This window comes from Rothia sp. HMSC062F03, assembly GCF_001836905.1.
GTDB lineage: Bacteria > Actinomycetota > Actinomycetes > Actinomycetales > Micrococcaceae > Rothia > Rothia mucilaginosa_A.
In genome coordinates this window covers 1-57,006 of record NZ_KV830879.1, presented here as the reverse complement: position 1 = coordinate 57,006, position 57,006 = coordinate 1, and the positions used below count along the sequence as shown (strand labels likewise).

Here is a 57,006-nt window from a genome sequence, read left to right as displayed (position 1 = left end):
GCTCTTCGCCACGAACGAGCTTGGTGAGCCGGTTGACTCTGAGGTGCCGACTGACCTGGGCCGCGCCTGCGTGAAGGTGCTGGCGGCGTGGCAGTGGGGTGCCGCGGGGCGACCGACCGCGGTGCTGACGTTGCCGTCGCCGGTGCGTCCTCGCCTGGCGCAGTCCCTGGGCCGGGGGCTGGCTACGGTGGGTCGTCTGATGGATTTGGGGCAGGTTTCTTTGGTGGAGGAGCCCCGCTTCTTCGGTGGTAATAGCGCCTTCCGCTGTGCCGACGTTTTGCGTTCTTACCTGGTTCCGAGCGAGGTGCTGGACTACGTGCGCGAGAACCGCTGCGCGGTTCTGCTGGTTTCGGATCTGGTGGATTCCCGCTGGGCTAACACGGTGGTGGCTCGCGCGTTGAGGGAGGCCGGGGCCGCCGCGGTGTATCCTTTCTCTTTGGCCGCTACTCACTAGTCGCGTTTCACGCTCTTTTACTCCCCGACGAGGTTATATGTCATATTCGGAATATTTAAATTTGACGGTTGATGACGGTTCTTCCACCGTGCTCAGTGACATTCCCGCGCGTGCCGACCACCGTGAGTGGATGGGCCTTGCCCTGGCGGAGGGGAAAGCCGCCGGTGAGCGCGGCGAGATTCCCATCGGCGCCGTCATCGTGGATGAGCGCGGGACCGTCGTCGCCTCCGCCGGCAACACCCGCGAGCGGGAACACGATCCCAGCGCCCACGCGGAGGTGAACGCGATTCGGCAGGCGGCGGCGCGGCTGGGGCAGTGGCGGCTGGAGGGATGCACCCTCGTGGTGACCGTCGAGCCCTGCCTCATGTGCGCCGGCACGATTCTGGCCTCGCGCGTCTCGACGGTGGTTTTTGGCGCCTGGGAGGAGAAGACGGGCGCCTCCGGTAGCCGCTACGACGTGCTGCGGGACGGGCGGGTGGCGCCGGCTCCCGAAGTGTATGCGGGGGTGCGCGCCGAGGAGTGCGCACAGCTCATGCTGGATTTTTTCAGGGAGCGTCGCTCCTGAGCGCGTTCCTGCCCGCGTTTCTCGGTGGTGTGCCCCTCGGAGATGTCCCTCGGCGGCGCACCCCTCGGCTGTGCCCTGTCCTCGGTATTCTGTTGCGAATAATTCGGCGAGTGGAGTCTGCCGCTCTGCCCTGCCTCCCAGCCCAGTCGCCCCCTCGTCGTGCCCGGGGCCTGCCACAGGGGTTTGTCACAGGGGCCTGTTCCCTGGGATTGTAGCGGGGGAGGAGGCCTGGTGAAACCGGTCATGGGTTCGTGGCTTATTTGAACGAAAAACCCCAATTTTTTGAAAAATACTCCGAAAATTTCAAAAATAGACGCTTTTTCACCCGAAAATCCCCACAAAACCACACTTAACCGGGTCTACGATATATAAGCATCGGAGCCTGAGAACCCCTCCGCGTCCTTCAGCAGGTATCGCGGAACGAGGTCCTCGGGCTCGTACTTTTACCCGTTTCTACCCGTCGTACAGATTGAAGGGACCGCCGTGCTTCGCGTTGATAACATCTGGGCCAAGGGGCGTCACCACGCCCTTTTTGGCCGCACCACTTTCTCGGTAGGTGGGGGCGAAGTCATCATCGTTCAGGCCGACAGCCAGATGGAACGTACCTCCCTGGGCCTGGCCCTCACCGGCCGTTTGCCCCTGTCAGGCGGCGAGATTTACTGGAGCGCCGGCGATGAGGAGCCTCAGCCGATTTCAATGAAGAAGCTGCGCCGCATCAGCGACATTATCGATTCCCCCGATGTGACCTCCCCAGAGCAGCACATGCGCGTGCACGACTACGTCTCTGAGATGCTCTCCTACAATCTGCCGATTTTTGGTCGTTCCCACGCGGGCCGCTGGTTGAAGGAGCGCGGCCTCGAGGATTTGGACGGCCTGTGGATGGACGAGCTGGACGGCGAGATGAACATCGAGCTTATGGCCGCCCTGGCACAGAGCAGCCCCTCGGACCTGCTGGTCTTCGATACCCCGTCGCGCCACCTGAACCACACGCGCATGTGGCTTCCCTTCCTCGAGGAGCTGGCCAACGATGAGGACCGCCCCCGCACTGTGGTGGCGATTGTCCCGCATATTTCCGATACCTGGCACGGTGCGCGTGCCGTGGTGGGTAGCGTCCACATGGATCAAGAGGGGGAGTTCGAGGCCCCCGAGGACCCGGCGGAGGAACCGACCGAGCCGGAGATTGACGTGATTGAGGTGCGTGAGGTGGAGGAAATCCCCCTGACCTCTTCGATTCCCCTCACCCCCGCGGCCGGGGTAGCGGCCGAACCCACCGTTGTGGCGACCCCCGTTCCCGCGGCGTCCGGCGTGACCGAAGCCGTTCGGGCCGTTGATCAGAAATCCACTGATCAGAAACCCGCTGACCAGAAACCCAACACCCAGAAGACCGCTGAGAAGGAGTAAGAATGACTGTTCTGCGTGTTGCTCTTGTTGAGCTTAAGCGCCTGACCAGCGGTGTTTTGCCGGTCCTGGTGCTCATTGCGATGTCCTGCATCCCCCTGCTGTACGGTGCCCTGTACCTGTACGGCAACTGGGACGCCTACGGCCACGTGAACGGCATCGTGGGTGCCCTCGTGGTTGAGGATGAGGGCGCGACGGATTCTTCTGGCCAGCAGGTGAATACCGGTGCCGACGTGAAGAAGAATCTTCTGGACGCCGGCACGTTTGATTGGCGTCAGGTTCCGACCCGCGAGGAGGCCGTCGACGGCGTGGAGAAGGGCACCTACGATTTTGCGTTGGTGATTCCGAAGAATTTCTCCCGTAACCTGCAGAGCGCCGCGGCGTTTAAGCCGGATGCCAACGGTAATACGGGCACGATTGATCCCCAGTCAGCCGGTATTGAGATTGTCACGAATGACGCGAACAACTACGTGCTGACGAACATCGTGACGAAGGCGGGCACATCGGTGCGCGATTCGGTGGCGTCGAAGGTGGGTAATGCCACCGCGAATGCGTTGCTGGCAAGCTTCACCACGATTCACTCGAAGATGGGGGAGGCGGCCAGCGGCGCAGAGAAGGTGAACACCGGCACGGTCAAGCTGGCCGATGCGATTGTTCAGCTCAAGGACGGCTCTGCCACGGTGAACGACGGTGCCCTCAAGCTGAAGGACGGCACGGTCACCCTTTCTGATGGCACGACCCAGCTGGTGGATGCGCAGAAGCAGCTGGCCGATGGCGCGGATAAGCTGGCAAGTGGTGCGGCAACCCTGGACTCGGGCGCCGCAACCCTGAATTCGGGCGCCGCGAAGCTGGTGGACGGCTCGACCACCCTGAAGAACGGCACCTCGACCCTGGCCTCTGCCGCGGCTTCGGCTTCTGACGGCGCGTCGAAGCTGAAGGACGGCTCGGCCACCCTGGCTCAGGGTACTTCTTCACTGAAGGATGGCTCGGCCACCCTGGCCCAGGGCGCGAACAGCCTGGCTGAGGGCACCCACAAGCTGCGTCAGGGCCTGGATGAGTCGGGTATCCGCGAGCTGCCGGGCCAGCTGAACGCGATGTGTCAGCACCTGCAGCAGACGGACACCTCCGCCCCGAGCGGTGATTTTGGCCGCGACCTGTCGAATACCGTGGTGTCGGCGAGTGCGCAGAGGCTTCGCGAGCGTCTGGCTCCGATGGTGGCCGCTGGCACCATGACCCAGCAGCAGGCTGATGAGCTGGTGTCTTCGGTGGATTCCGATGAGTTTAAGGGTGAGGTGGCAACGCTGAACCAGAAGGCTCTGGAGTCTCATCTAGCCTCGCGCAGTGCGACTGCCGCAGATGTTATGTCGAAGCTGCAAGCCCTGAAGTCGAGCCACTGCGTCGCGGACGGTTCTTCGTCCTCGGCGGCTAAGATTCAGACCCTAGTGTCGGGCGTGGACGCGCTGGATGCTGCCTCCACCTCGGTGGCGAAGGGAGCCTCTTCCCTGGCTGAGGGTGCGGCCCGCGTTGATAGCGGTGCCTCTTCACTCGCCTCGGGCGCGGCTACCCTGGCCGATGGTAACGCCCAGATTGCTTCGGGTGCATCCTCTCTCGCTTCGGGCGCCGCAACCCTGGCTGAGGGCACCGAGAACCTGAAGTCGGGTACCGATTCGCTCAAGAGCGGTACCGCGACCCTGAAGGACGGCACGAGCACTCTGGCCGAAAAGGAGCAGAGTGCCGTCGAGGGCCAGCAGAAGGTGGCCGATGGCGCGTCGAACCTGAAGGATGGCGCGTCCCAGCTCACCGAGGGTACGGAGAAGCTGGCCAGCGGCACGGATCAGCTGAATAGCGGCGCCTCGGAGCTGCAGGACGGCACCTCCTCCCTGCAGAGCGGCCTGGCTTCTGGCACGAAGCAGGTTCCGAACCTTTCGGAGTCGGATCAGACGAAGGTTGCCGACACGATGTCGAACCCTGTGACGCTTTCGCACAATTCCCTGGCTTCGGGCCGTAACTACGGTGAGGGCATGGGTCCGTTCTTCATGTGCCTGGCGCTGTGGATTGGTGGCCTGATGCTGGTTCAGACGCTGCGCGTGATGAATAACCGTGCGTTGGCTTCGCACGCCCCGTCGGTTCGCGTGATGCTCGGTAGCTGGATGCCCTTCGGTCTGGTGGGTATTGCTCAGGCGACGCTCATGTTCGTGGTGATTAAGTTCGGTCTGGGCTTTGAGATGGCTCACCCGTGGCTGGCGTGGTTGTTCCTGTGCTTTGTGGCTCTGATCTTCACCGGATTTATTCACGGTCTGACGGTGTTCCTGGGTGCTCCCGGCAAGCTGGTGGCTCTGGTGGTCCTGATTCTGCAGCTGGTGACCGGCGGCGGCACGATGCCGTACGAGACTCTGCCCGAGTCGATTCGTTGGATGCACGATTTCTTCCCGATGGGTTATGCGGTGACGGGTATGCGTCGCCTGTCGTATGGCGTGAACGAGTCGAGCCTGTGGGGCATCATGCTGGTTCTGACCCTGTGGGGTCTGGCGGGCTTGCTGCTGGGTTACCTGGGCACGCGACGTGATCGCACCTGGTCGTTGAAGAAGCTCGCACCGGAGATCACTGTCTAATAAAATAGAGGTATACCTGCAAAAAGGGAGGGAGGACTTCTGATGTTGCAGCGACCAGTCGCTGAAGCTGCAAGTCGTCGTCCCGGCCGTACTGGTAAAACTCAGTTGAAGTTGTTCAACGCTGCTATGGATATCATGACCCAGAAGGGGCTTGAGTACGCCACTGTTGAAGAGGTGGCTGCTCGGGCGGGTGTTTCTAAGGGAACCGTGTATTACAACTTCGGTTCCAAGAAGACTATGGTGGATCAGCTGGTTCAGTACGGCACGCAGTTGCTGCTGAGCGATGCGCGCCGCGCGGCGTCGGCCCAGTCCGACCCGCGTGAGGCGTTGCGGAGTGCCGTTCGTGCCGCGTTTCAGTACCTCGAGGACCGCCCGGGCTTTACCCGGATGTGGCTTTCGGAGGCCTGGAAGGGTGCGGAGGGTTGGACCGAGACGATGAGCGATAACCGTCAGGATCTTCTGGAGTATCTGGAGGAGATGACGGAGGCCGTATCTCGCCGCTACACGGTTGATACCGCTCAGAATCCTCGTGCGATTGCAATCTCTATGTTCGGCGCGATTTACATGCTTGCCATGGATCGCGAGGTCCATCAGGTTGACCGCAACGCTGAGGACGCGACGCGTGCTGTCATGCTGGTTATAGATGGGTATATCCGTCATTAGACGAACCCGCCGGGTTCGTTGATGTTGCCGGGACTTCGGTGTCGGGTGTCGAAAAGGGCACGGTAAAAGGGCCGTGAAAAGGGCGACACCCGGTTGCCGCACGCGTTTTTGCCCCGGTGGGAGAAGATACATCCCACCCCTGTGCTTTTCTTGCCCTTTTGTCTTGGGGTGTGCTACACTTTTCCACTGTTGGTGGTGTGTCCGAGCGGCCGAAGGTGCATCACTCGAAATGATGTTTGGTGTAAAAGCCAACGGGGGTTCAAATCCCTCCACCACCGCACCAACGAAAACCCGTCGAGCTGAGCTCGGCGGGTTTTCTGTTTGCCGAATTACGCGGCTCGCCTGTGAATGTATATGCGAGTGCGAGTAAAATTTATGCCATGCGTATTAAGATTCTTGACCACCCGCTGGTCGCCCACAAGATTAGTGTTCTGCGCGATAAGAACACCCCTTCCCCGATTTTCCGTCAGCTGGTTGACGAGCTGGTGACTCTCCTGGCCTACGAGGCTACTCGCGAGATTCGCGTGGAGGAGGTTGAGGTGGTGACTCCGGTGGCTACCACGACCGGTGTGCGCATCGCCAACCCGAAGCCGCTGGTGGTGCCGATTCTGCGTGCTGGTCTGGGCATGCTGGAGGGCATGACCCGCATGGTGCCGACCGCCGAGGTGGGTTTCCTGGGTATGGCTCGCAACGAGGAGACCCTGGACATCGTGACCTATGCCGAGCGTCTGCCGGAGGATTTGACGGGTCGTCAGGTGTACCTGCTGGATCCGATGCTGGCCACCGGCGGCACCCTGATCGAGGCTATTAAGTTCCTGCGTAAGCGCGGTGCCGAGTCGGTGACCTGCGTGTGCCTGATTGCCGCCCCCGAGGGTATCGCCGCCCTGGAGAAGGGCGTTGAGGGTATGGAGAACGTGGACCTGTTCCTGGCTGCCCGCGATGAGCGCCTGAACGAGAAGGCCTACATCGTTCCCGGCCTGGGCGATGCTGGCGATCGCCTGTACGGCCTGGCTGAATAATTTTTGATTCGGCTTCGCGAGACGGTTTCGCGAGACCAATTGTGCACCGTCCCCGCGCTGGCTATTTCGATAGCCCGCGCGGGGACGCTTTTGTCTAATAGGGCGTGCGTACGATGCGGGATGGGTGGTGTCGATGATTCCCCCTCCGTCGAACGGGGGAGGGATAATTCAAAAAATCTACATGTGACAAGAATCATTTCATGTGGATATTGTTGGGTTAATGAGGGGTATTTGAGGGTCTCTCAAGCTTTGATTGAGGGCATGAAAATACAGTGCTCCGCGTCATCATGCCGCTTTAGATGAATATTTATGTAGATGGGGCGCGACGGGGCTTGATGCGGGACGAGTCTGGCCCGGATGAGTGGGGATGTATTGTACTCCTTTTTGGATGCGGGAAGTATCCACGATGCCGAATTCGCTTGATTTATCCGTCAAATAGGAGAAATATTAAGAGAAAGGATTGATGCTCGAACAGGTATTAGGGACTGTTGGGCCACGCGTCACTTCCGGCGCACCCCACCACCATGTAGGTAAGGCAATTCCTACGTAGATTTTGAGAGAAGGCTGAACCATGTCAGGTGCTGTACCTGGATACGTCCACATCTCCCAGCGAGGCCGCGCCGCGAAGCGTCAGGCCGTCCAGCCCCATCGTCCCGCCGCCCCTGCCGCAACGTTGCGTCCGATGACATTCTCCGCGGGGGATTCCTCCCCCCACAAGAATGCTCAGGAGAACGAGGCTCGCGGCTTCGTGCTGTACGTGGGTCTGAATGAGGAGCTCGCCGCCGCAAACGGTACCTCCCTGGTGCGCATCGTTCAGGATCTGCGCACCTACGCCCACCACCTGGCCCCCGAATCTGAGTCTTACGCCGCCGTGGCGCTGGCTCCCGTGAACGCCGAGGGTAGCGACCTTGAGGTGGTCCGTAACGCGCTGGGTGATCCGACCGCCGTGTACACCTACCCGGAGGCGAATACCGCCCGCGAGGCGGAGGGCATGAACGGCCACTCCTCGGGTGTGCTGATTGACCTGGCTCGCCGCGAGGTGTTCCTGGACGGTGAGCCGCTGATGCTGACCTTCAAGGAGTTCGAGCTGCTGGCCCACCTGGTTGAGAATAGCTCCCGCACGGTTGGCCGCGAGGAACTGCTGAAGGCCCTGTGGAGCTCGGGTGACGAGCACCCGCACGAGCGCACGATTGACGTTCACATTCGTCGCCTGCGTTCGAAGCTGGGTCGCCTCTCGGGTACCGTGCGTACGGTGCGCGGTCAGGGTTACCGCTTCTTTGAGCACCCCGAGGTCGTCGTCTGGGCGGCCCCGGAGTACTCCATCTAGGCTTGTAGTTTTAGGGTGCACCCCGGTGCGCCGGCCCCGTGCCGGTGTGCCGGGGTTTACTCATGCCCGGGTGGCGGGTGCGCGGGATGTATCGGCGCGCTCTGGATAAAATGGGTGTATGGCTGAGAATTCTTCCAACACTGCATCCGGCTCGCACCGTAGCGGAGCTAAGCGCCTGATTATTATGCGCCATGCGGAGGCCGATTGGGGCCTGAACGATTTCGACCGTCCCCTGACCAAGCGCGGTCACGAGCAGGCTGCCGCCGCGGGTGCCTGGTTGGCTTCGCGCGGCTATATTCCCGAGCAGATTATGTCTTCGTCGGCGTTGCGCACGCGCCAGACGACCACCTGGGTTGCGGACGGCCTGGGTTCGAAGGCCCCGACCGCGCATCTGGATGAGGGTCTGTACGAGGTTTCGGCCGCCCGCATCATTGCGCGCATTAACGGCGTTTCAGAGAACGTTCATTCGCTGATGGTGGTGTCGCACCTGCCCGGCGTGCAGGATGCCGCGCAGCGTCTGATGAGCCCCGACTCCGATCCGAACGCGTCGATGGATGTGTACTATGGCTTCCCGCCGTCCTCCATCGCGGTGTTCGAGGTGCCGGGGGAGTGGGCCCTGCTGGACGGGGCGGATGCGCGCCTCGTGGACTTCAAGAGCTTCTAGGTTGTGCGCCCGATGAAACGGGCATAGTAAAAGCCCCGTACCAGCCGGTACGGGGCTTTCAGTGGCGGAGACGGGGGGATTTGAACCCCCGGTCGAGTTTAACCCCGACCCTTCATTAGCAGTGAAGTCCATTCGGCCGCTCTGGCACGTCTCCACGGTGCGCTCGTGAGCGCATCCCTATAAGAATATAGGCTGTTTTGCGCTTGGTCAATTCGGTAGGGGCCTCGCGTGAATTAGGCGTGTTGCTCAGGTAGGCGAGGCGTTTTGCCCCAAACCGGCTGAGCCGACGGGGGCTCTACTCCGTGGGATACGGGCCGTGCACATTGAGGGTTATACGCATTTTCGATACACTACACTCCATCCAAACCGATAAATAGAGGGCGTCTCTGGCGTGTGAATTTTCCATACAGTGTTGCCAGAGTTGCCTTATTTACTCAACGAAATGAGAAATCATGTCTGAAAACCCCAACAACCCCCAGCCCCAGTTCAACCAGGACCCCCAGTTCAGCCAGCAGGCACCCCAGTTCAATCAGCAGGCTCCTTACGGTGTGCCCGTTCAGACCCCTGAGCAGCTGGCTCAGGCGAAGAAGGCAAAGACCCTGTCGATTGTCTCTCTGGTGAGCGGTATTGTGAGCTTCTTTGTCCTCGGTTTCATCCTTGGTGCTGTAGCTATTGTGACCGGCCGCCTGGCTATGAATAACCCCGAGCTGAAGAACCGCGGTATGGCTATTGCCGGTACTGTTCTGGGTGTCGTCAGTATTATTTTGCTGGTCGCTCTGAAGATTTTTGTAAAGCAGTAAGATTGAAGCTATCTGCAGTAGCCTCATGATTTGAGGAAGCCCGCGAGCGCCCCGTGCGCACGTGGGCTTTTGCATGCTTGAGGGGGCATTGCCGGGATAAGCGCGGTGTACGCAGCCGAAGCGTGAATATAGCTGCCGCTTCGGTGATAGGCTAGGAACAACACGGGCCAACGCCGACCAACCACAAAGGTGAGATGCCATGTCTCAGAATCCGCAGGGTTCAAACCCTGAAGACTCCGACCCCGAATACAACCAGCTGAACGAACAGCTTGCTGAGCTGTCTGCGCAAGATGGCCAGGATACGTCCGGTCAGCCTATGATGCTGCCCGCGGATACCGTGCAGAAGATTATCGGGCGGGTTGAGGGCGAGCGGGCCGCTCAGACTTCCCTGGTGCTCGGTCTTGTCAGCCTGATTTGCCTGGGTTTTATTGCCGGCGTGCCTTCTTTCATCATGGGCTATATCGGTATGTCTAAAGCGAAGGAAGCGGAGCGCCTGGGCGTTTCGGCTACAGCGGGTCGTAGGATGAGTAAGATAGGCACCTTTATAGCTTTCCTCATTTTCTTCTGCACGTGTGTCTTCATGCTTATGGGGATTATCGGTTCCCAGAGGGTTGCTGGCTATTCCCCCTATTAAACTTCCGGGTCGGCCGGTATCTTAGCCTGGGCGGGCACCATGAAGGTGCCTAATCCTCGCCGCCGAAAACAGATTACGGATATCGGGGCCTCCCCCGAAACACCTGTCGCGTATCAAGACTGAAAGATCGTGGTTATTATGTCTCAGACTCCCCAGCCTCAAGAGCCGGACCCGTTCGACTACAATCCCGCGTACAACCAGCTCTACGAGGGCCGCGATGCCGGGCAGGGCGCGGGCGGCGAGCCGCGGAATGTCCCGGCTACCTACAAGCCCGCCGGGGCGTACACTCCGCCTCCTGCCTACCCGGAAAGCGTCCCGGGGAATATCATCACGCCCCCTGGCTTCCTGGAGGAGGGCCAGAAAGCGGCACAGCGTTCGTTGACGTTTGGCATTATCAGCGTGGTGCTCATTCTCCTCATGTATTGGATTCCCTACTCCACCCTCGGATCAATTATTCTGGGCGCCCTGGGAATTTCGGCCGCGCGAGACGCGGAACGCCACGGTGTGCCGGCAAAGGCGGGGCGCATCCTCAGCTGGATTGGCGTGGTCCTGCCCATCGCCCTGACGGTCTTTGCGATTATTGCCCTCCTATCGCTCCTTTTCACCCTGAAGGGATAGCCGCGTTAGCGGTTCGGCTGGCCGAGACTTCTGGAACCAAGCCCACCATCTTTTGTCTGCAACATGTAGAAGCCCCGTTTCTCGAATTGAGGCGCGGGGCTTTACGCATATTCGCGGAATCCCGAACTAACGCTCGAGGTGTCTTGCGCGGGTCAGAATGACGGGTGTAGTTGCCCCCGTTCCGTTGATAGGCTAGGGTGAATATTGTTTAACACACACCTGCCGCACGAAAGTGAAACGCCATGTCTCGGAATCCGTGGGGTTCTGACTCCTACGATTACAACCCGGACTACAACCACCTGAACGAGCAGTACGATCAGAACAGCCAGTACGGCCAGTATGGGCAGGGTTCGTACGGTCGGTACGGCCAGGGTTCGTATGGCCAAGGTTCGTACGGCCAATACGGGCAGAGCTCTTACGATCAGTATCCCTATGACCCGTACGGCCAAGACCTATATGGTCAGAATCAGTACGACCCGTACGGTTACCAGTATGACCAGCCCATGATGGCCCCAGCCGGCTTTCTGCAGAAGACCCCCGAGCAGTTTTTTGGTGAGAAGGCTGCCCAGACCTCCACTGTGCTCGGCGTTATCGGTTTGATCTGTATCGCGACTCTCAACTGGTGGCTGTTCGGTCTGCCCTCCCTAATTCTGGGTGTTATCGGTGTTCTTAAAGCGAATGAGGCGGAACGCTACGGCGCCGCTGCTTCGGCAGGCCGCATCATGAACTGGATTAACGTAGCCGCTGGTGGCATATTCCTAGTGCTTTTCGGCGGAGCTTTTCTGCTGGCGCTCATGCTGGCTCTTTCGGATTCTGCCGCTAATTCAGAGTTGGTTGATGCCGCGCAGATACTGGCACTTCTCTAAAAACTTTGCCCTTCTCGAAGAGGTAAGAGCCCCGCTCCTCACAATGAGGAGCGGGGCTTTGCTGTACATATGCCGTATATTTTGCGTATTGGGCCGGACACGCTTGTTCCCTCTGATGGGAAGGTCTAGGGTGAAGTTAACACCCGGTATTGAAAGGTCGTGGATGCGATGTCGCAGCTACCTCAAAACAACGAAGCCTTCGATTACAACCCCGAGTACGCCAAGCTATACCGGCAAAATAGTAACGGGCAACCCATCGTTGGGTCCGCAGGGGGCCCACTGCAACCCGCGAGTGGGTTCCCGAGTCAGGAAACCGGGCGGAGCGCCGAGAACCTCTCCTTGCTCTTCGGTATCCTCAGCTTAGTGTGCATCCCGGGTATTCGATGGACGCTGTACGCCATCCCTTTCTCACTGATACTGAGTGTTTTAGGTATCTGGCAGGCGCGAGTGGCACGACGGCACGGTGCGCGCGCTACCGCGGGTATGATTCTCAGCGCGGTGGGTATAGTCGTTGTCCTTCTTCTCGTTGCCCTCATCATATTGATTCTGAACGCTTTGTCGGGCATCCACTAATCACAGCGGCTCGATGTCGAGCCTAAATGCTCTCTCAACCCGATAGGCACTTAACACCCGGTATTGAAAGGTTGTGGATGCGATGTCGCAGCTACCCCAAAACAACGAAGCCTTCGATTACAACCCCGAATACGCCAAGCTCTACCAGGAAGATGACAGCGTACAGTCCGACGCTGATGATGTGGAAGACAGGTTGCTACGTGCAAGCGAGCCCCCTTCCAATGTGCGGAGGGCGCAAGCCGGTGAAAGAGCAGCGAACTTCTCCCTGCTTTTCGGTGCCCTCGGCCTGCTATCTCTCTTCATAGGGTTTTGGTGGTCTGCCGATGGCATTGAAATCGGTATACTCCTGGTCATCGTCGCACCATTCCTGAGTATCTTAGGTCTCCGACAGGCATTCGTGGCACGACGGCACGGTAAGCACGCCATCGGGGGCATGATTCTCAGCGCGATGGGTATAGTCGTTGTCCTTGCTATCGTCGCCCTCATCATAATGATTCTGAGCGCCTTGTCCGGATTAAATGATGCAGGCCCGTCGAGGAGCCTGAACGCTCTTATGCTGTACTGGAACTAGCCTCGAGATAAATACAGAAAAGTCCTGCCCCTCATTGTGAGGAGCAGGACTTTTCTGTGTATATGCCGTATGTTTCGGCAGGTGGAGCCTGACATGCTTGTTCCCTCTGATGGAAAGGTCTAGGGTGAAGGTAACACCCGGTATTGAAAGGTTGTGGATGCGATGTCGCAGCTACCCCAAAACAACGAAGCCTTCGATTACAACCCCGAATACGCCAAGCTCTACCAGGAAGATGACAGCGAACAGTCTAGCCCGGATGCTTCTGACGAACAGCTACTATCCGCAAACGAGTCCCCGGATGACTCTTCGGATGGTTCTCCGGATGAGCCCGCAGATCAAGCGGTCGGTGAGAGAATGGCGAGCTTCTCCCTGCTTTTCAGCTTCCTCAGCCCGCTATCTTTCTTTCTAGGGTTCTGGTTGGCAGCCCATAATCCTGAAGGAGACGGTCTGCAGTTAGCTCTCGTTGCACCGGTGCTGAACATCCTGGGTCTCTGGGAGGCGTTCGTAGCAAGGCGGCACGGTGCGAGGGCCATCGGCGGTCTGGTTCTTAACGGTCTGGGGATATGCTTTTTCCTCTGTATCGCCTTCCTCATCATGTTGATTGCAAACGCTTTGTCAAACATGTCAAACATGCACTAACGACGCCCCCGGTAACTCGATCCGGTATATGCAAAGAGCCCCGCTCCTCAATACGAGGAACGGGGCTCTTCGCGCTCCACACGTGGAGCAGAAGCTAAAACGCGGATGGTAAGGGATTTGAACCCTTGAGACGGGGTTACCGCCTACTGGTTTTCAAGACCAGCTCCTTCGGCCGCTCGGACAACCATCCTTGCGCTCCAGAGACCGGCATTTTATCTCAACGCCGTGCCGCAGGGCACTACGAGATTATCTCACGATGTATGCTTTCTGTAAATCGAGTGCCGATGAGGGCACATCCGCTCAGGAGGAGGGCTCATGCGAGCAATTATTGAGGAAAACCACGGCGGTCCCGAGGTGCTTCGGGTCAGCGAGATTCCCGCCGCCGTTCCCCGTTCGCGTGAGGTGCTCATCCGCGTTCGCGCCGCCGGAATCAACCGTGCGGATGCCCTGCAGCGCCGCGGATTCTACCCGCCCCCTCCTGGATCAAGCTCCATCTACGGCCTGGAAGTGGCCGGGGAAATCGAAGCCGTCGGCGAGGGGGCATCCGTTGAGAACTGCGGTCGCCCCGTGATGGCCCTGCTCCCCGGAGGCGGGTACGCCGACTACGTGACGGTTCCGGTGGATCTGCTGCTGCCGAAGCCCGAGAACCTGAGCTTTGAAGAGGCCGCGGCGCTACCCGAGGTGGCCGCCACGGTCTACTCCAACCTGGTACTGACCTGCGGCATGAGCATGGATCCCGCCGAGAACCTGCGCGAGGACGGGCAGAACGCCACGGTGCTGGTACACGGCGGCACCGGGGGCATCGGGGTGCACGCCATTCAGGTGGCCCTGGCCGCGGGAACCCGCGTATTCGCCACGGTTGGGACCGAAGAGAAGGCGGAGTACGTGCGCTCGCTGGGTGCTGAACCCATCGTGTATCGGGAACATTCGTTCCGGGATGTCATTCTGTCGGAGACCGGCGGGCGCGGCGCGGACTACATCCTGGACGTCGTGGGCGGGCGGTACTTTGAGGACAACCTGCACACCCTCGCCGACGGTGGGCACCTGTGCATCATCGGGTTGCAGGGCGGACGAAAGGCCGAGCTGGACCTCGCGTACGCACTCACGCACCGGCTCTCGGTGCACGCCACGAGCCTGCGCAGCCGCCCCGAGGCCCAGAAAGCCGAAATTCTGCGCGGCGTGCGCGAGCAGATCCTCCCGCTGATCGAGTCGAGTCGCATCGGTGTGGGTCTTGACCGGGTATTCCCCCTGGAGGCCGCGGCCGAGGCGCACGAGTACTTTGAATCCGGTCTGCACCGCGGCAAGGTGGTGCTACGGGTCGATTAGACAGGTTTCCGCGGGATGCGGAGAAAACCTTGTTGCCGCGCTCCGCGAAACGTGACATAAATGCTCATATTTCCCTGACGAACCGTCACCAAAAGAAGATTTAGGGTAACCTAAGTATAGGTGGGTTTGTAGCTCGCCGCGGAAGGTGATGCACGCATCCGACGCTCACCGGCCGCGAGCGACTCCCACCCGATAACCGTTCACGGCACACACCTAACGTAGAGGAGGACTCATGGGACTCAAAAGCTACCTGCAATCACGCCGAGACGACGCCGAGCTCGGCAAGGGCATCTGGCGGCGCTCCCACGACCGCTTTATTCGCGGCATCGACCGATTCCACCAGGTGCTCGAGCGTCTGGCGGGCACCGAGTCCTCCGCCTCCATGATTGAACTCATCGTGCCGGACGCCAACGAGCTTGCCGACCTCATCCCCCGGGTGCGTGCCGTGGCCATGGAGGCCCACCGCCTCGCCCCCAGCGACGGCGATATCCCCGCCTCGCAATTCGGCACCTACTCCGACCTCAACCGCGCCCTCTCCAAGGCCGGCAACGCCGTGGCCCTCTGCGCCGAGGCCCTGGCCATGGCCCGCTGCTTCGGCGAGTGCACCACCGGATGCGACCGCCAGGTGAGCGTGCACCGCCGCGTTGAGACCGTGGTGCAGCACGTACAAGAGGCCGAACGCCTGATTCGCCGCGCCCAAAAGGAAGCGGCCGGCGAGCTGACCTTCGACGACGGAATCCCCGTGGGACGGACCGAACTCGTCGAGGCCTAGTGGTGCGTCAGTTTGATGCTCCACCGGGCACACGATACGCTTAAAAGAGAGGTGCATGACACCCCGCAAGCGGTTCAGTCACAATGGATGTGACGATGGTACGCAATCGAGAATCGCAGCTCGGTCCAGGCCCTCTACGGCACAACCAATGCATTAACGATTGACGGAAGAAGTCACACACCATGTTTGAATTCCATCGGAACGAGCGCGCGCGCCAGCTGCGCCCCAGCCTCTCCCGCTCCTGGTTGCTCGTTCGCGCCAACGCCAGCGAAGACGTTTTTGAGCAGGCCTTCGAATCCGAGGCCGATTCCATCATTATTGACCTCGAGGACGGTTGCCCGCCCGAAGAGAAGGACGCCGCCCGCGAACAGGTCGTCCGCATGCTGAACTCCGGCGTGGTTGCCTGGGTTCGTATCAACGCCATCACCACCGAGCACTGGTGGAAAGACGTCAAGGCCCTCAAGAACGTGAAGGGCCTGCGAGGCGTCATGCTCGCCACCGCCGAGCACGCCACCGACATCGACCGTACCTCAGCTGAGCTGCCCGCCGGTACCCCCATCATCGCGCTGATTGAATCGGCCCTGGGCGTGCACCACTCGGTCGAGATTGCTCGCGCCATCGGCACCTTCCGCCTGGCCTTCGGCGCGGGCGACTACCGCCGCGACACCGGTTCCTCCGCAACCCCCATGGCCCTGGCCTACGTGCGTTCGCAGCTGGTCATCGCCTCCACCCTGGGTGGCCTGCCCGGCCCCATCGACGGTCCGACCCTCGGCGCCTACGGCGGGGACCTCTCCAAGGCCTGCGGCTTCGCGAACGACCACGGCATGACCGGCAAGATTACCCTGGATATCCGCCAGGCAGAGACCATCAACGCGGCCTTCTCGCCCAGCGAGGTTGAGATTGAAGAGGCCCACCAGATGCTCGACGTGCCCATCGACGGCCCCCGCGACGGTTCCTACCTGCCGCGCTACCTGCGCGCCAAGAAGGTCAAGGAACTCGCCAAGGTCTACGGCCTGTGGGGCAAGACCGACAGCGACTTCCAGCGCGCATCCAAGTAACGCGCCGGCCCTATAGCGAAGGCCGCGCATCCGACCCCTCGGAGGGATTCGGATGCGCGGCCTTTGGTTTAACGCTCCGGCCACCGACCGGCGGACGGGCTTGGCGACTAGTTGCGCGGGGAACGGCCGCCCGTAAGGGCGTGCGCGGCAACGTAGGACGTCGCCAGGGAAATCACGATGGGCACCAGGAACGAGGTGTCGTCCTCGTAGACGGCGCGGTAGAAGAACCAAACCGCCAGCGAAATCACGAGCGCCAGCACGTAGACGATGGCGAAGCGCGCGGTGGGGGTGAACGGGGCGCGCTGCGAGGAGCCCTTGCGGGCGGAGGTGCGGGACGAAGACATGAGGCCTCCCGGGATAGAGCGAGCTGTCGGACGCCTCGGAACGGGGTCGGGGCCTCGCGTGCCGAAGACGATACTAAAAACCGCCGCAACACACCGGAAACCGGCCTTGTTACGGCGGATGTGGAGCCCCCAGTGGGATTCGAACCCACGACCTTTTCTTTACGAGGGAAATGCTCTACCCCTGAGCTATAGAGGCACATACGCTACCTGCCGCGTTGAGACGGGCTTTCCGCGGAACAGTGCATACCCCGCAATGGTACCAAAAAGGCGGGGGAGAGGCGAATCATCGCGTTGCTACGGCGGCTCCGCGCAAGAGCCCCGCGCGGACGCGTCATGCACCCGCCGCGCCGGCGGGATAAGATGAACCTAAGCGTTATCCGTGCGCCCCGGCACCGATTCTTAGGAGGAATACCATGACCTCACCCTTTACCCGCCGCGCCCTGCTCATCGGCGCGCTTCCCGCCGCCGCACTGGGCCTGAGCGCCTGCGGCTCATCCCGGGCCTCCTCTACCGCCTCCGCGAGCGGTTCGGCAGGCGGCTCAGCGAGCGCCACCTCGGAGAGCACCGCCGCAGCATCGGCGAGCGCATCCGCAAGCGCGTCCGCTACTCCCTCGAGCTCGGCTTCGGAGACCGCTTCCGCATCGGCTACCGCGGATGACGGCTACGTCGGCTTCCGCCTCAACCGCGAAGTACCCGGTGCGGGCACCGCGACCCTGTACACCGACTTCCAGTGCCCCTACTGCGCCAAGGCAGAGCCGAAGTTCGAGGAGGCCGCCAAGAAGCTCGACGGTGTGCTGAACGTGACCGCCCGCCACATGCCCCTGAGCATGCACGCCAACGCCGTGCCGGCCGCCCTGGCCGTGCAGGCCGCAGAGGCACAGGGCAAGCACCTCGAAATGGCCGATAAGCTCTTCGCCACCCAGAACGACTGGAAGGGCATCAAGGAGCGCGATAAGCTGCGCACCCTCTTCAACGACTACGCCAAGGAACTGGGCCTGAACGTTGAAGAATTCGACAAGGTCCTACTCGCCTCCGACACCGTTAAGCCCATCCAGCGCGACTACGAGCACGCCGTCAAGATTGGCGTGAAGGGAACCCCCACCTTCGTCGTGAACGACAAGGTCGTTGAGGGTCTGGATTCTTCCTCTTCGGTGGATGAGCTGGTCAGCACCTTCAAGCGCGAAGCCGGCGTGAAGTAGTGGCGCACATTCAGCTCTCCGGCGGGCAGCGCGCCGAGATTCAGCCTGACGGGTTCAGCGAGCACGGCTACGTTCTCGAAATTGGGGGTGCCGAGCAGTCCCACGTGGATACCGCGGATCCCTCCTACGTGTTCTACGAGTACCTGCGCCGCATCGCGAACGCGGTGGATGCGCTCGCCCCTGCTGGCGAGCCCATTACCGCCGCGCACCTGGGTGCGGGGGCGCTGACCCTCGTGCGCTATATTCAGGAGACCCGCCCCGGCTCCCCCCAGGTTGCCGTCGATATCGAACCCGAGCTTATGGGATTCGTGACCGACCGGCTGCCGCTACCCGCCGGCACCGACTGCCGGCTCGTGGTGGGCGATGCCCGCGAGCAGCTGGCCCACCTGCCCGAACTGCTGGGCGTGCCCGGCTTCGACGCGATTATCCTCGATATTTTCACCGGCATGGACGCGCCCGCACACCTGGCGAACCGCGACTTCTACCGCGAGCTCAGGGATTCCCTGAGCGAGCGCGGCCTGGTCGCGGTCAACGTGGGTGACGATGCGGGCCTGCCCTTCTTCCGCCTGCAGACGGCCGCCATGCTCGAGGTTTTTGACCACGTGTGGTGCCTGTGCGAGAGCTCGATGCTCAGCGGCGAGAACGAGGGAAACCTCGTACTGATCGGTACCTCCTGCGAGCTGGACGAGGACACCCAGGACCTACTGTACGCAATGGGACCGCATCCGGCGGAGGTGCTTACCACCGACGAGCTGCGCGACCTGCTGGACAGCCTGGAGGCTTAGGCGCGAGATTTAAACCGTTGAGGCGGGTACCGACCGGGTACCCGCCTCAACGGTTTTCTATATGCCGTGCACCGGCGACCCCGGGCCGTCGCCCGCGGGCGGGGCCTATTCGGGCAGCGGCATGGGAACGGGCTCCTCGCCCTCATCCTGCTGCTTGGAAGAGCCGCTCTGCGCGGTGGTCAGCGTAATGCCCACGCTCGCCGTCATGAGCAGGCAGATCGCCACCCAACGAATCGGGCCCGTCTCCTGGTTTAGCAGCGCCCAGCCGGCAATCGCCGCGATGGCGGGCTCCATGCTCATCAACACGCTAAACACCTGCTGCGGCAGGTTGCGCAGGGCCATCAGCTCCGCGCTGTAGGGAATCACCGAGGCGAACATCGCGGTACCGAAAATCATGAGGAGTAGCACCGGGTCCTGAGCCGCGTTCCACAGCGGCTGGGATGCCGGAACAACCGCCGCCGCCGGGGCAATGAACGCGGCGCCGACCAGCATCGCCACCGCCAGGCCGCTTGCACCCGGAACCAGGGCACCCCCGGGCACGAGATACTATCCTACGTGCTACCCGGGGGTGCGAGAAAGAAGAGACATGCTCTCCAGCGCAATATTCAGCTGGGCTCTCTACGGCTACCTAGAGGCCCTTCGCCTCGCGGTCGGCCCTAATCTGCTCGGCCGATGGAAGCGTAATGGAACTGGTCGCCATCTGTGCGATATCCACCGCGTGCGCATCCACCGCACCGGGGAGGTAGCGATCCATCTCCTCGCTATCACCGCGTTCCTGGGCCCGTTTTTGGGCGCGGGCGTGCGAAATGGAGATGCCGATACTCGCCAGCACCAGCAGCGAAATGGCCAGCCAGCGAACCGCATCCGTCGGCTCGGCCAGCATAATGACGCCCACCAGCGCGGCAATCGCCGGTTCCAGCGAAAGCACCACACTGTAGATGTGCGCCGGCAGCAGGCGCAGGGAAGAGACCTCGCCCAGGGCCGGGATGGCCGAGGCCAGCAGACCCATCAGGCAACCAATCGCCAGCAGGTGAACGTCCTGAGTCACCTTCAACAGGTTATTGCCGCTCAGAATAAACGGGAACGGCAGCACCAGCAGCGTGGATACGGCGTTGCCCATCACCATGCCGCCCATACCCGGGATGAGCGCGCCCACCTTCTCCGTCGCCAGGATGTAGGCGGCACGCGAAATCGCCGTCAGCACCGCGAAGAACACGCCCACCAGGGCAAAGTCCTCAGGCTTGGCCTGTGATTCGGCCGTCAGAATCGCCATGCCGCTAAAGGACAGGGCAATCCATACCAGGTCCAGCTTGCGGCGGGACATAACGGTCGCCAACACCAGCGGGCCCATAAACTCGATTGCCACGGCAATCGCCAGCGGAACCTGCTCAATCGCCACGTAGAAGAAGGCGTTCGCGCCGGTGAGGGCCACGCCCAGCACGATGACCGCGGTCCATTGCGCGCGCGTCCACGCGAGAATATTCGGGCGGAAGAACACGTACAGCAGGATGGTGGAAGTCAGCAGACGTAGCGCCACCACACCCCAGGGCCCCAAATCACCCATGAGCTGCTTCGCGAGGGCTGAACCGAATTGCGCGGAAATAATCGCGCCGGTCGCGTAGGCGACACCCAGCCCCTGAGTGGCCAGGGGAGAACGCGCAGCCGTGGGCGTGCTGGCGGAAGAAGTCATGGTAATCCTTTACAGCATGAAGCGTAAGCAAGTATCGGCGGTACAGCCCAACCCGAATCGCCGTGAAACGGGTCACGCATTATGCAGACAATGAATAGTGTGTAACCTAGGACAATTTTACGCGGTTTAAAAAAGGGCGCAAATAAATGGGAAGCGATTTCAGAAGCGCCGCCGCGCCGGCTGGACGACCGCGCTCAAGCCCTCGGTGAACTCAAGCCCTCGGTGAACAAGGCTCTTCCAGCCCGCCGGAAGGCCCGCCCGTTCAGGAAATATTCACCCGACCGTGCTTTACTAAAGACATGATTGACCCGAAGAAGTCTCTATTCGATGAGGACGGCAACCCCCGTCCCGCGCTAACCACCACCCTCGACAACGTACTGCGCATGCAACGACCGCTCGCGCTGTCCATCGTCAAGAAGCTGCGCGAAGCGCACCCCGACGAAACCCCCGAACAAATCCACAAGCGCCTCGACCGCACCTACCTGCGTGACATCACCGCCATCGGCGGCGTCACCGGCGCATCCGCATTCGTGCCCGGCGTCGGCACCGTCACCTCCATGAGCCTGTCCGCGCTCGCAGTCGGCGGCTACCTCGAACGCACCGCACTCTACGCCCAGGCAGTCGCAGAACTGCACGGCGTGCACGTACACGACGCCGAAACCGCCCGTTCCATGGTCATGGCAATCATGCTCGGCGAAGAAGGCTCCCAGCTCATGAACACCGTGCTGCTGCAGACCGGTAAGGCAGGCGGCATCTCCAACAAGTGGGGCATGCTGCTCGGCAACTCCTCCAGCGGCAAGATGTTCAGCGTCGAACGCACCATCCGAAACATGTTCATCCGCCGCTTCCTCACCCGCCAGACCGGTGCACTGCTCGGCCGTGCCCTGCCCTTCGGCGTGGGCGCAGTGGTCGGCGGCGGCGCAAACCTGGCTCTCGGCAAGGATGTCGTGCGCAACACTCGTAACGCTTTCGGCGGCGCCCCGGCATACTTCCCCACGGAGCTCATGATTACCCCGCGCGCGCCGCGCGTAAAGTCCGAAGAGGATGAGTCCCCGGAGAGCACCCGCGGCGAACGAGGCCAGCTCGTGGATAAGGCCGGTTCGATTCTCAAGGGTGCGGGCAAGGTCGCTAGTAAGGCTGCCGGAAAGGTCTTCACCCGTGGCAAGGGCCACGACACTGAGACCGAAAACCGCCCTATGCTCGAGCGCTAAAACCCTCGCTGGTTAGCAGACATAGCAAAGCCCCAACACGCTGAAGACCCCGGATCCCTGAACTCAGGGACCCGGGGTCTTCAGCGTTAAGACCGGCGCTCAGCCGATGCTACCGACTACGCGTTCTTCGCGTGATCGAGCAGCTGAGCCGCAATGCCGTTGTAGGTGTGCGGGGTCAGGTTCGACAGACGCTCCTCGGCCTCGGGGGAAAGGCCCAGGGTTGCCACAAACTCCTTGAGGCGAGCCGCATCCACGCGGTGACCACGAGTCAGCTCCTTCAGACGCTCGTAGGGGTTCTCCATGCCGGGAACACCCGCGATAGCCTCCGCGCGCATCACCATCTGGATTGCCTCGGCCAGAACCTCCCAGTTGGAGTCCAGGTCGGCGGAAATCACGTCGGCCGCGATGTCCAGGCGCTTCAGGCCCTTCACCACGTTCGAGATGGCCAGGACCGAGTGACCGAAGGCCACGCCGATGTTGCGCTGAGCCGAGGAATCGGTCAGGTCGCGCTGCCAGCGGGAGGTCACCAGGGTCGAGCCCAGCGAATCCAGCAGGGCGTTGGAGAGCTCCAGGTTAGCCTCCGCGTTCTCGAAGCGAATCGGGTTAACCTTGTGCGGCATGGTGGACGAACCGGTCGCACCGGCCACCGGAATCTGGCGGAAGAAACCAATCGAAATGTAGCTCCACACGTCGGTGCAGAGGTTGTGCAGCACGCGGTTGAAGTGCGCGATATCCGAGTACAGCTCGGCCTGCCAGTCGTGCGACTCAATCTGGGTGGTCAGCGGGTTCCAGGTCAGGCCCAGGTGCTCAACGAAACCGCGAGAAATCTTCTGCCAATCGGCGGTGGGCACCGAGGCGTAGTGCGCGGCATAGGTGCCGGTCGCACCATTGATCTTGCCGAGGAACTCGGTCGCCTTCACATGCTTGACCTGGCGCTTCAGGCGATAGGCGAGCACGCCCATCTCCTTGCCCAGGGTGGTCGGGGTTGCGGGCTGACCGTGGGTGCGCGAGAGCATGGGAACCTCGCGGCCCTCCTCGGCCAGGTTCAGCAGAACCTCAATCAGCTCCTCGGCTGCGGGGATCCACACGTTCTGCACGGCATCCTTGATGCCCAGGGCGTAGGAGAGGTTGTTGATGTCTTCGGAGGTGCAGCCGAAGTGAACCAGCGGCACCAGGTGGTCCAGGCCCAGGCCCTTCAGACGGCGACCGATGTAGTACTCGACGGCCTTCACGTCGTGTACGGTCACGGCCTCAATCTCGGCCAGCTCGGCCACGGATTCGGCGTTGAAATCGGTCACGATGGCGCGCAGGCCCTTCTTCTGCTCCTCGCTCAGCGGGGACAGGCCCGGCAGCACCTTGTGCTCGCACAGGTAGATGAACCACTCGACCTCGACGTGGATGCGGTCGCGGTTCAGCGCCGCCTCAGAAAGGTAGTTCGTCAGGGGTGCGGTGACGGAGGCGTAGCGTCCGTCCAGGGGGCCCAGAGCGAGTTCGCCGGTGCCCAAATCGATACGGCCAGAAGGCAGGATGGTGTTATTGGTGTGAGACATAACTCCATTTTCGCATGGATCGCCGGAAAATGCGGGCGGGGTGCGGGGCGGTGGGCGGTTGGAGGGGGCTCTGGATAGTGGTTTGGGCGAAGGCCCAGACTGCGGTCCGGGTGGTGTCGGGGATGGTCCGGGCGGTGCTCGCTGCAGGCACACTGACTCCAATGGGCGGGCGTTTTTTCGGCTCCGAAGCGGCTCCGGAGTGGTTTCGGGGCAATCTTTGCACGGAAATATGACGGCTACGGAAGCTGTGGATAAAGCATTTTGCGGGTCCTGGGGCCCAAATCCGTGCGGATTTTTCGTTTTGTGGGGTCGCTATCCACAGGCGGCTAAAAGCCGGGGGGAGCAACGCCGGCCCGCCCATAGGCTGGAACCAAAGTCCACCCGCTAAGCCGGTATCCGTAACCGGCTCCTCCGAAAGGACGCGCCGTGCCTACCTTCGTCGATTCCACACCGCCATCTGCGCCTCCGGGAACCCCCAACCCGCCCAGCACCGCGGATATTCTGCGTGCCGCCGGCCATATGGGCATCGGCTCCGCGGCCGGACGCGCGTTCGCCGCCTCGCTCCTCGCGGCAGCCGCCTTGGCCCGCACCAAGGGTGCCGAGCTTTCCGCACGCATGCGCGCCGAAGCCCACGAGATACAGGGGGTCTACGCGCGCACCGGCGAGCTCGGAACAGAGCACTGGGCCTCGGAGGCGGGCCGCGCCTTCCGCAGACAGCTCGAAAGGCACCGCGACAGTATTCGAGACAGGGCACAGATTGCCGAGAACGCGGCGGCCGATATTGCCGCCGCCGCTGAAGAGCTCGCCGCCGAACTGACCGCCAAAGCCCAGGCCGTTACCGCCGCGGCCGGTGCCCTCGACAGCCTTCTCGGGTCCCTCACGGATACCGCCGCCGATATCCTCGACCCCGGAAAACTGGAGGACCTCGTGGCCCGCCACGCGGGGTCCGCGCAACACGAGCTTGATTCCCTCATGCACGTCACCCTCCCCGAGGGGCTCAACGCGCTCGTTACCCGCCAAACCGGCTATTAGACCGCTACTCACTGCTAGTCGTCGCTAGGAGAACCCATCTAGGAGAACCCATGACCAACGCAACGTACGCCCTTCCCATCGAGGGGAGCGGCTCGGCCCCCACAGGGGCGACCATCACCGTCACACTGGAAGAGATGCCCGCCATCGCCGATTCCCTCGCCCACGCCAGCCAGCGCTGCGCTGAACGTCCGGTGCCCATCTCGAGCATTGGCGCAGAGACGATGCTCTTTCTCGGGGTCAACGCGCGCGCCCGTCTGGCCAGCGGCCAGTGCACCATGTTGGCCGCCGGGATGGGCGAAAGCGCCGCCGATCTGGTGGCCACGGCGGTGGCCGTGCGCCTCGCCCACAGCGCCTACCTGCAGGTCGAGAACATGGTAGCCGGCTGGTTCGAATCGCTCGGTATCGCCCAGGACGGTAAGCTCCCTGACGGGCTGACGGTGCGAACCCACATTCGCGGCGCCCTCGCCGGCGACCCCGACGAGGTCCGGTACCTTATCCGGCTGACGCTGCCCGAGCTCGGGTACTACAGCGCATCAATAGCGATGCCCTATTCACCCCTCGTCGCGGCGGTACTTTTCGGAGCGACAGCCTATCTTGACGCCCGACTCAACCCCGAGATTGCCCGCCGGCGAGTGGCTGGACGGCTGTCCAGGATCACCGGAATCCCCGCGAAAATCATTGAGAAATTCATCGGGAGGGCCACCCTATCGTTGAAGAGAGAGAATACGTGGCGGGACGTGGGCAGCACGGCACACAACGTGCGTACCGCTTCGGCTGATGAGTACGGGGTCGCGGCGCACCGGGGAGAGAAAAATCAGCTTTCCGTAGGCTCCAGCTCGGAACGTTTGCAGGCGGCTGCCAAAGCCCAGGACCAGGAATTCGAGCGTTCTCAGCAGGACCCGACGAAGGGCGAACGCGGCGCCGTGATGGTCACCGTCATGTACGAAGAAGGCCACGAGGGTGACCCCGCCTACGCCCTGTACGTGGTGAGTATTCCGGGGACTAACTTTGACTCCTGGGGCGGCTCTCCCATGGACCCTGCGGGTGCTGTGCGTGAAACGTTAGGTGAAGATACCACGAGGAACCCCGCCTATCGGATGGTTCTTCAGGCTTTGCGTGATGCCGGTGCGCCGCAGGGGGCCCGCGTGTACCTGGAAGGGTTCAGCCAGGGAGCCATGATTGCCTACAACATGGCTAATAGTTTCGAGGTCGCCAAAGAAATCAACATCGTCGGTATCTACGCCCAAGGTGCTCCGCTACGAGGTTTGCCCGCCAAACGCCGAGACTTCGCCGTGGACTATGTGGAAGGCGAAGGCGATATTGTTCCGGATAGTGCACGGCGGGAAGAGGGCGGCTGGCGTCCTGACGACCGTGATACAGCAATTACCATCCAGAACCCTGTACACGATGGCGAAAAATACCGAGAAGCTCTAGAGCGTGAGGGGCATAGTAACGCGGTTTTTGGTGGCATGCGTGCGGCGATGGATGGTAAGGAATACGTGCTGGGGGAGCAGAAGGTTACCTCGGGTTCTGCTATGCCGGACGGATACAGCCTAGCTGAGCGAAGGGACGTAACGATCTCACGTATCGGAATCTACTCGCGACAGGCCTACAAATCGGGGGTTAGGTTTGACGAGAAGGGTGTAGACGAAGCGATTGAACATGGAACAGGTGGAATGATCAAGGGCGTTCAGGACGCCAAAGATAAGGGGGAACGGATCCAAAAAGCAGCCCAAGATACGTGGGAGAGCGCCGAACGGCGTCTCCCTCACCCGGGCCCTAAACCGTCGCAGGAGCCGGGGAGCCCGAAGCCGACCTGGCCCGAGATGCCTGCACCGCAGACGCCCAAAACACCTCCCCTGCAGGGATACGACCCGCAGAATGTTCCGTCCGCCATCAACTTGCCGGCGGACCTGAGCGGCCCGGAGCCTGCCCCTATCAAATTGCCCGCTCGAGTCGAGCCGGAGGGTCCACCACCCCCTGCAGATTTGCTCCCGCCGGACCTTCTACCAGAGCCCGCAGGCTCACAGGCAAACATCGGAAAGGTTATTAATCAGCCAACCATCGATGACCTGCCACTCCCTAAAATTGGTTCTGCGTTTGCGGGCACATTCCTCGGGCCCCGACAGGGCGGGGACTACGATGGTGAGGAATCGCTTACCCCCGACCTACCAGAGCTGAAGCCTGTTCCCATGCCCGTGGCGCCGGCCGAGGACATCGACCCGGGGTTCCACACGCCGATTCCTCCCGAGGAGATCGACCCGGGGTTGATACACCCCGCACCGGAGCCTCGGCGCGCCGTCACCGTTGAGCGGGAGCCGGTATTTGCCTAGTGGGGAGCCCGGCCGGTGAGGTGGCGGAGACCGGCATGGGGATGGCTCGTCCTGTCCCCATGCTGGTCTTCACCCCGATAGCGCTGGCTCCGCGGCGCTCGCAGGCACATACTAAAGCTATGAGCCACTCAGAAGAACCCACCAGCATCCCGGTCCGCCCCGTCTTCGACACCCTGCCCAGCTACGCCGCGGGCAAGCCTCCCGTTCCCGTCGAGGGCCTGACCCGGTACAAGCTTTCCTCTAACGAGAACCCGCTGGGCCCCGTGCCCGAGGTGGCGCGCGTGCTGGCCGAATTCGATGCGGTGCACCGCTATCCCGACCCCCTCTCAACCGCCCTGCGCACCGCCCTCGCCGGGCAGCTGGGCGTGGATGCCGAGGATATCGTGACCGGCGCCGGCAGCCTCGGCGCGCTCAACCAGATTCTCAAAACCTTCGCGGGCGTTAACGCCGACGGCGTGCAGGACGAGGTCATCTACGCGTGGCGTTCCTTCGAGGCCTACCCCATTCTGGTTGGCATCATGGGCGCTCGTAGCGTGCAGGTGCCGAACCTGCCCGACGGCGCGCACGACCTGGACGCTATGGCTGCGGCCGTCACCGACCGCACCCGCCTGATCCTCGTGTGCACCCCCAATAACCCGACCGGTCCCGCAGTGACCGAGAGCCAGATTCGCTCCTTCCTCGCGAAGGTGCCGGCTACCGTTCCCGTGGTCATCGACGAAGCCTACTTCGAGTTCTGCGCGGCCTCCTCCATCCCGGAGGGGGAAGAGCCCCCGCTGAACGGCCTGGACATCTATCGTGACTACCCGAACGTCATCATCCTGCGCACCTTCTCCAAGGCGCAGGGCCTGGCAGGTTTGCGCGTGGGCTACTCGATTTCGCACCCGCAGATTACCCGCCACCTGCGGGTTGCCGCGACGCCCTTTGCCGTGTCCGCCCTGGCCGAGCGGGCCGCCGTCGCCTCCATCGAGCACCAGGAGGCCGTCATGGAGCGGGTCAGGCACATCGTGGCCGAGCGTGAGCGCGTCACGGCCCGCCTACGCGAACTGGGCTACGAGTTCCCGAGCACCTACGCAAACTTTGTGTGGCTGCCCCTGGGGGAGCGGACCGGCGAGTTCGTTGACCTCATGGACCGGAATGCTCTCTCGGTGCGTGCCTTCGGATCCGAGGGCGTGCGCGTGAGCATTGGTGAAGTCGAGGCAAACGACCGTTTCCTGTCCCTGTGCGAGCTCTTCGCGCAGAAGAGCTAATCTCGCTCAACATCGCTGGATAAGCTTGAATCGCATAGCGGTCCTGAGCGTATGAAGATGAAGGAACCCTCCTATATATTCCGGTTATCGAATATATAGGAGGGCTCCTTTAGTCATTAAACGCGGTCGGTAGCGCCGCCGGTTTTCGCTTGCTCATATGCTGAATGACGGGGTGCAATACGCTGTGTTCCAGGCGTGTTCCGAGCGCGCACGTTATCGCCGAGAGCCCGAAATAGTAAACTGGTAGGTATATATGCCCAGTCCTGATGGTGCACCGGCCGTAAATCAGCCTCTCAACCCTCCACCTTTCGTGGAGAATGAGGCTTAGCCCCGGTAGCCCGCAGGCGAAGCCATCGTCACGTGTGGAGGTTAGATGCACGAGAACGACAAGTACCCGGGAGTGCCCGAACGCATCCAGCTCATGGATGAGAACGGCACCGTCCACGAACACCCCACCTTCAGCCGATACGTCAAAGACGTCGATGGTGATACCCTGCGCGAGGCCTACCGCCTCATGTACACCACCCGCCGCTTCGACGACGAGGCGACCGCCCTGCAGCGCCAGGGCCAGCTCGCCCTGTGGGTTCCTAGCCGAGGCCAGGAGGCCGCGCAGGTCGGCTCCGCACTGGCCTACGCCCCCAACGACTACATCTTCCCCTCCTATCGTGAGCACGCCGTCGCCCTGGCGCGCGGTGTGGATTTCCGCGATCTGATTACCATCTTCCGCGGCACCACCACCCACGGTTGGGACATGAAGGCCCACAACTTCCACACCTACACCAAGGTGCTGGCCGCCCAGACCCTGCACGCCGTCGGCTACGCCATGGGCCTGAACTTCGATGCCGATATCGAGGCTGAAACCGGCAAGCGCCCCACCGGCCAGGGCCAGGCCACCGACCCCGCAACCGACGCGCAGAAGCCCGCCGTCGCGGTCTACTTCGGCGACGGCTCCTCCAGCGAGGGCGACGTTCACGAATCCATGGTCTTTGCGGCCTCCTATGACGCCCCGGTGCTCTTCTTCGTGCAGAACAACCGCTGGGCCATCTCGGTTCCCTTCGAGGTGCAGTCGCGCGTGCCGATTTCGACCCGAGCCGCCGGTTACGGCTTCGAGGGCCTGCGCGTGGACGGCAATGACATCCTGGGCGTGCTCGCGGTGACCCGTTACGCCATGGAGAAGATTCGTGCCGGCGAGGGCCCCGTGCTCATCGAGGCCGAGACCTACCGCCTGGGCCCGCACACCACTGCCGACGACCCCACGAAGTACCGCACCGAGGCCGACCTTGAAGGGCCGCTGCACCGCGACCCCATGATTCGCCTCGAGAAGTACCTGCGCGAGCAGGGCTACGCCGACGATGCCTTCTTCGAGGAGGTTGCCGAGTCTGCCCAGAAGGTCGCATCCGGCGTGCGCGACGCCGTACTTTCCGCCGAGGTGGCAGACTTTGAGCACTTCTTCGACCGCGTCTACGCCCAGGAACACCAGCAGGTTGAGGACGACCGCGAATTCTACCGCACCTACAACGCAGGCTTTGAAGAGGAGTAAAGATGAGCGAAAACATTGAGCGTTTGACCCTCGCCAAGGCCATTACTCGCGGCCTGGAGGATGCCCTGGAGGCTGACCGCACCGTGGTTCTGCTCGGTGAGGATATCGGCAAGCTTGGCGGCGTGTACCGCGTGACCGAGGGCTTGCAGGCCCGCTTCGGCAACCGCCGCGTCATGGATAGCCCGCTGGGGGAGTCCGGCATTATCGGTACCTCCATCGGCATGGCGCTGCGCGGGTACCGCCCCGTTCCCGAGATTCAGTTCGACGGCTTCGTTTTCCCCGCCTTCAACCAAATCACGAGCCAGCTTGCGAAGATTCACAACCGCACCGATAAGCAGTACATCGTGCCGGTGACGATTCGTATTCCCTACGGCGGCGTGATTGGCTCGGTGGAGCACCACTCCGAGTCACCCGAGGCGCTGTTCGCCCACACCGCCGGCCTGCGCATCGTGACTCCCTCGAGCCCGCACGAGGCGTATTGGATGACCCGCAAGGCGATTGAGTGCCCGGATCCGGTCATTATCTTTGAGCCCAAGCGCCGCTACTGGCTCAAGGGGGACGTGGATCTGAACGACACCTCCTTCGACCCGTTTAGCGCCAAGGTCGTGCGCGAGGGTACCGACGCCACGATTGTTGCGTACGGTCCGCTGGTTCCGGTGGCCCTGGCAGTCGCGGAGGCCGCGGTTGAGGATGGCCGCTCGATTGAGGTGATTGACCTGCGCTCGATTTCTCCGCTGGATGTGCCGACCGTGGCCGCCTCGGTGGCGAAGACCGGTCGACTGATTATCGCCCACGAGGCCCCCACCTTCGGTGGCATGGGTGGTGAGCTGGCGTCCGCGATTACGGAGCGTTGCTTCTACAGCCTGCAGGCCCCGGTGATCCGCGTGGGTGGCTACTACATGCCGTACCCGGTGTCCCGTGTTGAGGAGGAGTACGTGCCGGATATTGACCGTATTCTTGAGGCGGTTGATCGTGCTTTCGATTACTAGGCATTCCCTGATCTGACGTATCAGCGTGTTGCGCTTATTGCGGGTTGCGAGCCCGCACAGAATATTCCATGTAGGGTATATGCCCTAGTGAGAGGTAAATATGTCCCAGATTTTTTCGCTTCCCGACGTGGGCGAAGGCCTGACCGAGGCTGAAATCCTCAGCTGGAAGGTCGCAACCGGCACCGAGGTCGCCATCAACGATGTGCTGGTCGAGATTGAAACCGCCAAGAGCGTTGTCGAACTGCCCTCGCCCTATGCCGGCACCGTCGAAGAACTGATGGTCGCCGAGGGTGAGACCGTCGAGGTGGGTACCCCCATCATCCGCATCTCCGGTGGCGACGGCGCGGCCCCGGCCGCCCCCGCCGCGCCGCAGCAGGAGACCGAATCCGGCACCGCGCTGGTCGGCTCCGGACCCAAGGCGGACGCCGTTAAGCGCCGCGCACGTAAGCGTCCCGCCTCCGCGGCCCAGCCCGCACCTGCCGCCCCCGCATCACCCGCGGCGCCGACAGCCCAGGCACCGGTGGCGCACACCCCCTCCGACCCGGTAAACCGCAACCAGGGCCTGCTCAGCGAGCTGGCTGAGCGCGCCTCCCGCTTTGTGGAGAACACCCCGCTGAACTCGGTGGTGCAGCGTCTGGCACCCGAGCCCGCAGCGGCTCCCGCGCCGACTTTGGCTCCCGAGCAGGTTCCGCACCGCCCTACCCTGGCGGCTCCTCCGGTGCGTTTGGCCGCTAAGGAACTCGGCGTCGACCTGGCCCACGTGACCGCCACCGGTGCCCGCGGCCAGGTGACCAAGCAGGACCTCATGAACTACGTTGCCCACCTCAAGGACGTGCAGCACAGCGGTGCCCGCCAGCCCTTCTGGCAGGGTGCAACCACCCCGGGCGACCGCATCGAGCGCATCCCGGTGCGCGGCGTGCGCAAGGCCACCGCGAAGGCCATGGTCGCCTCGGCCTTCAGCGCCCCGCACGTGTCGATTTTCGTGGACGTGGATGCATCCCGCACCATGGAGTTCGTCAAGCGCCTGAAGAAGTCCCGCCACTTTGAGGGCGTGAAGGTCACCCCGCTGCTGGTTCTGGCCGCCGCGGTGATTTGGGCCGCCGAGCGCAACCCGCAGGTCAACGCAACCTGGACCGACAGCGAGATCCAGATTAAGCACTACATGAATCTGGGTATCGCTGCGGCGACCCCGCGCGGCCTGATGGTTCCGAACATCAAGGATGCCCAGGAGCTTTCCCTGCGCGAGCTTGCGATTGCCCTGAACAACCTGACCACTCGCGCTCGTGAAGGCAAGACCCAGCCGGCAGAGATGGCGAACGGCACCCTGACCATTACGAATATCGGTTCGCTGGGCATTGATACCGGTACCCCGATTATCAACCCGGGTGAGGTTGCGATTGTGGCCTTCGGTACCATCAAGCAGAAGCCGTGGGTGGTTGATGGTGAGGTCATTCCTCGCTGGGTGACGACCCTGGGTGGTTCGTTCGATCACCGCGTGGTGGACGGCGATCTCTCGGCTCGCTTCATGGCCGATGTGGCGGCCATCCTGGAGGAACCGGCCCTGCTGCTGGATCACTAGGCAATAACCTAAACGGCCCCGAAGAGCCGCTCAACGCGAAGACCTCCGGCGCACATAGCGTGCGCCGGAGGTCTTCGCGTTTTGTATCGGCATCGGTGCGGTGTCCGGTGCTTCGGAGGCTAGTCGTCCTCGCGCTCCACCCGGGTGCTCGGGTACTTATCCACGCGGCGGTGGTATATCTGCCCGCAGGCGCCGCCTATAAGGGCTCCCAGGAAGCTGAGCGCCAGGATGAGCATAATCGCCAGCAGGCCGTTGGAGGTATCCCCGTTCATGAGCCGCTGCATGGAGAACGCGGCGGTTCCGTTCGGGAAAATCTGCGGGACCAGGTAGGTGGCCAGCGAAGCCACAATGAGGCCCATGAGGTGCCACAGCCACACCGCAATACCCTGCTTGGAGCCGGCGAATCGAGCCATGCGTCCGGCGGCGTATCCGCCGACCAGGTAGGCACCAAAGATGAGGACGCTCAGGGCGACCGCCACGGGAACTACGGAGGATTCCCCGGAGAGTAGTCGTCCGATGACGGCGTGGTACTCGAGGGACTGCTCCTGCCCGGTAGAGGTGAGCCAGACGCCGATGCCCCAGCGGCCGCCGTCCATGAGGGTGATGGCAACGAGCCAGCCGAGCAGGCCCGGGAGCACGTGCATGCGGGAGTACCGTTCCTTCTGCATCTGCAGGGCGGTGGCGGCGGTGAGCACCGGTTCGCCGGGCTGGAGGATGGGCTGGGTGGGTTGGCCCGCGGGGACGGCGAAGCCCCCGTGCTGGGCGGGCTGTTCCGGTGCACGCGGTGCGGTATTCTGCGGGGTAACGCTGGGTGCCGTTCCGCGGTCGTTGGCGGCCTGCGCGCCGCGGCGCTCGGACACGCTCGGGGCAGACGCGGCGCTCTGCGCGGGCGCGGAACCCGCGGATGCGCCGCCACCCGAGCTACCTGAGCCGGGGGTGTTGAGCCAGCCGAAGGCGCTTTCCCCGCCGTCCGAGGTGTCCGCGTCATCCTGCGGGCTGGGAGCCGGGATGGGGCTGGGGAAGGCGCGGGTCGCCTCCCCGTCGGTGGTTCGCGACTCGGCGCGGCGTGAGGCGGCCTGCTGCAGGTCCTCGGCGGTCAGCACGACCGTGGGGTCGTCGGAGGAGAAGGCCGCGTCCCACAGATCCTGCTCGCTGGGCGCGGAATTGTCGTTGCCCTTTGCCTGCTGGCTGGCCGCCGGGCGGGACTCCGGCTGCTGGTTGTGTTGTGTATTCATGGCTTCCGATAACGGGGTTCGGGGATCGTCTGGCGACCCGGTGTGTGCGGTGGCTCGCGTTTTGGGTGGGTCTTAGCCTACTCGCTGTGCTCGGACTGGAAGGCCCGGGCCTCTTCGAGGGATTCGGCGGAGTAGGGGTGGGGGTGTGCGGGTCGTTCGTTCTCGTCGAGGGTGCGAACTACGCGTCCGGGGTTGCCGACCACGACGGAGTTTGCGGGTACGTCCTTGGTGACGACGGTACCCGCACCGATGACGGAGTTCTTGCCGATGGTCACGCCGCCCAGGATGATGGCACCGCCACCGATCCAGACGTTGTCCTCAACGGTGATGGGCTTGCCGCCTTCCCAGTACGCGGCGCGGTCGACGGGGTTGAGCGGGTGGGTGGGGGTGAGGAACTGCACGTTGTTGCCGACGAGCACGGTGGATCCGATGCGAATCGGGCAGACGTCCAGGAATACGCAGTCGAAGTTGAAGAAGGAACCGTCACCAATGTAGGTGTTCACGCCGTAGTCGAAGCGCGCACCGGGGCGGATGTGGGAGTGCTCGCCCAGGTGGCCGAGGTTTTCGCGGTAGACGTGCATTGCCTGGGCGTGCTCGCCGCGTGCGTAGTGTTCTTCGGCGAGGACGGTGGCGGCGTGGATGCGCTTAGTCTGTGCCGCACATTCGGCGTCGGGCATGTAGGCGGCGCCGGAGACCATGCGGTTGAAGATGTCGCCGTTGGGGCGCTGCGGGGTGTGCATTAGTGGGCTCCTCCCAGAAGGTAGACTAGGGCGATGATGGCCAGACCGATGAGAATGACGACTCCTCCGGCGATGGCGAAGCGCTTGGAAATTTCGCGAAGGAGCTGCTTGAACTGCTCGTCGGTTATGTCTTGCTGTCGCTTACTCATGGTTTAAGTATCCCAGAGTTGCGCCGAGCGCACCCGGGGGAGTGTCGTGAAACTGGCCGCGCCGGGCTCCCTTAGCTGGGAGCCTGCCGTGAAGATGGCCTGGAAGGGCGCTGGAAGTTGAGTCGAGGGGCCGTCGGCGGGCACAATCGAAATCATGACTGAGGCTCAGAAGAACACGAACACGGGGGACGCAGCCCCCGCGCGCGCCGCGGTGTTCGGCGCACCCGCTACCGAATCCGGTGAGAACCCCCTGGCGCATCGCCCCTGGTTGAAGAATTATTCTTCGTGGACTGCCCGCGATATTGAGCTGCCCGAGACCTCGCTGAGCCACCTTATCGATGAGGCGGTGCGTAGCGTCCCGCAGAAGGTCGCCCTGGAGTTCTTCGGCGCGACCACGACCTACGCTGAGCTGGGGGACCAGATTGAGCGTGCTGCGGAGGGTCTGCGCGTTGCGGGTGTGCAGGCGGGTGACCGTGTGGCGCTGATTTTGCCGAACTGCCCTCAGCATATTGCGGCGTTCTATGCGATTTTGCGCCTGGGCGCGATTGTGGTGGAGCATAACCCGCTGTACACGGGGGCCGAGCTGCGCCACATGTTTGAGGATCACGGCGCGAAGGTCGCGATTGTGTGGGACAAGATTGCCTCGCACGTGACCGAGATGCCAGCCGATATCCGCCCCACCCACATTTATTCGGTGAACCTGATTTCGGCGATGCCGCGCCTCATGCGCACCGCGCTGAAGCTACCCGTCAAGAGCGCGCGTGCCTCGCGTGAGAAGCTGACGGGCCCGGCCCCGGGCACGGTGCCATGGTCGCAGCTGCTCAAGAGCGAGCGCATTGATCCCGCGCATCGCCGCCCGACGGCACACGATATTGCGCTGCTGCAGTACACCTCCGGCACGACGGGTCTGCCCAAGGGCGTGATGCTCACGCACCGCAACCTGGAGTCGAACGGCCGCATGGGTGAGGCGTGGATTAACCCGGGCGATGACGAGGTGATTTACTCGGTCCTGCCGCTCTTCCACGCGTACGGCATGACCCTGGGCGTGACGATTGCGTCGCTGTGCCGTGCCCGCCTGGTGCTGTTCCCGACCGTGGACATGGACCTGATTTTGAAGGCGATGAAGAAGACCCGTCCGACGATTCTTCCTGCGGTTCCGCCGGTGTACCGCCGCCTGATGGATGAGGCGAAGAAGCGCGGCGTGTCCCTGGAGGGTATCCGCTACGCGGTGTCGGGCGCGATGAACCTGCCGCCCGAACTGGTGGCCGAGTGGGAGGAAGCCTCCGGCGGTTTCATGGTGGAGGGCTACGGCCTGACCGAGTGTGCCCCGCTGGTCTCCTGTAACCCGCTGAACGACACCCGCCGCGCCGGCTCGATTGGTGTGCCCTTCCCCTCGACTGATATTCGCGTGGTGGATCCGGAGACGGGTGCGGATGTGCCTCTCGGCGAGGAGGGTGAGCTGTGGGTCAGCGGTCCCCAGCGCTTCATGGGGTATTGGAAGCGTGAAGACGAGACCGCGAAGACCATCACCCCCGACGGCTGGTTGCGCACGGGTGATATTGTGCGCCTGGACGAGGACTTCTTCATCCAGATTGTGGACCGCATCAAGGAGGTCATTATCACCGGCGGCTTCAACGTCTCCCCGACCGAGGTGGAGGTCGCCCTCAAGCAGCACGATACGGTTGCGGATGCGGCGGTGGTCGGTATTCCGCTGCCCGGCGGCGGCGAGATGGTCGTGGCCGCGGTGGTTCCCGCCCCCGGCCGGGTGGTGGAGGAGCACACCCTGCGCGAACACTGCTACTCGAAGGTGACTCGCTATAAGGTGCCGCGCCGCATCGTGGTCGTGGACGACCTGCCGCGTTCGATGCTCGGTAAGGTGCTGCGCCGTAAGGTGCGGGAGCAGCTGATTGCCTCGGGCGATTTTGAGCAGTAGCGTCGGTTGGTTTGCCGCCCGCCCGTAATGGGCGGGTACGATGAGCGCCGGCTCGGGTTTTAGGCCGGGGCCGGCGCTTTGCGTTGACGCAGACAGACGGCTGGTGGGGGAGCGGAATTGGCAAATAATCATCGTGTGACGAAATATGACGAAATATGACGAGCTTGACGTTCTGTGTCTCATGATTGACCCTTAACTTCCACCGCCGCCCCTGTGCGTGCTGTAATTGTCCCATCATCATTCGCATCGGCTTGTCGGCGCTCTATGCCCGTACCCGGTGAAGCACGTCATCATTCAACAGAAAGATTCATAGCCGTGAAGAAGTTTGCCGCTGCTCTTGCAGTCGTCCCCATGATTTTCAGCATGGCCGCTTGCGGTTCCACCTCGAACTCCTCCTCGAAGAAGGTCACCATCGGTGTGGTCGGCTCCGAGAAGTTCAACAAGACCCTGAAGGAAGAAGCCAAGAAGCAGGGCATCGACATCGAGTTCAAGGAGTTCAGCGCATACACCGAGCCGAACCCCGCACTGGACGCCGGTGACATTGACATGAACCGCTTCCAGCACATCGCCTACCTGTCGAACTACAACGTCAGCGCCAACAAGGACCTGCAGATCGTGGGCCCGACCGTCATCTACCCGATGGCTCTGTTCTCCAAGAAGCACACCAAGCTGGCCGACATCCCCCAGGGTGGCGAGATCGTGATCCCGAACGACACCGTGAACGAGGCACGCGCGCTGAAGCTGCTGAAGACCAACGGTCTGGTCACCTTCAAGAACGCTGACGTAGACGCCCCCACCATCGACGATGTTGACACCGCTAACTCCAAGGTGAAGGTCACCCCCGTCGACGCAACCCAGACCGTGGTTGGCATGGAGTCCGCTGACGGCGCAGTCGTCAACAACGACTTCCTCAAGGACGCAGGCCTGAAGCCCGCGGACGCACTGGCTCAGGACGACCCCAAGACCGACCCCTCGGCCATCAAGTACGTGAACCTCTTCGTCGCCCAGAAGGACAAGGCTGACGACGAGACCTACAAGAAGATCGTTGAAATCTTCCACACCAAGCCCGTCATGGATGCTGTTCAGGAAGAGACCCGCGGCACCGCCGTTGAGGTCAACGTGAGCACCGACGAGCTGCGTCAGTCCCTGGCTAACGAAGAGGCCAAGCTGCGCGCCAAGAAGTAATCTCCTGACAACACGCCTCTCGTAGGCACACGTAAGGCGGTAAGCCCGGGCACCCGATGCGGGTTAGAAGGGCTTACCGTCCTTTGCGTACCGGCGCCAAGTCCCTTGGCGTCCCAACCACGACATTTAACGGATACAAATACTATGAGTGAACAGCTAGAAGAGGTCGTAGAAGGCCTCCCCCAGCCCATGGTGATTCTGGACGGCGTGTCCAAGGTCTTCGGTAACGGCCCCAAGGCTGTCCCCGCCGTGGACAACGTCTCCCTCACCATCAACCGCGGTGAAATCTTCGCGATTATCGGCTACTCCGGTGCCGGTAAGTCCACCCTGGTGCGCCTCATCAACGGCCTGGAAAAGACCACGAGCGGCACGCTGATCGTGGACGATTTTGAAATCTCCGGCAAGCGCGACTCCGAACTGCGCGAGGCCCGCACGAACATCGGCATGATTTTCCAGCAGTTCAACCTCATGAACTCCCGCACCGTGCTCGGTAACGTTGAGTTCCCCCTCAAGGTGGCCGGTTGGCCCAAGGCCAAGCGCCGCGAACGCGCCCTGGAGATGCTGGAATTCGTGGGTCTGAGCGACCGCGCCGGCCACTACCCGAACCAGCTTTCGGGCGGTCAGAAGCAGCGCGTGGGCATCGCCCGCGCGCTTGCGACCAACCCCTCCCTGCTGCTGGCTGACGAGGCCACCAGCGCCCTGGACCCCGAAACCACCCATGAGGTGCTCGCCCTTCTCAAGCGCGTGAACCGCGACCTGGGTATCACCGTTGTGGTCATTACCCACGAGATGGATGTCGTGGCCAGCATTGCCGACCGCGTGGCGGTCATGGAGTCCGGCCGCGTGGTGGAAGAAGGAACCGTCTACGACGTCTTCTCTAACCCGCAGACCGATGTGGCGAAGCTCTTCGTGGCGACCACCGTCAAGCTGGCCCCCACCGGCCAGGAGGCGGAGGATCTGCGCGCATCGCACCGTGGCTACCTGGTCAACGTCGAAATCGTGGAGGGCAATCAGGAGCTCGGCAAGGTGCTGTCCTACCTGGGCGCCCGCAACGTCCGTTTCAACATCGTGGGCGGCGGTATCGAGACCCTGCAGGGCAAGGCCTACGGTACCCTCACCCTGGAACTCCTCGGCGAAATCACCAGTATTGATGCCGCCGTTGCCGAACTAAAGACCGTTGCCCGCGTGCAGGAGGTGCGCTAAATGTTTGCTACTACTCTTCCGCTGGCCGCTTCGAAGACCGACTGGGGCGAGTTCCTGCCCGAGAAGCTGATCCCGGCTATCGGCGACACCTTCTACATGGTGTCCATCACCATGCTCTGCGCCGGTCTGGTCGGCCTGATTGTGGGTGCCCTGCTGTACACCACCCGCGCCGGTAATATCTTCCAGAACCGCTTCGTGTACACGGTCCTGAACATTCTGGTGAACATCATTCGCCCGATTCCGTTCATCATCCTGATTGCGGCCCTGGGCCCGCTGACCAGCGCCGTGGTGGGTACCCGCCTGGGCGTGAATGCCGCGGTCTTTGCGATGAGCTTCGGCGCTGCGTTCGCTATCGCCCGCATCGTGGAGCAGAACATGGTCTCCATCGATCCCGGCGTGATTGAGGCGGCCCGCGCTATGGGCGCCTCGAAGCTGACCATCCTGTTCACCGTGATGATTCCCGAGGCGCTCGGCCCGCTGATCCTGGGCTACACCTTCCTCGTCATCGGCGTGGTGGATATGTCTGCAATGGCCGGTTACGTGGGTGCCGGTGGTCTGGGTAAGATCGCGATTGTGGACGGCTACCAGCGCTTCAACGACGAGATCACCTGGGCCGTTGTGGCGATTATTATCATCCTGGTCCAGCTGGTTCAGTTCATCGGTAATGCACTGGCCAAGAAGGTTATGCGCCGATAGGCTCGTGCCGCTATAGGCGCAGCTGATAAGGCATAGAAGACCCCCGGTCTGCTCCTTGAGGAGCGGGCCGGGGGTCTTTCTTGATGCTGCCTATCAGGTGAGGCGGTGGCGCGGTGAGGCGCCTGCGGTACGTGCTTAGTTCTGCGCCGCCTCCAGGTACATATCCGGGGCAGGCTTACCGGTGGGAACGTCGTTGCTGCTGGCCCAGGTGTGCACCAGCGAAAAAAGCATACGCACGTAGGAAAGAAGAAGAGAGGTGGGTGAAAGCAGCAGGGGAAGTGAAGACTGTTTACCGCTGTATCTGCGATAAGAACCTAGAAATGTTTAAGGCAGAGGAGCATCTGAAGCGCATTAAGACGACTTAGGATGTAAGTTTACTGAGGAGAGAGAACGGGCTGGGAGCTTTAGCAGCTAAATACTATAGTTTGTAGTGGTGCAAATTATTATTGAATCGTTACTAAAATAATCTTGACTCCCATTTTGCTAATTGATATCATAAAAGTATTCCGGTTCACATCAAACTAGAGATATCATCAACAGCTAGAGAAGGACAGGCAATGAAAAATTTTAGTAAGTCAATCGTAAGTTGTATTTCTGCGACTGTGGCGATAGGTATATCTGGGGTGGTGAGCTATCCTGCTCACGCAGAATCCACTGCTCCACAGAGCGTCTCATCTGTTTCACCTACTTTAGGTAGCTTTTCTGCAAACTCAAATGAAACGGGCGAAGCATATGCGAATCTCGTGGATACCTTAAAACATGAATTCACATTTGATCGCGATGGAAATCTAGCCCTGAAGTCCTCTATGCGGGATCTTGCTAAAAAATACTCACTGACTGATGTAGAAGTTTCTCAGCTCGATACCCTACTGAATACAGCAAATACATCTACGGGCAGCGTGGCTCAAAGCATTTCCGGCTCTTCAGAGTTGAGTGTGGTTGGAGGCATCTAGGCCTCCTGCGATGAGGAGCATTCGGAGTTGGTAGTTGGTGGGGTTGCGGTAGCCTCTGGCGGTGCGTCTTCCTAGTTCGATGATTCCGTTGATGGCTTCGGTGGGGCCGTTGCTGGCTCCTCCTGTATCGAAGTAGGCCAAGAAGGCGTCCTTCCATTTGCGTAGGGTTCGACCCAGTCGGGCGATTTCGGGGATGGGACACGTTGGTAGGCGCTGGATGAGATGAGCGGCCAGGCGTCGGCCTTGGGCGGGTGTGGCTTGATGGAAGACGTCGCGCACTTGCTGGGCGCAGTGGTAGGCGACTTCCACACTGATATGCGCCTCATCTGCCGTGAAGGCCTCACGGAGTCGTTCTTGTTGACGCTTCGTGAGCCGATCACGCGAGGCGCGCAAAAGATTGCGGATCTGATAGAGAGGATCACCCTTGCGCCCGCGGTGACCGGTCGTGTCTTGCTGGACGCGACGACGCACCTCATCGAGAGCGTCACCGGCGAGCTTGACGATGTGAAAGGCATCGAGCACGCTGGTGGCGTCTTGGAGCTGGTCATCAATGGCGTTCTTATATCCCTGGAAGGGATCCAGCGTCGCGATCTGGATACCGGAGCGAAAGTCTTCGCCGCGCTCGGCCAGCCAGTTCTTGTACACGGTGCCAGACCTTCCCGGGACCAGATCCAACAAGCGGGCCGTGGGATGATCCTCCCCTCGCGTCAGGTCGACGATGCCGGTGAGCTCACGGGGCCCTCGTCGGCGTCGGTCCTGGTGGTGCCACACGTGCTCGTCAACCCCCAGCACCCGCACCCCTGAGAAACGGGCGGGGTCATCAGATGCGGCTTGCAGACACGGCTTGATATGGGACCACACGGTATTCCACGTGGTTCCTAACTGGCGGGCCAGCCCCGAGATAGTGGCTCCCTCGAAGCGCAACTGTCGGATCGCCCAGCGGATCGCCCGAACACCCAGACGCGCCCTGGGAGCACACACCGAGTGGTTCTGCTCAGCGAAAGTCGTGATCTGGCAGGTATGTTCGCGGCATATCCAGCGTCGCTTATGCCACCGGATCCGCACCGGGACCCCGGCCCAGGGCGCGTCGATCACCTCCACCACCACACGCCCATGACCTTGAGCGATCACCCCACAATCTGGGCACCCCGCCAGCTGGTTGCACGACTCAACATCGAGCACCAGAGCATCTGGGGTGCGAACCGCACTCATCAGATGGAAGCCCTCCAAGTCGACGAGCAGATCACACCGATCACAACGATCAAGCGACACAGAGCAGCAGCAGGTAGGGTGAGACATTGTCGAGGTCCTTGACGACAGCGGGGGTAGAAGTCCGCTCATCATCAAGGACCTCGACCTCTACCCGCAACCCCCGACCAACACCCGGTCACCCACACTCAACTCGGAAGAGCCGCATTTCCACTGCTCCTAGAGCTGTAGTGGCGGGAGACCGTGGAGATGGCGCGCGAATTTTGTACATCGACAATGCCACCCTAACTACGGGTACAGCGTCCATGTTGTTCGCAGCTGCTCAGGTTAGCCCTGCTGCCCTCATGGCCGCTTGGACAGCCTTTACTGCCACTTTTAGTGGCCCCATCGCGATAGGTTCCGCAGTTCTGGGGTCGCTGTTCTTCGCCGACCTAGCCATGAAAATTGTCGGAGCCGGTGTAGAAGGACGTGGAATCGCGTTCTACGCAGATTGGGGTATGCCACCGCTGACAGCAAAAATTGAATAAATATCTGAGGTGATTAAGTTGGTCGACACTAGATACATACCGATACCTGAATTATGGTTCGCAGGTTATTCTTGCTATTATTTTACATCTTCGCATGATTCAATGTTTTATAATGTTGCCGGTATTTTAATTCTTTGTGGAGTTTTTGGGTACTCTGCATATCGTGCAAATAAGAACTACGTACAACCTGCGGCATCCTTCATAAAATCCGTATTTTTTATGTTGGCTGTAGTAATTTTACAAGTGTATTGGCTTGACCCTTTGGCTCAGGTTGTAGTTCTACTTATGAGTATCCTGTACGCTTTTGTTTTCTATAAGCAACAGCCGAAATAAGCATCCTTGGAGTTCTAAAACACCTAGCATCACGAGAACCTGCCAATGTTCAGGTTCTCGTGATGTTTTGTATTGGTACCGTTTAGTGAGACTTTTGAAAAGTAGCGCTCCGCGAGAGTGCTGATGAGGTCAAAGGGCTACAAGAGCGGGTGCTAGAGAGGCAGCTGATAAGCATAGAAGACCCCCGGTCTGCTCCTTGAGGAGCGGGCCGGGGGTCTTTCTTGATGCTGCCTATCAGGTGAGGCGGTGGCGCGGTGAGGCGTCTGCGGTATGTGCTTAGTTCTGCGCTGCCTCAGACTATTGAGCTGCCTCAGACTGCTGTGCCGCCTCAAGCTTGGCGATCCAGGTGCGTGCCGCCTCCCAGAGCTGCGGGTCATTGAACGAATCGAAGCGCCCAAAACCGGTCGGTGCCTTTGCCGGGTCGGTGCCTTCCGGAACGTAAATCATGACCTTCGTACCGGCGTCACGTGCCGCCTGCGCGCCCGCGGGGGAGTCCTCGAACGCCAGCGCCTCGTGACCTTCAAAGCCGAGGCGACGTGCCGCCTCCAGGTACATGTCCGGGGCGGGCTTACCGGCCGGAACGTCGTTGCTGCTGACCCAGCTGCGCACCAGCGGGGCGTAACCGTAGCTTTCCATTTTCAGGGTCAGAATGTTCGCGGTGGAGTTCGACGCCACCGCAACCGGCATGTGCTCGCTCAGGAAGCCCAGGAACTGTTGCGCGCCCTCAATCAGCTCCACGCCGGAGCTGATGACCTCGTGCTCGGTGGTGAGCAGATCCTTCATCACGCGTTCATGGTGCTCGGCGTACTCTGCGGAGGCGGTGTCCGGCTTCTGGCCGTTCTGCGCCTCGTAGGAGAGCAGTGCAAGCTCCTCGGCGACGTCGGCTGCCGCCAGGCCGGTGAGGCGGTGCTCCACCTCTTCGGTGAAGGGAACAGACCAGCGTGCGAAAAGCTCACGCTGCACATCGTTCCAGACGGTCTCAGAATCGAGGAGGATGCCGTCGCAGTCGAAGATTGCGCAGCGGGGGAACCAATCGGAGGGTACGGTGTGTTCAAACATAATGCCAGTCTCTCACAGGGCCATCGGTGAAGGAAGCGCCAGCCCGGCGCCTGAGAAAACATGCAGGGCACAAACCGGGTGAGGGCACAAACGCACGCAGCACAAAAGCACGCAATGCGTCAGTAGGCATAAAGAAACCCTCCCGCCGCGTCCGGAGAACGCAACGGGAGGGTAGAGGCCGAGCAGCCTAGAGAGCGGACACCGGCTTATGAGTCACCTGACGCATAAACGGAATGGTCGCCAACAGGCCCACATAGACCAGTACCAGACCCAGCGCAATAGCGCCGAAGGTTAGACCGAACATCTTCGCCAGAACCTCACCGGGAAGACCCTGAGCCGCAATCAAAGCCGTCAGCGGAAGACCCAGCAGCGCAGAAATCACGCTGATGAGCACCAGCGGGCCGAAGACCACGGTCAGGCGCGAAGCCTGCAGCAGCTTCGTGGGGGTACCCATCATATTCAGTGAAGAATACAGCGAACCACGCTCGTAAATGGCGGCGCTCTGGTTCAGCACTGCGGAGAGGGTGACCAGCAGGTACGAGAAGAACAGCATGAGCAGCATGCCCTGGAACATGTCCTGCATGATGGTCATGAAGGGGCTGGCAGCAGGACCGGCTTGCTTCGCGTCTTTGCTCATCTCACCCGCCAGAATCAGGATGGGGCCGAAGAAGGTCACCAGGAAGGTCGACAGCGCCACACCCGAAACCTGACGCCACGCCCCACGCGGGGATTCCAGCACCGCACGGTAACCCAGCAGAACCGACGCCTTCTGGGTCATGCGCACACGAATCTTTGCGTACGCCCACACCAGGAAGGTACCAATCAGGTCGATAGCAACCATCATCAGCAGACCCGGCAGAGCAATGAAAATCGCCAGGTTCTTGATGGCGCTATCGGCGCCGCCGTCCTGGAAGGGCGAGAACATGCTGAAGCCCGTGGAGGTAGACGCCAGAATCATCACGGCGATGACCAGCACAACACCGATACCCAGGGCAATATAACCAGCAGAACCAGCCTTCGCGCGGGTACGCACACCCAGCGGGCTAATGCTGACCTTCGCCAGGCCGAAGAGGGAGCTCAGCGCCGCCAGAACCATGCAACCCAGGAAGCAGTAGAAAATCATGCTCACCGGAAGAAGCATATTCTCGGCACCGAGCGGAACGTTCATGAAGTGCAGGGCGCCGAACGGGAAAATCAGCACCAGGTAGAGCAACAGACCGATGATGAAACCCACAAGAGAGTACACCAGCGCGTCCGCAACAGACAGACCCACAATCAGGGTCGTGGAGGCACCAATCAGGCGCAGGGAGGCCAGGCGCTCGTCACGGCGGCGGGCACTCAAACGAGCCGCCGAGGCACCCAGGGTAAAGAGCGGAACAACCAGCACCAGAGCGGCAACCCACGCCAAACCCATGTAGAGCTTCTGAATGCCCATCAGGTTGATCATTTCGTGGTCAACGTTGGCGTGCTCAAGCCACGTACTCAGCGCCTGAACACCACCGGCAACCGTCAAAAACAGCGCCGATGAGGCCGCAAAAGCCAGTACGGGAAGAATCGCCTGCGAACTCCATAGGGTTCGCTTGGCGAGCAGGGCATAGATTTGCATTATGCACCTGCCTGAGACTGAGCGTCAGGGTTCTGGGTGCCGTTCTGCGCGGGTACGCCACCCTGGCTATTGCGCTGATCGCTCACGATCTGGCCGTCCTGCAGATACACCACGCGGGAGCACGCGGCAGCCACGTTCGGATCGTGGGTGACCACCAGCAGAGTCTTACCCTGCTGCGGAATCATGGTCAGCAGCAGCGCCATCACCTCGCGCGCGGTCTTCGAATCCAGCGCGCCGGTCGGCTCATCCGCAAAGGTCACGGGGGCGCCGTTCACCTGCGAACGGGCAATAGCCACGCGCTGGGCCTGACCACCGGACATCTCACCCATGCGGCGATCCAGCATCTGGCCCAGACCCAGGCGGTTCAGCAGGTCAGCAGAAATGGCGCGCGCCTGCTGGCGGGGAATACCGGCAATCATCGCGGCGAGGGAGACGTTCTCCTCCGCGGTCAGCTCGGGAACCAGCAGACCCTGCTGGAACACGAAACCAAAAGAGCTAGCGCGCAGGGAGGTGCGCTCGCGCTCGCTGAGGGACTCCACCGCCACCTGACCGGTGGGGGAGTTGAACAGCACGGAACCGGCATCGAGCTTAATAATGCCCGAGAGCGCGTGCAGCAGGGTGGTCTTACCGGAACCGGAAGGACCCATAATCGCCACGGATTCGCCGGGGTAGATATCGAGGCTCACGTTACGCAGAACCGGGTTATTGCCGTAGGACTTGTGCAGGTTGCGGGCAGAAATAATCGCACCGGGCGCGAAGGGCGCCTGCTGCATCTGCTGGGGCATCTGGGGTGCCTGAGCGGGGTAACCCGGCTGGCCCTGATAATACCCCGCCTGGCTCGGCTGACCCGGCTGGGTGGAGTACTGGCCCGCAGGCTGCGCCGCCTGCGGAGGGGTCATCGAGTACGGGTTCTGGGACGTGGGAGCCTGGAACTGCGGGTTCTGGGGTTGAGGATTCTGCGTCATAGCAACCTTCATCGGATATGAACTAACGGAAGTACCCGTCTATCATCTCAGCTTCTCGGCGGCTCGGCCCTCCATCTGAGGGCTGAAAAATATGGGAATACGCTGAGAAAAAGGGCCGACGCGGCGCGGGAGGGAGCTATTCGCCTCGTCCTCCGGTATGAGGTCGGCACCGCGGGCGGCGTGCAGGCGGTGTGGCTTCGACCCCTTGAACTCGCGGAGACGAGTGGGATACTAGAAGGATGACCGACGCACAGAACACCCCCATCATCACCCCCGTCGCGTCCGAACCGCACGGAACCCGCATCATTCTTATGCGCCACGGGCAGACCGATTGGAACATCGACCACCGTTTCCAGGGCGGCACCGACATTCCCCTCAACGACACCGGCCGCGACCAGGTGCGCACCGCCATCGACGCGCTGAAGCAGGCCCGTGACGAAGGCACCGTCGTCGACCTGGTGCTCTCCTCGCCCCTGAGCCGCGCGGCCGAAAGCGCCGAGATTGTGGCCGAAGGCCTGAACGTGCCCTACCGGGGTGCCGTGGCCGGGTTCCAGGAGCGCTCCTTCGGCGAGCTGGAGGGGCAAATCGCCACTCGCGAGCTGGTGCTCGCCTCCCGCGAATCCGGTGAGGAGTACGGCGTGGAACCCACGGAGGAATTCGTCGCCCGCGGCCTGGCGGCTCTGAACCGCGTGCGCCGCGAGTACGACGGCAAGACCGTGCTGGTGGCAACCCACGGCATGTTCATCGCGCTGATGATGAACGCCCTGCTGGGGGAGCGCCCCGACTGCCTCACTGAGGAGGGTTTCTACCCGATTCCCGTCAACGCCTCCCTGACCGAGGTGCCCCTGCAGTACCTGGACAGCACCATCGACCGCCTGCTCGTGCATCAGAACGAACCCGACCTGGGACCTGAGCCCCTGCCCGCCGGCGCCGAGAACACCTCCCTCACCCTGATTCGTCACGGCCAGACCGATTGGAACAAGGCGAACCTCATGCAGGGCGTCACGGACATTCCGCTCAACGACACCGGTCGCGAGCAGGCACGCACCACCGGCCGGAAGCTGGCGGAGATGGGCCTGGACTTTACGGTGCTGGTGTCTTCGCCGCTGTCCCGCGCCCACGAGACCGCGCAGCTGGTCGGCGAGCACTTCGACCTGCAGGTGGACAAGACCTACCCCGAGCTGGTCGAGCGCGCCTATGGTGACGGCGAGGGCCTGGACATTCCCGCCCCTGAACGCCGCGCCCCCGAGCGCTACTACCCGAACGTGGAATCCGAACGCGACGTGTACATTCGCGCGGTACGCGTGCTGCGCCAGATTGTGCGGGACTACGCGGAGCGAGGCGGAGAACAGAAGATTATCGCCGTCAGCCACGGCAGCCTGATTCGCCGCGCCCTCTCCGCCGCCGCGGGTGAGGAGTGGACCGTAACCGTGCCGAACGCCGAGCCGCTGGTGGTGGACGTCCCCGGCCTCTTCGCGTGGGACTCCTCGCGATACACCGACGAGGTGGGTCGCATTGTCTGGTAGCGCGCGCCCCGCGGGCAAAGTCCTTGAGCGTCCGGCGCAGGGGGCATCCGTTGCACCCGAGGGGGCAGCTGAGTCCTCGGCGCGTCCCCTCTCCCGGGGGATGCGCGTGCTCCGCGGCGCCCTCTGGGCCCTTACCGCACTGTACTGCCTGGTCGTGGCGAGCATCGTGTTCGCCCCCGTCCACGTGGACGACAACGAGATGGGTGGCCGCCTCGCAGCCCTGCTGGATGCGGGCCACGCCGCCGGCTGGCTACCCGAGTTTGTGACCTACTCCAGCATCGAGCAGCTCTCAAACGTCATCATGTTTGTGCCCGGAGGCTTCCTCTTCGCCCTGCTCCTGGGACCGTCTGCGCGACGCCATGTGCTGTACGCCGGGTTCGTGGTGAGCGCGTGCATCGAGACGATTCAAAGCTTCATGCCTAACCGCACGGGGGATTTCGTGGATGTGCTCATGAACGGTACGGGTGCCCTGCTGGGAGCGGCCTGCGCTTTCTGGATGCACCGGGTGCTCCGCAAACGCCGGGAGCGCCGGGCGTAGGGACCGGCCCGCCGCCCGACCGGTGGACACCGGTGGTCGATGCGTGTGGGCCGCGTTATGTGTGGTCCGCGGAACAAAACCCAACGTATCATCGAGTCAAACAGACATAATCACTCATACGGGGTGGTAAAGGGTGTGGTTTCTGTAGGGAACACAGGGTAATATTCCGGCGAATACGGTGGTTTATATTGACCTACCCACAAAAACCCACATAAAATCAAGTATGATAATGGATGTTCTGGGGCGCACTGCGTTTGCTTCCCGCGGGAACGTACCCACACTGAGAACACGCCATAGATACGCACAGATTTCCTACCCACTACCGAAAGAACACCGAATTTATGTTCGCAGAAGAACGCCGTGCCGAAATTGCAAAGCTCGTTGCCTCCGCACGCCGCGTGAACGGCGCAGACCTTGCGCGCCGATACGATGTGACCATGGAGACCGTGCGCCGTGACCTTGCCGCCCTGGAAGAGGCCGGCAAGCTTCGCCGCGTCCACGGTGGCGCGGTGACCATCGAGCAGTCCACCTCTCTGGAATCGTCTATTTCCTCCCGCCAGGGCATGAACACCCCGGAGAAGCGTCGCATCGCTACCAAGGCGTACCAGATGCTACGCGATTCTGAGTCGGGTTCCATCGTGCTGGACGCGGGTTCCACCATCGAGATTCTCGCCGACCACATCGGCGCCGAGAACTTCAGCCTTAAGACCGGCAACGACCGCATCATCATCACCCACGCACTGCATATTGCAGTTAAGCTCGCCGAGGCCGAGGGCGTAACCCTCGAGCTGGTGGGCGGTCAGCTGCGTAAGATGACCTGGGCCGCCGTCGGCGCCCGCGCGGCCGAGCACTTCGGCACGATGCGCCCCGATATTGCGTTTATCGGTGCCAACGGCATCGAGCCGCACTTTGGCATCTCCACTCCCGGCATGAACGAGGCAATCGTTAAGACTGCAATCTGCAAGTCCGCCCGTCGCGTGGTCCTGCTCTGTGACTCCGCGAAGTTTGGCCAGGAGTCCCTGGTCCGCTTCGCTGGATTTGAGGATATTGACACCCTCATTACCGATCGCGAGCCCGAGGGCGCCCTTCGCCAGGCGCTCGAGGCCGCCAATGTTGAGATTGTGATTGCCTAATGATTATTACTCTGACCGCCAACCCCAGCCTGGACCGCACGATTGAGCTCGGCGCGCCCCTGGCCCACGGCGCCGTGCAGCGTGCTGTCGGTGCCGTACAGGATCCGGGCGGCAAGGGCGTGAATATTTCTCGCGCGCTGCAGGTTTCCGGTGTTCCGACCGTGGCTATTGTGCCCGGCGAGTCCACCGACCCGGTGCTGACCGCTCTGTCTGCGGTGGATGTCGAGTTTGCGAACCTGCCGACCGGTGAGCCGATTCGCTCGAACATCACCGTGGTGGACCCCGATGGCACCACCACCAAGCTGAATGCTCCCGGCACCCACTTTGATGCGCAGCTGCGCGAGAAGCTGGACGCCCTGGTGGTTGAGCGTTCCAAGGGAGCCGAATGGGTGGTCCTGGCCGGCTCTCTTCCGCCGGGTCTAGAGCCCACCTACTATTCCGAGCTGGTGGCGGCCCTACGCGCCTCCGGTTACGCGGGCAAGATTGCTATTGATACTTCTGAGGCGCCACTGATTGCGACCGTTGCGGGTGAGCACAAGCCCACGCTGATTAAGCCCAACTCCGAGGAGCTAGCCCAGCTGACCGGTAGCGATAATTGGGAGGAGCTGGAGGCCAGCCCCGAGCTGACCGCCCGCACCGCTCAGAAGCTGCTTGGCGACGGCATCGAGTACGTGTTGGCCACCCTGGGCGGCGGCGGCGCGGTGCTCGTGACCGAGGAAGGTATCTGGCACGCCGTGCACGAGCCGATTCAGGTGCGTAGCACTGTGGGTGCCGGTGACTCTTCGCTCTCGGGCTTCTTGATCGCGCATACTCGCGGCGCGGATGCGCCCGGTTGCCTGGTTCAGGCGGTGGCCCACGGTTCTGCCGCGGCGGCCCTGCCCGGTACCCGTATGCCCTCGCTGGATCAGACCACCCCCGAGAAGGTTACTGTCCGTCAGATTCAGCTCTGACGAGGAGCGAAGCACCACCGACGTAAATATTCTAATTTGAGAATATTTGTCCAAGGCTCTGCACACACTTAAAACACAGGAGGAGGGCGTTCCCGCCGGAGCATCCCGCCTCCACTCCAACCCGAGGAGAGAACATGTCCGATCTGATCACCGCGGATCTCGTCCTACTGGACGAGAATCTCGGCGACACCCGATTCGACGTCATCGCCAAGCTTGCCGAAGCTGTCGTCAAGGCCGGCCGCGCGACCGACTTCGAGCAGCTCTACGCGGCTGCCGAGGCACGCGAATCCAAGACCGACACCGGCATCCCCGGCGGTATTGCGATTCCGCACTGCCGTAGCGCCGCCGTCACCGAGCCGACCCTGGCCATGGCACGCCCCAACCCCGCCGTTTCGTTCGGTGCAAAGGACGGCCCCGCCGACCTGATTTTCTTCATTGCTGCACCCGACGGCGCTGACCAGGCACACCTGAAGCTGCTGTCCACTCTGGCACGCTCCCTCATGAAGAAGAGCTTCACCGCCGCCCTGCGTGAGGCTTCGTCCGCCGATGAGGTCGTGGACCTGGTGAACGGTGCGCTGGGCGTGGGCGAGAAGAAGGCGGAGGCTAAGCCCGCCGAGGCTGCGCACGCCGCCCCCGCCGCTGCCGAGAAGGAAGCCCCGAAGGCATCTGAAAGCGCGCCGGCCGTGAAGAAGATTGTCGCGGTGACCGCGTGCCCCACCGGTATCGCCCACACCTACATGGCCGCCGACGCCCTCAAGTACGCCGCCGAGGAACTCGGCTACGACCTGAAGGTTGAGACCCAGGGCTCCTCGGGCAACGAAACCCTGAGCCAGGCCGATATTGACGCCGCCGACGCCGTGATTTTTGCCGTGTCGGTGAATGTGCGTGACCGCAACCGCTTCGCCGGTAAGCCCTTCGTGGAGTCCCCCGTCAAGCGCGGTATCGACGAGCCGAAGAAAATGATCGCTGAGGCCTTGGCCGAGGCCGAGAACCCGAACGGTGCCCGCGTGGCCGCCGCCGCATCCACCTCCGATGACAGCGCCGGCGCCTCCGAGGGTGCCTGGGGCTCGCGCATCTACAAGGCCGTGATGACCGGTATCTCCTACATGATTCCGTTCGTCGCCGCCGGCGGTATTCTGGTGGCCCTCGGCTTCGTCTTCGAGGCCATCACCATGCCGAACCTTGGCGACGTGGACACCAAGGCAATTCTGGGTTCGGCAACCCTGTTCAACCTGGGTGACGTGCACTGGACCCTGTACCTGGGTGCCGTGCTGCAGACCATCGGTGGTTTCGGTCTGAGCCTGATGGTTCCGGCTCTTGCCGCGTACATTGCGTACGGTCTGGCTCAGCGTCCCGGTATTGCTCCGGGCTTCATTGCCGGTTCGGTGGCTCTTGCGGTGAACGCGGGCTTCCTCGGCGGTATCGTCGGCGGTATCCTCGCCGGTCTGATTGCGTACGCTCTGGGCACCCTGAAGCTGCCCCGCTGGTTGGGTTCCATGATGCCCGTGGTCATCACTCCGCTCGTGACTTCGCTGGTGACCGGCCTGGCAATGTACCTGCTGCTCGGTGCGCCCCTGGCTTGGGTTATGACCACCCTGCAGAATTGGCTGACCTCCATGTCTGGTGGTTCCGCTCTGCTGCTCGGCCTGATCCTGGGTGCCATGATGGCTTCTGACCTGGGTGGCCCCATCAACAAGGCTGCTTACCTCTTCGCAACCGCCGGCCTGTCCTCGGGTGCGACCGTGAACCAGGAAATCATGGCCGCCGTCATCATCTCGGGTATGGTCCCGCCGCTGGCCATGGCCCTGGCCACCACCCTGCGCCCCAAGCTCTTCAGCGAGGCCGAGCGCGAGAACGGCAAGGCCGCCTGGTTGCTGGGTGCATCCTTCATCTCCGAGGGTGCTATTCCCTTCGCCTCGGCTGATCCCGCCCGTGTCATCCCCTCGACCATTGTGGGTGGTGCCCTCGCCGGTGCCATCTCGATGAGCGCTCACGTGGCCTCTCCGGCACCGCACGGCGGTATCTGGATTATTGGTCTGGCGCAGAACCCGCTGATGTTCTTCGTGGCCGTGCTGGCCGGTACCGTGCTATCGGCTCTGGTGTACGTTGTGCTGAAGTCCATGGGTGCCCGTTCCAAGGCATCCGCCTAAACCGTAGACCTCATCTTCTGATTGACTCGCAACTACAGAGGACAGCGCGAATAGAACGCGTTACACTGTAGAGAACCCACAGATAGGATATGAATCCCATGACTACCTACAAGGGCGTCGGCGTCTACGCCGGTCGCGTGATTGGCCCGGTTCTTCAGATGCCCAAGCCCATTGAAGAGCCCAAGGACGGCCTGCGTCTGAGCAGTGAGACCGCCGAGGCAGCAGCGCAGCGCATCAAGGACGCTTCGGTCCGCGTTAAGGAAGACCTGCTGGCTCGCGCAGAGCACGCTAGCCGTGACGGTAAGGCTGTTCTGAAGTCCACCTCTCAGATGGCTACCGACCGTGCACTCATCAAGAGTGCTATCAAGCTGGTCGAGACCCAGGAGATGGCCCCCGAGCGCGCTATTTGGGAGGCGGCAACCTCCTTCGCTGACCAGATGGCTGCCCTGGGCGGCTACATGGCTGAGCGCGTGACCGACATCCACGACGTTCGTGCCCGCATTGTTGCTGAGCTGACCGGTCAGCAGGCTCCCGGCATCCCCGTTTCTGATGAGCCGTTCATCCTGGCCGCGATCGACCTGGCACCGGCCGACACCGCAACCCTGGACCCCGAGAAGGTTATCGCCCTGATTACCTCTGACGGTGGCCCCCAGGCACACACCGCTATTCTGGCTCGCGGCCTGGGCCTGCCCGCTATTGTGGCGGCCAAGGGCGTGACCGAGATTGCTGACGGCACCATCGTCTACGTGGACTCCAACGAAGGCATCGTTGACACCGAGCCCACCGACGCTGACCGCGAAGCAGCAATCAAGTACGCAAACCGTAAGCCCGTCGCTGACTTTGACGGCCAGGGCGTGCTGGCTGACGGCACCCGCGTTGAGCTGTACGCAAACGTTGGTGACGGCAAGTCCGCTGAAAAGGCTGCAAGCCTGAAGGCTGAGGGTGTTGGCCTGCTCCGCACCGAGTTCGGCTTCCTGGGCCACGACGCTGAGCCCTCCATCGAGACTCAGGCTAAGACCTACAAGTCCGTGTTTGACGCATTCCCCGGCAAGCACATCGTGGTTCGTACCCTGGACGCCGGCGCCGACAAGCCCCTACCGTTCCTGAACGTGAACCCCGAGGAGAACCCCGCACTGGGTGTCCGCGGTTTCCGTACCGACTGGACCGTGCCGGGCGTTCTGACCCGCCAGCTGCAGGCTATCAAGGCCGCTTCGGAGGATTCCGACGCCGACATTTGGGTTATGGCCCCGATGATTTCGACCACCTCCGAGGCTCGCAACTTCGCGAACATGCTCAAGGAGATTGGCCTGCCCGTTCACGGTGTGATGGTTGAGACCCCCGCAGCCGTGATGAACGCCGAGGCAATCCTGGGCGAGGTGGACTTCGTGTCCATCGGTACCAACGACCTGACCCAGTACACCATGGCGGCTGACCGCCTGCTGGGCGATTTGGCTCACCTGAACAACCCCTGGCAGCCCGCGGTGCTGAAGATGATCAAGATGACCGTTGAGGGTGCTCAGCGTGCATCGGTCACCGCCGGCAAGAAGAAGTACGTGAGCGTCTGTGGCGAGGCCGCAGCCGACCCGGCTCTGGCTGTTGTTCTGATTGGTCTGGGCGTTGATACCCTGTCCATGAACGCCGGCGCTATCCCCGCCGTGGCCGCCGTGCTGAAGTCCGTCACCAAGGAGAAGGCACAGCAGATTGCCGCTATCGCCCTGCAGCAGATTTCCTCTGCCGAGGCGAAGGAGAGCGCACGCAAGGCTCTGCCGATTCTGGACGAGCTGGGCCTCTAATCAAGAGTCGCTAGGGTTCGCGGCTTCCTCACCGTCGGATGGTCGCTGAACCGCTCGGCCCATGAGCCGACACACCTACAATGCCGGGTGCAGAGATTATTTCTGCACCCGGCATTTTTATGTTTGTTAGCGCAGGGCTAACCGGTACAATTTATAGGGTAAGGGCGGGTCCTAACGCGCCCCGTTCATCTAGAATAGGTTCCGAGATTATTTCGGTTCCTGAATCAAAGGAGAAACATAATGGCAGAGCGCGAAGCCACTATCGCAAGCCGTGTCGGCCTGCACGCACGTCCGGCAGCAATTTTCGCTGAGGCAGCTGGCGACCTCCCCGTCGAGGTCACCATCGCAGCTAAGGGCGAGCCCGCCGATGAGGCTATGGATGCAGCATCCATCCTGTCCCTGATGTCCCTGGGCGCAAAGCACGGCGATGTTGTCGTTCTGCGTGCTGAGGGTGAGGGTGCTGAAGAGGCTCTGGACTCGCTGGTTAAGATCCTCGAGACCGACCACGACGCTGAGTAATTAACCTCGGCCCCGGCCGGGTTGCCGTATTCCGTCGCCCACGGGTGCGGAAACGAGCACACAATGCGTAAATATCCCGTCACTGAGGTGGCGGGATATTTTGTTGCCCGCGTTCTTCGCCGAGGGGAGGCAGACCGCGAACAGCCGAAGAAAACGGGCCGGGCGGAGGGGTGGAGAATTTGATTTCGGGACCTGCTCACGAGGGTGTACCCCTCGCGTCGCTCCCTTGTTAGACTATAGGGGCACTGTCTAAACGGGAGGGGACATTGGCAGAATCGAGGAATACTCCCGCGCCTTCGGAGGTACGAGCCGGAGCGCGGAACGCGTCGCATGCAGGCGAGGCGCAGGCTCAGCCGGGAGAGCCGGATAACACCCGGAATAGCGCCTCGGAAGAGGCCGTCCCCGCGATCACAGCGGGTTACGTCGCAGGCAAGGGCGGGTTTCCCCTGGTCTCCCTCGATCAGGTTGCTGACGAGCGCCTGCGCCGCGTCCTGGCGCAGCAGAACACCTCCGAAGAGACGGGGACCGTGCAGGCGCACGCCGTGAGCGATGTTCTGCACGACGTAGCCGCGCAGGTTGGTATTTCTACCGTCCCGGACGAGGTATCCGCCCCGCAGGAGGAGCCTGCCGAGCTCGACCACGGTGCCCGTACCCTCATTGACCCGTCCCTCACCCCCGAGGATGAACTGGACGCATACCGCAGCGAAGCGCATCCCGTAACTGCCAGCAACGTGGTGACTGAGGCGGCTCTGACGCGCCCCTCCCAGCCGGTTCCCATGACCGGCATGATTCCTCAGGTTCCGAACTCCCAGGCCGCGCAGCGTTACGGCCTCGATACGGCCTCTGCCGCGGTGCCCAAGACCGGCCCCGTCTCGGCGGCGACGACCGCCGTGCCCCTCGTGGGTCGGAACGTACGAGGAGCGCGAGGCCGCGGTACCGGCGGTCGCTGGGGTACGCGCCACCTACGTTCTTTTGTGCGTACCGAGGAGGCGGCTCCCGACGCGCCGCGCGGTGCCGCTCGCATCGCCCAGCGGCAGTTCGTGCCGACCATTCGTACTCAGGAGCACGAGCGCCGTGAGGCCTTCCGTCGCGAGAAGGAATACGCCCGCGATACCCTGAACTTCACCCTGCGTTTGGCGGAGGCGATGTTCCACTACGGTGCCGATGCTATGGACGTGGACTCGGCCATCATCGCGGTCTCTTCCGCGTACGGGCTGGATTCGGTGGACGTTGATATTACCAACCAGTCGGTGACCATCAACTACACCTCGGACCCGGATATCTACATGGAGTCCCGCATTGCCAAGCGCAACGCGAACGCGGACGAGCGCTTTACCCACACGCTTGTGCGCGTGGTGCGTTCTTCTACGGAGAACTATGAGGCGCTCTCCGAGGTGTACGGCCTGATTTACAAAATTACGCGAGGCGGCATGACCCTTGAGATTGCCGACCTAAAGCTGAGCCAGATTACGCACCGACCCAAGCCCTTCCCGCCGCTGGTCGTGTGGCTGGCAAACCTGGCCTGCGCCGCGACGCTGACCGCGGCGCTGGGTGCGAGCTTCTCCACGGCTCTGAGCGCGGCCATCATCTTTATTCCGGTGTACTTGCTGATTCAGTGGCTAAGCTCAATCGGTATCCCGGCGTTCTTCCGCATGGCAGCCAGCGCGGGCCTGATGACCTTCCTGGCGATTTGGCTGGGTGGCGACGGTTCGATTCTGCAGCGTCCGGGGGAACCGATTTCGGCACCCCTGGTGGTTGCAGCGGGCATGATTATGTTTTTGCCAACCCCCCGCCTGGTGGGTGCCGTGCAGGACGCGATTAACGGTTTCCCGGTGACGGCCGCGGGCCGCTTCGTGTCGACGGGTATGAGCTTCTTGGGCCTGGTGGTCGGCATCGCGACGGCGGTGAGCGCTATTAATATTTTCAATGGCCCGACCCTGGATATTGAGCAGCTGCGCTTCCAACCGACGACCCCGCTCGTTGCGTCGTTTTTCTTCCTGATTGCGACGGCGACCTTCGCGATTACCCTGCAGACGAAGCTGGTGAAGGTTGGGTGGCTGATGCTCATCACCACCTGCGGTCTGGCGGCTTATTACAGCTATGATATTCTGGCCGGCCCAAGCACGGGTCGCGGTCCGACGGCGTGTGCGGCGGTTGTGATTGGTGCGTTGAGTACGTATTTTGCGTACCGACTGCACGTGCCGCAGGCCATCTTTTCGATTCCCGCGATTACGTTCCTGCTGCCGGGTCTGTCGTTCTTCCGCGGCATGTACCTGCTGACGGTTGAGACCGACGTGATTCTGGGTATGCAGAACATGATTACGGCGGCCTCGATTGCGGTGGCGATGGCCTCGGGTGTGGCGCTCGGTAATTACACGATGCAGTATCTGCTGCAGCGTTTCACGAAGCCACGTAACGTTGAACCTTTGGACGCTGTGGCTCCCGAAGCAGCGGATACGGAATCCACCCCGGCTTAACATGCCTGACGGGATTATATAGCCAATATAGAATATGCGTGGCGGCCCGTGAACCTCAGTTCACGGGCC

The 57,006-nt window shown here is 62.0% G+C and carries 50 protein-coding genes and 4 tRNA genes (1 of these 54 only partly in view); 40 read left to right on the top strand and 14 right to left on the bottom strand.

Annotated elements, in window-relative coordinates:
• The 9 genes from HMPREF2674_RS04240 to HMPREF2674_RS04200 all read left to right on the top strand — a co-directional run.
• Positions 1-454: the 3' portion of a RecQ family ATP-dependent DNA helicase gene (locus HMPREF2674_RS04240; protein ID WP_070824912.1), read on the top strand. 1,706 nt of this gene lie to the left of the window's left edge; only the last 454 of its 2,160 coding nucleotides appear in the window; the start codon falls outside the window, past its left edge; its stop codon occupies positions 452-454.
• Between the two features lie 37 nt (positions 455-491).
• Positions 492-1,019: a nucleoside deaminase gene (locus tag HMPREF2674_RS04235; RefSeq protein WP_070824911.1), complete on the top strand. Its 528-nt coding sequence runs from the start codon at positions 492-494 to the stop codon at positions 1,017-1,019.
• 483 nt (positions 1,020-1,502) lie between these two features.
• Complete coding sequence (locus HMPREF2674_RS04230; RefSeq protein ID WP_049344323.1) at positions 1,503-2,420, top strand: multidrug ABC transporter ATPase; 918 nt, start codon at positions 1,503-1,505, stop codon at positions 2,418-2,420.
• A 2-nt stretch (positions 2,421-2,422) separates the two neighbouring features.
• Positions 2,423-5,029: a YhgE/Pip domain-containing protein gene (locus tag HMPREF2674_RS04225; RefSeq protein ID WP_070824910.1), complete on the top strand. Its 2,607-nt coding sequence runs from the start codon at positions 2,423-2,425 to the stop codon at positions 5,027-5,029.
• Positions 5,030-5,071: 42 nt separating this feature from the next.
• A complete protein-coding gene (locus HMPREF2674_RS04220) occupies positions 5,072-5,692 on the top strand; it encodes a TetR/AcrR family transcriptional regulator (RefSeq protein WP_049333429.1) in 621 nt (206 codons plus the stop codon).
• A gap of 191 nt (positions 5,693-5,883) precedes the next feature.
• Positions 5,884-5,970: transfer RNA gene (locus HMPREF2674_RS04215), tRNA-Ser, on the top strand.
• Positions 5,971-6,072: 102 nt separating this feature from the next.
• Entirely contained in the window at positions 6,073-6,711 is a 639-nt protein-coding gene (gene upp / locus HMPREF2674_RS04210) for a uracil phosphoribosyltransferase (protein ID WP_049333431.1), read from the top strand.
• A gap of 571 nt (positions 6,712-7,282) precedes the next feature.
• Complete coding sequence (locus HMPREF2674_RS04205) at positions 7,283-8,038, top strand: winged helix-turn-helix domain-containing protein (RefSeq protein ID WP_049333433.1); 756 nt, start codon at positions 7,283-7,285, stop codon at positions 8,036-8,038.
• A 118-nt stretch (positions 8,039-8,156) separates the two neighbouring features.
• The gene (locus tag HMPREF2674_RS04200; RefSeq protein WP_049333435.1) at positions 8,157-8,702 is read left to right on the top strand and encodes a SixA phosphatase family protein; all 546 of its coding nucleotides are present in this window, start codon (positions 8,157-8,159) and stop codon (positions 8,700-8,702) included.
• A 62-nt stretch (positions 8,703-8,764) separates the two neighbouring features.
• Here the strand turns inward: HMPREF2674_RS04200 and HMPREF2674_RS04195 are convergent.
• Positions 8,765-8,856 (bottom strand) — tRNA-Ser (locus HMPREF2674_RS04195).
• A gap of 298 nt (positions 8,857-9,154) precedes the next feature.
• Here HMPREF2674_RS04195 and HMPREF2674_RS04190 point away from each other — a divergent pair.
• The 6 genes from HMPREF2674_RS04190 to HMPREF2674_RS04160 all read left to right on the top strand — a co-directional run bounded on the left by HMPREF2674_RS04190 (position 9,155) and on the right by HMPREF2674_RS04160 (position 13,403).
• A complete protein-coding gene (locus HMPREF2674_RS04190) occupies positions 9,155-9,502 on the top strand; it encodes a DUF4190 domain-containing protein (RefSeq protein ID WP_049345921.1) in 348 nt (115 codons plus the stop codon).
• Between the two features lie 199 nt (positions 9,503-9,701).
• Complete coding sequence (locus tag HMPREF2674_RS04185) at positions 9,702-10,136, top strand: hypothetical protein (RefSeq protein ID WP_053090269.1); 435 nt, start codon at positions 9,702-9,704, stop codon at positions 10,134-10,136.
• Positions 10,137-10,274: 138 nt separating this feature from the next.
• On the top strand, positions 10,275-10,754 hold the full coding sequence (locus tag HMPREF2674_RS04180; protein WP_070824909.1) for a hypothetical protein: 480 nt from the start codon (positions 10,275-10,277) through the stop codon (positions 10,752-10,754).
• A gap of 242 nt (positions 10,755-10,996) precedes the next feature.
• Positions 10,997-11,620, top strand: a complete 624-nt coding sequence (locus HMPREF2674_RS04175) for a polyprenyltransferase (protein ID WP_070824908.1) — start codon at positions 10,997-10,999, stop codon at positions 11,618-11,620.
• A gap of 655 nt (positions 11,621-12,275) precedes the next feature.
• The gene (locus HMPREF2674_RS04165; RefSeq protein WP_070824906.1) at positions 12,276-12,764 is read left to right on the top strand and encodes a hypothetical protein; all 489 of its coding nucleotides are present in this window, start codon (positions 12,276-12,278) and stop codon (positions 12,762-12,764) included.
• A 162-nt stretch (positions 12,765-12,926) separates the two neighbouring features.
• Positions 12,927-13,403 carry a hypothetical protein gene (locus tag HMPREF2674_RS04160; RefSeq protein ID WP_070824905.1) on the top strand — a complete coding sequence of 159 codons (477 nt, stop codon included), beginning with the start codon at positions 12,927-12,929 and terminating at the stop codon, positions 13,401-13,403.
• 102 nt (positions 13,404-13,505) lie between these two features.
• On the opposite strand, the gene HMPREF2674_RS04155 is transcribed toward HMPREF2674_RS04160, so the two are convergent.
• A tRNA-Ser gene (locus tag HMPREF2674_RS04155) sits at positions 13,506-13,593 on the bottom strand.
• A 125-nt stretch (positions 13,594-13,718) separates the two neighbouring features.
• Between HMPREF2674_RS04155 and HMPREF2674_RS04150 the strand changes: the two genes are divergently transcribed.
• The 3 genes from HMPREF2674_RS04150 to HMPREF2674_RS04140 all read left to right on the top strand — a co-directional run bounded on the left by HMPREF2674_RS04150 (position 13,719) and on the right by HMPREF2674_RS04140 (position 16,559).
• Positions 13,719-14,729, top strand: coding sequence for an NAD(P)H-quinone oxidoreductase (locus tag HMPREF2674_RS04150; protein WP_070824904.1), 1,011 nt, complete (start codon positions 13,719-13,721; stop codon positions 14,727-14,729).
• Positions 14,730-14,961: 232 nt separating this feature from the next.
• Positions 14,962-15,501, top strand: coding sequence for a hypothetical protein (locus HMPREF2674_RS04145; RefSeq protein ID WP_049331442.1), 540 nt, complete (start codon positions 14,962-14,964; stop codon positions 15,499-15,501).
• A 182-nt stretch (positions 15,502-15,683) separates the two neighbouring features.
• A complete protein-coding gene (locus tag HMPREF2674_RS04140) occupies positions 15,684-16,559 on the top strand; it encodes an HpcH/HpaI aldolase/citrate lyase family protein (protein ID WP_070824903.1) in 876 nt (291 codons plus the stop codon).
• 107 nt (positions 16,560-16,666) lie between these two features.
• Here HMPREF2674_RS04140 and HMPREF2674_RS04135 read toward each other — a convergent pair whose 3' ends face one another.
• On the bottom strand, positions 16,667-16,903 hold the full coding sequence (locus HMPREF2674_RS04135; protein ID WP_070824902.1) for a hypothetical protein: 237 nt from the start codon (positions 16,901-16,903) through the stop codon (positions 16,667-16,669).
• A 121-nt stretch (positions 16,904-17,024) separates the two neighbouring features.
• Positions 17,025-17,099: transfer RNA gene (locus HMPREF2674_RS04130), tRNA-Thr, on the bottom strand.
• 217 nt (positions 17,100-17,316) lie between these two features.
• On the opposite strand from HMPREF2674_RS04130, the gene HMPREF2674_RS04125 reads away from it, so the two are divergent.
• Together HMPREF2674_RS04125 and HMPREF2674_RS04120 are read left to right on the top strand one after the other, a co-directional pair.
• On the top strand, positions 17,317-18,102 hold the full coding sequence (locus HMPREF2674_RS04125) for a DsbA family protein (protein ID WP_070824901.1): 786 nt from the start codon (positions 17,317-17,319) through the stop codon (positions 18,100-18,102).
• On the top strand, positions 18,102-18,887 hold the full coding sequence (locus HMPREF2674_RS04120) for a spermidine synthase (RefSeq protein ID WP_070824900.1): 786 nt from the start codon (positions 18,102-18,104) through the stop codon (positions 18,885-18,887). Before HMPREF2674_RS04125 ends, HMPREF2674_RS04120 begins: the two co-directional genes overlap by 1 nt.
• A 105-nt stretch (positions 18,888-18,992) precedes the next feature.
• Here the strand turns inward: HMPREF2674_RS04120 and HMPREF2674_RS04115 are convergent, their stop codons facing one another.
• Positions 18,993-19,427, bottom strand: a complete 435-nt coding sequence (locus HMPREF2674_RS04115; protein ID WP_239663124.1) for an EamA family transporter — start codon at positions 19,425-19,427, stop codon at positions 18,993-18,995.
• Between the two features lie 88 nt (positions 19,428-19,515).
• Entirely contained in the window at positions 19,516-20,577 is a 1,062-nt protein-coding gene (locus HMPREF2674_RS04110) for an EamA family transporter (RefSeq protein ID WP_049343130.1), read from the bottom strand.
• Positions 20,578-20,876: 299 nt separating this feature from the next.
• On the opposite strand from HMPREF2674_RS04110, the gene HMPREF2674_RS04105 reads away from it, so the two are divergent.
• Positions 20,877-21,788: a di- and tripeptidase gene (locus HMPREF2674_RS04105; RefSeq protein WP_070824899.1), complete on the top strand. Its 912-nt coding sequence runs from the start codon at positions 20,877-20,879 to the stop codon at positions 21,786-21,788.
• A gap of 116 nt (positions 21,789-21,904) precedes the next feature.
• Here HMPREF2674_RS04105 and purB read toward each other — a convergent pair whose 3' ends face one another.
• Entirely contained in the window at positions 21,905-23,338 is a 1,434-nt protein-coding gene (gene purB / locus HMPREF2674_RS04100) for an adenylosuccinate lyase (protein ID WP_049331463.1), read from the bottom strand.
• A 426-nt stretch (positions 23,339-23,764) separates the two neighbouring features.
• On the opposite strand from purB, the gene HMPREF2674_RS04090 reads away from it, so the two are divergent.
• The 6 genes from HMPREF2674_RS04090 to HMPREF2674_RS04065 all read left to right on the top strand — a co-directional run bounded on the left by HMPREF2674_RS04090 (position 23,765) and on the right by HMPREF2674_RS04065 (position 32,058).
• The gene (locus tag HMPREF2674_RS04090) at positions 23,765-24,370 is read left to right on the top strand and encodes a hypothetical protein (RefSeq protein WP_049343132.1); all 606 of its coding nucleotides are present in this window, start codon (positions 23,765-23,767) and stop codon (positions 24,368-24,370) included.
• A gap of 50 nt (positions 24,371-24,420) precedes the next feature.
• Entirely contained in the window at positions 24,421-26,703 is a 2,283-nt protein-coding gene (locus HMPREF2674_RS04085) for a hypothetical protein (protein ID WP_053090102.1), read from the top strand.
• Between the two features lie 119 nt (positions 26,704-26,822).
• Positions 26,823-27,950, top strand: a complete 1,128-nt coding sequence (locus tag HMPREF2674_RS04080) for a histidinol-phosphate transaminase (protein WP_070824897.1) — start codon at positions 26,823-26,825, stop codon at positions 27,948-27,950.
• A 373-nt stretch (positions 27,951-28,323) separates the two neighbouring features.
• A complete protein-coding gene (locus HMPREF2674_RS04075; RefSeq protein WP_049331474.1) occupies positions 28,324-29,490 on the top strand; it encodes a thiamine pyrophosphate-dependent enzyme in 1,167 nt (388 codons plus the stop codon).
• A gap of 2 nt (positions 29,491-29,492) precedes the next feature.
• On the top strand, positions 29,493-30,479 hold the full coding sequence (locus HMPREF2674_RS04070) for an alpha-ketoacid dehydrogenase subunit beta (protein WP_070634951.1): 987 nt from the start codon (positions 29,493-29,495) through the stop codon (positions 30,477-30,479).
• A gap of 100 nt (positions 30,480-30,579) precedes the next feature.
• Complete coding sequence (locus tag HMPREF2674_RS04065; RefSeq protein WP_049343136.1) at positions 30,580-32,058, top strand: dihydrolipoamide acetyltransferase family protein; 1,479 nt, start codon at positions 30,580-30,582, stop codon at positions 32,056-32,058.
• Positions 32,059-32,177: 119 nt separating this feature from the next.
• On the opposite strand, the gene HMPREF2674_RS04060 is transcribed toward HMPREF2674_RS04065, so the two are convergent.
• From HMPREF2674_RS04060 to HMPREF2674_RS09390, 3 genes are all read right to left on the bottom strand, one after another.
• On the bottom strand, positions 32,178-33,293 hold the full coding sequence (locus HMPREF2674_RS04060) for a hypothetical protein (protein ID WP_070824896.1): 1,116 nt from the start codon (positions 33,291-33,293) through the stop codon (positions 32,178-32,180).
• A 77-nt stretch (positions 33,294-33,370) separates the two neighbouring features.
• On the bottom strand, positions 33,371-34,033 hold the full coding sequence (locus HMPREF2674_RS04055) for a sugar O-acetyltransferase (protein ID WP_049331483.1): 663 nt from the start codon (positions 34,031-34,033) through the stop codon (positions 33,371-33,373).
• Positions 34,033-34,182, bottom strand: coding sequence for a hypothetical protein (locus tag HMPREF2674_RS09390; RefSeq protein ID WP_168162477.1), 150 nt, complete (start codon positions 34,180-34,182; stop codon positions 34,033-34,035). The genes HMPREF2674_RS04055 and HMPREF2674_RS09390 overlap by 1 nt, the downstream gene beginning before the upstream one ends.
• Positions 34,183-34,336: 154 nt before the next feature.
• Between HMPREF2674_RS09390 and HMPREF2674_RS04050 the strand changes: the two genes are divergently transcribed.
• From HMPREF2674_RS04050 to HMPREF2674_RS09285, 5 genes are all read left to right on the top strand, one after another.
• Positions 34,337-36,115, top strand: a complete 1,779-nt coding sequence (locus HMPREF2674_RS04050; RefSeq protein WP_080975245.1) for a long-chain-fatty-acid--CoA ligase — start codon at positions 34,337-34,339, stop codon at positions 36,113-36,115.
• Positions 36,116-36,430: 315 nt separating this feature from the next.
• Positions 36,431-37,300 (top strand): MetQ/NlpA family ABC transporter substrate-binding protein, encoded by an 870-nt coding sequence (locus HMPREF2674_RS04045; protein WP_049343138.1) that lies wholly within the window; start codon positions 36,431-36,433, stop codon positions 37,298-37,300.
• 144 nt (positions 37,301-37,444) lie between these two features.
• The gene (locus HMPREF2674_RS04040; protein ID WP_049343139.1) at positions 37,445-38,503 is read left to right on the top strand and encodes a methionine ABC transporter ATP-binding protein; all 1,059 of its coding nucleotides are present in this window, start codon (positions 37,445-37,447) and stop codon (positions 38,501-38,503) included.
• Positions 38,504-39,199, top strand: coding sequence for a methionine ABC transporter permease (locus tag HMPREF2674_RS04035; RefSeq protein ID WP_005504487.1), 696 nt, complete (start codon positions 38,504-38,506; stop codon positions 39,197-39,199). It begins immediately after the preceding gene.
• 557 nt (positions 39,200-39,756) lie between these two features.
• Entirely contained in the window at positions 39,757-40,152 is a 396-nt protein-coding gene (locus tag HMPREF2674_RS09285) for a hypothetical protein (RefSeq protein WP_141761801.1), read from the top strand.
• Here HMPREF2674_RS09285 and HMPREF2674_RS04030 read toward each other — a convergent pair.
• The 4 genes from HMPREF2674_RS04030 to HMPREF2674_RS04010 all read right to left on the bottom strand — a co-directional run bounded on the left by HMPREF2674_RS04030 (position 40,123) and on the right by HMPREF2674_RS04010 (position 45,851).
• Positions 40,123-41,451, bottom strand: coding sequence for an ISL3 family transposase (locus HMPREF2674_RS04030; protein WP_096740576.1), 1,329 nt, complete (start codon positions 41,449-41,451; stop codon positions 40,123-40,125). The genes HMPREF2674_RS09285 and HMPREF2674_RS04030 overlap by 30 nt on opposite strands.
• Before the next feature lie 1,067 nt (positions 41,452-42,518).
• A complete protein-coding gene (locus tag HMPREF2674_RS04020) occupies positions 42,519-43,280 on the bottom strand; it encodes an HAD family hydrolase (RefSeq protein ID WP_070824894.1) in 762 nt (253 codons plus the stop codon).
• A gap of 187 nt (positions 43,281-43,467) precedes the next feature.
• Positions 43,468-44,886, bottom strand: coding sequence for an ABC transporter permease family protein (locus HMPREF2674_RS04015; protein WP_070824893.1), 1,419 nt, complete (start codon positions 44,884-44,886; stop codon positions 43,468-43,470).
• Positions 44,886-45,851, bottom strand: coding sequence for an ABC transporter ATP-binding protein (locus tag HMPREF2674_RS04010; protein ID WP_049331495.1), 966 nt, complete (start codon positions 45,849-45,851; stop codon positions 44,886-44,888). Before HMPREF2674_RS04010 ends, HMPREF2674_RS04015 begins: the two co-directional genes overlap by 1 nt.
• 239 nt (positions 45,852-46,090) lie before the next feature.
• On the opposite strand from HMPREF2674_RS04010, the gene HMPREF2674_RS04005 reads away from it, so the two are divergent.
• From HMPREF2674_RS04005 to HMPREF2674_RS03970, 8 genes are all read left to right on the top strand, one after another.
• A complete protein-coding gene (locus HMPREF2674_RS04005; RefSeq protein ID WP_070824892.1) occupies positions 46,091-47,377 on the top strand; it encodes a histidine phosphatase family protein in 1,287 nt (428 codons plus the stop codon).
• Positions 47,367-47,915: a VanZ family protein gene (locus HMPREF2674_RS04000; protein WP_239663125.1), complete on the top strand. Its 549-nt coding sequence runs from the start codon at positions 47,367-47,369 to the stop codon at positions 47,913-47,915. Before HMPREF2674_RS04005 ends, HMPREF2674_RS04000 begins: the two co-directional genes overlap by 11 nt.
• Positions 47,916-48,256: 341 nt before the next feature.
• Positions 48,257-49,048, top strand: a complete 792-nt coding sequence (locus HMPREF2674_RS03995) for a DeoR/GlpR family DNA-binding transcription regulator (protein ID WP_049331499.1) — start codon at positions 48,257-48,259, stop codon at positions 49,046-49,048.
• Positions 49,048-49,998 (top strand): 1-phosphofructokinase family hexose kinase, encoded by a 951-nt coding sequence (locus HMPREF2674_RS03990; RefSeq protein WP_070824891.1) that lies wholly within the window; start codon positions 49,048-49,050, stop codon positions 49,996-49,998. Before HMPREF2674_RS03995 ends, HMPREF2674_RS03990 begins: the two co-directional genes overlap by 1 nt.
• Before the next feature lie 134 nt (positions 49,999-50,132).
• Positions 50,133-52,148, top strand: a complete 2,016-nt coding sequence (locus HMPREF2674_RS03985) for a PTS fructose transporter subunit IIABC (RefSeq protein WP_070824890.1) — start codon at positions 50,133-50,135, stop codon at positions 52,146-52,148.
• 98 nt (positions 52,149-52,246) lie between these two features.
• The gene (gene ptsP, locus HMPREF2674_RS03980; protein WP_070824889.1) at positions 52,247-53,941 is read left to right on the top strand and encodes a phosphoenolpyruvate--protein phosphotransferase; all 1,695 of its coding nucleotides are present in this window, start codon (positions 52,247-52,249) and stop codon (positions 53,939-53,941) included.
• Between the two features lie 240 nt (positions 53,942-54,181).
• On the top strand, positions 54,182-54,460 hold the full coding sequence (locus HMPREF2674_RS03975) for an HPr family phosphocarrier protein (RefSeq protein ID WP_005504506.1): 279 nt from the start codon (positions 54,182-54,184) through the stop codon (positions 54,458-54,460).
• A 266-nt stretch (positions 54,461-54,726) separates the two neighbouring features.
• Positions 54,727-56,937, top strand: coding sequence for a threonine/serine exporter family protein (locus HMPREF2674_RS03970; protein ID WP_070824888.1), 2,211 nt, complete (start codon positions 54,727-54,729; stop codon positions 56,935-56,937).
• Positions 56,938-57,006 lie beyond the last annotated feature (69 nt).

Excerpts from the sequence above, each read along its gene's own strand:
- HMPREF2674_RS04235 (WP_070824911.1), top strand. The coding sequence starts at position 492 with ATGTCATATTCGGAATATTTAAATTTGACGGTTGATGACGGTTCTTCC.
- HMPREF2674_RS04225 (WP_070824910.1), top strand. The coding sequence starts at position 2,423 with ATGACTGTTCTGCGTGTTGCTCTTGTTGAGCTTAAGCGCCTGACCAGC.
- HMPREF2674_RS04220 (WP_049333429.1), top strand. The coding sequence starts at position 5,072 with ATGTTGCAGCGACCAGTCGCTGAAGCTGCAAGTCGTCGTCCCGGCCGT.
- upp (WP_049333431.1), top strand. The coding sequence starts at position 6,073 with ATGCGTATTAAGATTCTTGACCACCCGCTGGTCGCCCACAAGATTAGT.
- HMPREF2674_RS04205 (WP_049333433.1), top strand. The coding sequence starts at position 7,283 with ATGTCAGGTGCTGTACCTGGATACGTCCACATCTCCCAGCGAGGCCGC.
- HMPREF2674_RS04200 (WP_049333435.1), top strand. The coding sequence starts at position 8,157 with ATGGCTGAGAATTCTTCCAACACTGCATCCGGCTCGCACCGTAGCGGA.
- HMPREF2674_RS04190 (WP_049345921.1), top strand. The coding sequence starts at position 9,155 with ATGTCTGAAAACCCCAACAACCCCCAGCCCCAGTTCAACCAGGACCCC.
- HMPREF2674_RS04185 (WP_053090269.1), top strand. The coding sequence starts at position 9,702 with ATGTCTCAGAATCCGCAGGGTTCAAACCCTGAAGACTCCGACCCCGAA.
- HMPREF2674_RS04180 (WP_070824909.1), top strand. The coding sequence starts at position 10,275 with ATGTCTCAGACTCCCCAGCCTCAAGAGCCGGACCCGTTCGACTACAAT.
- HMPREF2674_RS04175 (WP_070824908.1), top strand. The coding sequence starts at position 10,997 with ATGTCTCGGAATCCGTGGGGTTCTGACTCCTACGATTACAACCCGGAC.
- HMPREF2674_RS04165 (WP_070824906.1), top strand. The coding sequence starts at position 12,276 with ATGTCGCAGCTACCCCAAAACAACGAAGCCTTCGATTACAACCCCGAA.
- HMPREF2674_RS04160 (WP_070824905.1), top strand. The coding sequence starts at position 12,927 with ATGTCGCAGCTACCCCAAAACAACGAAGCCTTCGATTACAACCCCGAA.
- HMPREF2674_RS04150 (WP_070824904.1), top strand. The coding sequence starts at position 13,719 with ATGCGAGCAATTATTGAGGAAAACCACGGCGGTCCCGAGGTGCTTCGG.
- HMPREF2674_RS04145 (WP_049331442.1), top strand. The coding sequence starts at position 14,962 with ATGGGACTCAAAAGCTACCTGCAATCACGCCGAGACGACGCCGAGCTC.
- HMPREF2674_RS04140 (WP_070824903.1), top strand. The coding sequence starts at position 15,684 with ATGTTTGAATTCCATCGGAACGAGCGCGCGCGCCAGCTGCGCCCCAGC.
- HMPREF2674_RS04135 (WP_070824902.1), bottom strand. The coding sequence starts at position 16,903 with ATGTCTTCGTCCCGCACCTCCGCCCGCAAGGGCTCCTCGCAGCGCGCC.
- HMPREF2674_RS04125 (WP_070824901.1), top strand. The coding sequence starts at position 17,317 with ATGACCTCACCCTTTACCCGCCGCGCCCTGCTCATCGGCGCGCTTCCC.
- HMPREF2674_RS04110 (WP_049343130.1), bottom strand. The coding sequence starts at position 20,577 with ATGACTTCTTCCGCCAGCACGCCCACGGCTGCGCGTTCTCCCCTGGCC.
- HMPREF2674_RS04105 (WP_070824899.1), top strand. The coding sequence starts at position 20,877 with ATGATTGACCCGAAGAAGTCTCTATTCGATGAGGACGGCAACCCCCGT.
- purB (WP_049331463.1), bottom strand. The coding sequence starts at position 23,338 with ATGTCTCACACCAATAACACCATCCTGCCTTCTGGCCGTATCGATTTG.
- HMPREF2674_RS04085 (WP_053090102.1), top strand. The coding sequence starts at position 24,421 with ATGACCAACGCAACGTACGCCCTTCCCATCGAGGGGAGCGGCTCGGCC.
- HMPREF2674_RS04080 (WP_070824897.1), top strand. The coding sequence starts at position 26,823 with ATGAGCCACTCAGAAGAACCCACCAGCATCCCGGTCCGCCCCGTCTTC.
- HMPREF2674_RS04075 (WP_049331474.1), top strand. The coding sequence starts at position 28,324 with ATGCACGAGAACGACAAGTACCCGGGAGTGCCCGAACGCATCCAGCTC.
- HMPREF2674_RS04070 (WP_070634951.1), top strand. The coding sequence starts at position 29,493 with ATGAGCGAAAACATTGAGCGTTTGACCCTCGCCAAGGCCATTACTCGC.
- HMPREF2674_RS04065 (WP_049343136.1), top strand. The coding sequence starts at position 30,580 with ATGTCCCAGATTTTTTCGCTTCCCGACGTGGGCGAAGGCCTGACCGAG.
- HMPREF2674_RS04060 (WP_070824896.1), bottom strand. The coding sequence starts at position 33,293 with ATGAATACACAACACAACCAGCAGCCGGAGTCCCGCCCGGCGGCCAGC.
- HMPREF2674_RS04055 (WP_049331483.1), bottom strand. The coding sequence starts at position 34,033 with ATGCACACCCCGCAGCGCCCCAACGGCGACATCTTCAACCGCATGGTC.
- HMPREF2674_RS09390 (WP_168162477.1), bottom strand. The coding sequence starts at position 34,182 with ATGAGTAAGCGACAGCAAGACATAACCGACGAGCAGTTCAAGCAGCTC.
- HMPREF2674_RS04050 (WP_080975245.1), top strand. The coding sequence starts at position 34,337 with ATGACTGAGGCTCAGAAGAACACGAACACGGGGGACGCAGCCCCCGCG.
- HMPREF2674_RS04040 (WP_049343139.1), top strand. The coding sequence starts at position 37,445 with ATGAGTGAACAGCTAGAAGAGGTCGTAGAAGGCCTCCCCCAGCCCATG.
- HMPREF2674_RS04035 (WP_005504487.1), top strand. The coding sequence starts at position 38,504 with ATGTTTGCTACTACTCTTCCGCTGGCCGCTTCGAAGACCGACTGGGGC.
- HMPREF2674_RS09285 (WP_141761801.1), top strand. The coding sequence starts at position 39,757 with ATGAAAAATTTTAGTAAGTCAATCGTAAGTTGTATTTCTGCGACTGTG.
- HMPREF2674_RS04030 (WP_096740576.1), bottom strand. The coding sequence starts at position 41,451 with ATGTCTCACCCTACCTGCTGCTGCTCTGTGTCGCTTGATCGTTGTGAT.
- HMPREF2674_RS04020 (WP_070824894.1), bottom strand. The coding sequence starts at position 43,280 with ATGTTTGAACACACCGTACCCTCCGATTGGTTCCCCCGCTGCGCAATC.
- HMPREF2674_RS04015 (WP_070824893.1), bottom strand. The coding sequence starts at position 44,886 with ATGCAAATCTATGCCCTGCTCGCCAAGCGAACCCTATGGAGTTCGCAG.
- HMPREF2674_RS04010 (WP_049331495.1), bottom strand. The coding sequence starts at position 45,851 with ATGACGCAGAATCCTCAACCCCAGAACCCGCAGTTCCAGGCTCCCACG.
- HMPREF2674_RS04005 (WP_070824892.1), top strand. The coding sequence starts at position 46,091 with ATGACCGACGCACAGAACACCCCCATCATCACCCCCGTCGCGTCCGAA.
- HMPREF2674_RS03995 (WP_049331499.1), top strand. The coding sequence starts at position 48,257 with ATGTTCGCAGAAGAACGCCGTGCCGAAATTGCAAAGCTCGTTGCCTCC.
- HMPREF2674_RS03990 (WP_070824891.1), top strand. The coding sequence starts at position 49,048 with ATGATTATTACTCTGACCGCCAACCCCAGCCTGGACCGCACGATTGAG.
- HMPREF2674_RS03985 (WP_070824890.1), top strand. The coding sequence starts at position 50,133 with ATGTCCGATCTGATCACCGCGGATCTCGTCCTACTGGACGAGAATCTC.
- ptsP (WP_070824889.1), top strand. The coding sequence starts at position 52,247 with ATGACTACCTACAAGGGCGTCGGCGTCTACGCCGGTCGCGTGATTGGC.
- HMPREF2674_RS03975 (WP_005504506.1), top strand. The coding sequence starts at position 54,182 with ATGGCAGAGCGCGAAGCCACTATCGCAAGCCGTGTCGGCCTGCACGCA.